Origin of the sequence: Nitrosospira sp. NRS527, from assembly GCF_018406445.1 — a bacterium.
Classification (GTDB): Bacteria; Pseudomonadota; Gammaproteobacteria; order Burkholderiales; family Nitrosomonadaceae; genus Nitrosospira; species Nitrosospira briensis.
Genome location: NZ_AP024515.1, coordinates 2,248,360 through 2,306,030 on the forward strand (window position 1 = coordinate 2,248,360; position 57,671 = coordinate 2,306,030).

General features: G+C 52.9%; 50 protein-coding genes (2 of these 50 only partly in view). 27 read left to right on the top strand and 23 right to left on the bottom strand.

All coding sequences use genetic code 11. The features are described 5' to 3' along the window. On the top strand, positions 1-763 hold the 3' portion of the coding sequence (locus tag KJS40_RS10120; protein WP_213537478.1) for a zinc-dependent alcohol dehydrogenase family protein. Its footprint begins 239 nt before the window's first position; only the last 763 of its 1,002 coding nucleotides appear in the window; its start codon lies beyond the left edge, outside the window; its stop codon occupies positions 761-763. A 74-nt stretch (positions 764-837) separates the two neighbouring features. Here the strand turns inward: KJS40_RS10120 and KJS40_RS10125 are convergent, their stop codons facing one another. Beyond that, on the bottom strand, positions 838-2,307 hold the full coding sequence (locus KJS40_RS10125) for a leucyl aminopeptidase family protein (RefSeq protein ID WP_213537480.1): 1,470 nt from the start codon (positions 2,305-2,307) through the stop codon (positions 838-840). A gap of 307 nt (positions 2,308-2,614) precedes the next feature. On the opposite strand from KJS40_RS10125, the gene KJS40_RS10130 reads away from it, so the two are divergent. Together KJS40_RS10130 and KJS40_RS10135 are read left to right on the top strand one after the other, a co-directional pair. After that, the gene (locus KJS40_RS10130; RefSeq protein WP_213537482.1) at positions 2,615-3,409 is read left to right on the top strand and encodes a thymidylate synthase; all 795 of its coding nucleotides are present in this window, start codon (positions 2,615-2,617) and stop codon (positions 3,407-3,409) included. Next, the gene (locus KJS40_RS10135) at positions 3,406-3,966 is read left to right on the top strand and encodes a dihydrofolate reductase (protein WP_213537484.1); all 561 of its coding nucleotides are present in this window, start codon (positions 3,406-3,408) and stop codon (positions 3,964-3,966) included. The genes KJS40_RS10130 and KJS40_RS10135 overlap by 4 nt, the downstream gene beginning before the upstream one ends. Before the next feature lie 64 nt (positions 3,967-4,030). On the opposite strand, the gene KJS40_RS10140 is transcribed toward KJS40_RS10135, so the two are convergent. The 3 genes from KJS40_RS10140 to apbC all read right to left on the bottom strand — a co-directional run bounded on the left by KJS40_RS10140 (position 4,031) and on the right by apbC (position 7,376). Continuing rightward, complete coding sequence (locus KJS40_RS10140; RefSeq protein WP_213537491.1) at positions 4,031-5,206, bottom strand: type III PLP-dependent enzyme; 1,176 nt, start codon at positions 5,204-5,206, stop codon at positions 4,031-4,033. A 411-nt stretch (positions 5,207-5,617) separates the two neighbouring features. Then, positions 5,618-6,184, bottom strand: coding sequence for a dCTP deaminase (gene dcd / locus KJS40_RS10145; protein ID WP_025041641.1), 567 nt, complete (start codon positions 6,182-6,184; stop codon positions 5,618-5,620). A gap of 103 nt (positions 6,185-6,287) precedes the next feature. Further along, positions 6,288-7,376: an iron-sulfur cluster carrier protein ApbC gene (gene apbC / locus KJS40_RS10150; protein ID WP_213537492.1), complete on the bottom strand. Its 1,089-nt coding sequence runs from the start codon at positions 7,374-7,376 to the stop codon at positions 6,288-6,290. Between the two features lie 252 nt (positions 7,377-7,628). Between apbC and metG the strand changes: the two genes are divergently transcribed. From metG to KJS40_RS10205, 11 genes are all read left to right on the top strand, one after another. Further along, on the top strand, positions 7,629-9,821 hold the full coding sequence (gene metG / locus KJS40_RS10155) for a methionine--tRNA ligase (protein WP_213537498.1): 2,193 nt from the start codon (positions 7,629-7,631) through the stop codon (positions 9,819-9,821). Positions 9,822-10,616: 795 nt separating this feature from the next. Continuing rightward, complete coding sequence (locus KJS40_RS10160) at positions 10,617-12,491, top strand: TonB-dependent receptor plug domain-containing protein (RefSeq protein WP_244859539.1); 1,875 nt, start codon at positions 10,617-10,619, stop codon at positions 12,489-12,491. Between the two features lie 78 nt (positions 12,492-12,569). Next, complete coding sequence (gene moeB, locus KJS40_RS10165; RefSeq protein WP_213537501.1) at positions 12,570-13,742, top strand: molybdopterin-synthase adenylyltransferase MoeB; 1,173 nt, start codon at positions 12,570-12,572, stop codon at positions 13,740-13,742. Between the two features lie 171 nt (positions 13,743-13,913). Beyond that, entirely contained in the window at positions 13,914-14,357 is a 444-nt protein-coding gene (locus KJS40_RS10170; RefSeq protein ID WP_053111351.1) for a M67 family metallopeptidase, read from the top strand. Between the two features lie 217 nt (positions 14,358-14,574). Next, positions 14,575-14,850: a MoaD/ThiS family protein gene (locus KJS40_RS10175; protein ID WP_213537503.1), complete on the top strand. Its 276-nt coding sequence runs from the start codon at positions 14,575-14,577 to the stop codon at positions 14,848-14,850. A 31-nt stretch (positions 14,851-14,881) separates the two neighbouring features. Further along, positions 14,882-16,786 (top strand): CoA transferase, encoded by a 1,905-nt coding sequence (locus KJS40_RS10180; protein ID WP_213537504.1) that lies wholly within the window; start codon positions 14,882-14,884, stop codon positions 16,784-16,786. Next, positions 16,783-18,456: a class I adenylate-forming enzyme family protein gene (locus KJS40_RS10185; RefSeq protein WP_213537506.1), complete on the top strand. Its 1,674-nt coding sequence runs from the start codon at positions 16,783-16,785 to the stop codon at positions 18,454-18,456. The genes KJS40_RS10180 and KJS40_RS10185 overlap by 4 nt, the downstream gene beginning before the upstream one ends. Beyond that, positions 18,450-19,652 carry an acyl-CoA dehydrogenase family protein gene (locus KJS40_RS10190; RefSeq protein WP_213537508.1) on the top strand — a complete coding sequence of 401 codons (1,203 nt, stop codon included), beginning with the start codon at positions 18,450-18,452 and terminating at the stop codon, positions 19,650-19,652. The genes KJS40_RS10185 and KJS40_RS10190 overlap by 7 nt, the downstream gene beginning before the upstream one ends. 132 nt (positions 19,653-19,784) lie before the next feature. After that, positions 19,785-20,987: an MFS transporter gene (locus KJS40_RS10195; protein WP_213537509.1), complete on the top strand. Its 1,203-nt coding sequence runs from the start codon at positions 19,785-19,787 to the stop codon at positions 20,985-20,987. After that, positions 20,924-22,129, top strand: coding sequence for a glucuronyl hydrolase (locus KJS40_RS10200; protein WP_244859540.1), 1,206 nt, complete (start codon positions 20,924-20,926; stop codon positions 22,127-22,129). The genes KJS40_RS10195 and KJS40_RS10200 overlap by 64 nt, the downstream gene beginning before the upstream one ends. 22 nt (positions 22,130-22,151) lie before the next feature. After that, positions 22,152-23,459 (top strand): amidohydrolase family protein, encoded by a 1,308-nt coding sequence (locus tag KJS40_RS10205; RefSeq protein ID WP_213537511.1) that lies wholly within the window; start codon positions 22,152-22,154, stop codon positions 23,457-23,459. Between the two features lie 6 nt (positions 23,460-23,465). Here KJS40_RS10205 and KJS40_RS10210 read toward each other — a convergent pair whose 3' ends face one another. The 3 genes from KJS40_RS10210 to KJS40_RS10220 all read right to left on the bottom strand — a co-directional run bounded on the left by KJS40_RS10210 (position 23,466) and on the right by KJS40_RS10220 (position 28,606). Further along, positions 23,466-26,558 (bottom strand): efflux RND transporter permease subunit, encoded by a 3,093-nt coding sequence (locus tag KJS40_RS10210; RefSeq protein WP_213537513.1) that lies wholly within the window; start codon positions 26,556-26,558, stop codon positions 23,466-23,468. Positions 26,559-26,617: 59 nt separating this feature from the next. Beyond that, the gene (locus KJS40_RS10215) at positions 26,618-27,754 is read right to left on the bottom strand and encodes an efflux RND transporter periplasmic adaptor subunit (RefSeq protein WP_244859541.1); all 1,137 of its coding nucleotides are present in this window, start codon (positions 27,752-27,754) and stop codon (positions 26,618-26,620) included. Between the two features lie 165 nt (positions 27,755-27,919). After that, a complete protein-coding gene (locus KJS40_RS10220) occupies positions 27,920-28,606 on the bottom strand; it encodes an ABC transporter ATP-binding protein (protein ID WP_025042042.1) in 687 nt (228 codons plus the stop codon). Here KJS40_RS10220 and KJS40_RS10225 point away from each other — a divergent pair. Beyond that, positions 28,605-29,288: an arylesterase gene (locus tag KJS40_RS10225; RefSeq protein ID WP_213537517.1), complete on the top strand. Its 684-nt coding sequence runs from the start codon at positions 28,605-28,607 to the stop codon at positions 29,286-29,288. The genes KJS40_RS10220 and KJS40_RS10225 overlap by 2 nt on opposite strands. 121 nt (positions 29,289-29,409) lie before the next feature. Then, on the top strand, positions 29,410-29,907 hold the full coding sequence (locus KJS40_RS10230) for a universal stress protein (RefSeq protein WP_213537519.1): 498 nt from the start codon (positions 29,410-29,412) through the stop codon (positions 29,905-29,907). A 59-nt stretch (positions 29,908-29,966) separates the two neighbouring features. On the opposite strand, the gene KJS40_RS10235 is transcribed toward KJS40_RS10230, so the two are convergent. Beyond that, on the bottom strand, positions 29,967-30,767 hold the full coding sequence (locus KJS40_RS10235) for an outer membrane protein assembly factor BamD (protein ID WP_213537521.1): 801 nt from the start codon (positions 30,765-30,767) through the stop codon (positions 29,967-29,969). Between KJS40_RS10235 and rluD the strand changes: the two genes are divergently transcribed. From rluD to KJS40_RS10280, 9 genes are all read left to right on the top strand, one after another. After that, on the top strand, positions 30,766-31,767 hold the full coding sequence (rluD, locus tag KJS40_RS10240) for a 23S rRNA pseudouridine(1911/1915/1917) synthase RluD (protein ID WP_213537523.1): 1,002 nt from the start codon (positions 30,766-30,768) through the stop codon (positions 31,765-31,767). The genes KJS40_RS10235 and rluD overlap by 2 nt on opposite strands. A gap of 16 nt (positions 31,768-31,783) precedes the next feature. Further along, positions 31,784-32,518, top strand: a complete 735-nt coding sequence (gene pgeF, locus KJS40_RS10245) for a peptidoglycan editing factor PgeF (protein ID WP_213537524.1) — start codon at positions 31,784-31,786, stop codon at positions 32,516-32,518. 143 nt (positions 32,519-32,661) lie between these two features. Beyond that, positions 32,662-33,468, top strand: coding sequence for a ZIP family metal transporter (locus tag KJS40_RS10250; protein ID WP_213537526.1), 807 nt, complete (start codon positions 32,662-32,664; stop codon positions 33,466-33,468). Between the two features lie 109 nt (positions 33,469-33,577). Further along, the gene (rimO, locus tag KJS40_RS10255) at positions 33,578-34,921 is read left to right on the top strand and encodes a 30S ribosomal protein S12 methylthiotransferase RimO (protein ID WP_213537528.1); all 1,344 of its coding nucleotides are present in this window, start codon (positions 33,578-33,580) and stop codon (positions 34,919-34,921) included. Positions 34,922-35,138: 217 nt separating this feature from the next. Next, positions 35,139-35,606 carry a cytochrome c gene (locus KJS40_RS10260; RefSeq protein WP_213537530.1) on the top strand — a complete coding sequence of 156 codons (468 nt, stop codon included), beginning with the start codon at positions 35,139-35,141 and terminating at the stop codon, positions 35,604-35,606. A 704-nt stretch (positions 35,607-36,310) separates the two neighbouring features. Beyond that, the gene (locus KJS40_RS10265) at positions 36,311-37,447 is read left to right on the top strand and encodes an ABC transporter permease (RefSeq protein ID WP_213537532.1); all 1,137 of its coding nucleotides are present in this window, start codon (positions 36,311-36,313) and stop codon (positions 37,445-37,447) included. Positions 37,448-37,458: 11 nt separating this feature from the next. Continuing rightward, positions 37,459-38,241: an ATP-binding cassette domain-containing protein gene (locus tag KJS40_RS10270; protein ID WP_213537534.1), complete on the top strand. Its 783-nt coding sequence runs from the start codon at positions 37,459-37,461 to the stop codon at positions 38,239-38,241. Positions 38,242-38,250: 9 nt separating this feature from the next. After that, positions 38,251-39,156 carry an MlaD family protein gene (locus KJS40_RS10275; RefSeq protein WP_213537536.1) on the top strand — a complete coding sequence of 302 codons (906 nt, stop codon included), beginning with the start codon at positions 38,251-38,253 and terminating at the stop codon, positions 39,154-39,156. A gap of 1 nt (position 39,157) precedes the next feature. After that, the gene (locus tag KJS40_RS10280) at positions 39,158-39,799 is read left to right on the top strand and encodes an ABC-type transport auxiliary lipoprotein family protein (protein WP_213537538.1); all 642 of its coding nucleotides are present in this window, start codon (positions 39,158-39,160) and stop codon (positions 39,797-39,799) included. An 85-nt stretch (positions 39,800-39,884) separates the two neighbouring features. Here KJS40_RS10280 and KJS40_RS10285 read toward each other — a convergent pair whose 3' ends face one another. The 12 genes from KJS40_RS10285 to KJS40_RS10340 all read right to left on the bottom strand — a co-directional run bounded on the left by KJS40_RS10285 (position 39,885) and on the right by KJS40_RS10340 (position 51,137). Further along, positions 39,885-40,565 (bottom strand): DUF4197 domain-containing protein, encoded by a 681-nt coding sequence (locus tag KJS40_RS10285; RefSeq protein WP_213537539.1) that lies wholly within the window; start codon positions 40,563-40,565, stop codon positions 39,885-39,887. A gap of 84 nt (positions 40,566-40,649) precedes the next feature. After that, entirely contained in the window at positions 40,650-41,594 is a 945-nt protein-coding gene (lipA, locus tag KJS40_RS10290) for a lipoyl synthase (protein WP_213537540.1), read from the bottom strand. Positions 41,595-41,756: 162 nt separating this feature from the next. Further along, positions 41,757-42,431, bottom strand: coding sequence for a lipoyl(octanoyl) transferase LipB (lipB, locus tag KJS40_RS10295; protein WP_213537541.1), 675 nt, complete (start codon positions 42,429-42,431; stop codon positions 41,757-41,759). A 41-nt stretch (positions 42,432-42,472) separates the two neighbouring features. Continuing rightward, a complete protein-coding gene (locus tag KJS40_RS10300; protein WP_213537542.1) occupies positions 42,473-42,793 on the bottom strand; it encodes a DUF493 domain-containing protein in 321 nt (106 codons plus the stop codon). Between the two features lie 13 nt (positions 42,794-42,806). After that, on the bottom strand, positions 42,807-43,667 hold the full coding sequence (locus KJS40_RS10305) for a D-amino acid aminotransferase (protein WP_213537544.1): 861 nt from the start codon (positions 43,665-43,667) through the stop codon (positions 42,807-42,809). A gap of 47 nt (positions 43,668-43,714) precedes the next feature. Further along, entirely contained in the window at positions 43,715-44,854 is a 1,140-nt protein-coding gene (locus KJS40_RS10310; protein ID WP_213537545.1) for a D-alanyl-D-alanine carboxypeptidase family protein, read from the bottom strand. 88 nt (positions 44,855-44,942) lie between these two features. Continuing rightward, entirely contained in the window at positions 44,943-45,218 is a 276-nt protein-coding gene (locus tag KJS40_RS10315; protein ID WP_213537546.1) for a hypothetical protein, read from the bottom strand. 169 nt (positions 45,219-45,387) lie between these two features. After that, positions 45,388-46,911, bottom strand: a complete 1,524-nt coding sequence (locus tag KJS40_RS10320; protein ID WP_213537548.1) for a helicase HerA-like C-terminal domain-containing protein — start codon at positions 46,909-46,911, stop codon at positions 45,388-45,390. Positions 46,912-47,006: 95 nt separating this feature from the next. Next, positions 47,007-47,918 (bottom strand): CobD/CbiB family protein, encoded by a 912-nt coding sequence (locus tag KJS40_RS10325; protein ID WP_213537550.1) that lies wholly within the window; start codon positions 47,916-47,918, stop codon positions 47,007-47,009. Between the two features lie 207 nt (positions 47,919-48,125). Then, the gene (gene sucD, locus KJS40_RS10330; protein ID WP_213537552.1) at positions 48,126-49,004 is read right to left on the bottom strand and encodes a succinate--CoA ligase subunit alpha; all 879 of its coding nucleotides are present in this window, start codon (positions 49,002-49,004) and stop codon (positions 48,126-48,128) included. 1 nt (position 49,005) lies between these two features. After that, positions 49,006-50,205, bottom strand: a complete 1,200-nt coding sequence (gene sucC / locus KJS40_RS10335) for an ADP-forming succinate--CoA ligase subunit beta (protein WP_213537554.1) — start codon at positions 50,203-50,205, stop codon at positions 49,006-49,008. Positions 50,206-50,354: 149 nt separating this feature from the next. Next, positions 50,355-51,137, bottom strand: a complete 783-nt coding sequence (locus KJS40_RS10340) for a Stp1/IreP family PP2C-type Ser/Thr phosphatase (protein WP_213537556.1) — start codon at positions 51,135-51,137, stop codon at positions 50,355-50,357. A 194-nt stretch (positions 51,138-51,331) separates the two neighbouring features. Between KJS40_RS10340 and nirK the strand changes: the two genes are divergently transcribed. Next, positions 51,332-52,723, top strand: coding sequence for a copper-containing nitrite reductase (nirK, locus tag KJS40_RS10345; protein ID WP_213537558.1), 1,392 nt, complete (start codon positions 51,332-51,334; stop codon positions 52,721-52,723). Between the two features lie 119 nt (positions 52,724-52,842). On the opposite strand, the gene KJS40_RS10350 is transcribed toward nirK, so the two are convergent. Together KJS40_RS10350 and KJS40_RS10355 are read right to left on the bottom strand one after the other, a co-directional pair. Then, on the bottom strand, positions 52,843-53,736 hold the full coding sequence (locus KJS40_RS10350) for a hypothetical protein (protein WP_213537560.1): 894 nt from the start codon (positions 53,734-53,736) through the stop codon (positions 52,843-52,845). Between the two features lie 358 nt (positions 53,737-54,094). Then, positions 54,095-54,346 (bottom strand): hypothetical protein, encoded by a 252-nt coding sequence (locus KJS40_RS10355; protein WP_213537562.1) that lies wholly within the window; start codon positions 54,344-54,346, stop codon positions 54,095-54,097. A 514-nt stretch (positions 54,347-54,860) separates the two neighbouring features. On the opposite strand from KJS40_RS10355, the gene KJS40_RS10360 reads away from it, so the two are divergent. After that, a complete protein-coding gene (locus tag KJS40_RS10360; RefSeq protein ID WP_213537563.1) occupies positions 54,861-55,607 on the top strand; it encodes an ecotin family protein in 747 nt (248 codons plus the stop codon). A 765-nt stretch (positions 55,608-56,372) separates the two neighbouring features. Here the strand turns inward: KJS40_RS10360 and KJS40_RS10365 are convergent. Next, positions 56,373-57,671, bottom strand: the end of a protein-coding gene (locus KJS40_RS10365) for a tetratricopeptide repeat protein (RefSeq protein ID WP_213537565.1). Its footprint extends 1,830 nt past the window's final position; 1,299 of the gene's 3,129 nt are visible here — the last part of the coding sequence; the start codon falls outside the window, past its right edge — the gene reads right to left on this strand; the stop codon is at positions 56,373-56,375.

Sequence of the window (57,671 nt, forward strand, 5' to 3'; positions counted from 1 at the left end):
GCGCCCGGGGGATGAAGTGTTTTTTTTTCACAACGGCCTGGGCGGTGCACCGGGAACCTATGCCGAATACACGGTTGTGCAGGAAGATTATCTCGCATTGAAACCGGAGAATCTGACCATGCTGGAAGCTGCTGCTGTACCGGTGGCACTGATTACGGCGTGGGAAGCATTGATAGGCCGCGGCGATTTGAAGGAACACCAGTCAGTACTGATTCATGCGGGTGCGGGCGGCGTCGGCCATATTGCGATACAGTTAGCTCACCTCTTTAACGCACGTGTTGCCACTACCATTTCAAGTCCGCAGAAGGCCGAATTTGTGCGATCGCTAGGTGCCGATCTACCAATAGACTATACCCGGCAGGATTTTGGTGAAGCGGCGTTAAACTGGACGGATGGGTTGGGCGTGAGCCTGGTATTGGATACGGTGGGTGGCGAAACCTTTTGCAAATCGTTCGCCGCAGCCCGCGTGTACGGCAGCGTAGTAACACTGCTCTCGACTACTTGCGACATCGCACACACCAATATCGCACGGCTACGCAACCTGAGCATCGGTTACGTACAGATAACCACCCCGCTCTACTTCGGCCTGCACCCGGCACGTGTCGCGCAGACTCGCATACTCGAGCGCGGCGCAAAACTGATCGAGCAAGGCCTGCTCAAGGTTCATGTTGATCAGGTGTTGCCGCTGGACCAGGCCGCGGAAGCACACCGGCGCATTGAAGCGGGGCATACCCACGGCAAGATAGTGCTGCAGATTGTTTGAACAGCCAGCAGATTCAGCCAGAGATGCATTGATCTACCTGTGAACGCGCTCCAGGAGTTTACTGGAGAACCTGTTCAGGGATTTCCAAGCATCTCGACCCCCCATGCCACCCCAAAGCCGGTGACGTCGCTTCCTACGGCGCCCAATCCACTTTTGCTATTGCTGGCGGACAGATCCATGTGCAGCCAGGGTACATCGTCCACGAACCGGTTGAGGAAGCGGGCGGCGAGAATATGATCGGCCTCGCCCTCCAACGAGCACTGCTTGATATCGGCAATTTTGCTTTCCAGTTCCGCATCATAGTCGGCATCCATCGGAAATGCCCAGATTCGCTCGCCCGTCGCTTTTCCGGCGGTTAATGCTTTCTGTACCAGATCCTCCCGATTACTGAAAACGCCACTATAATGCGATCCGAGTGCGACGTGCATGCTCCCGGTCAGTGTCGCAAAATCGATCATCACATCAGGCTTCTGTCTTGCCGCCAGAGTCAGCGTGTCCGCCAGTACCAGCCGTCCTTCTGCGTCGGTATGGATAATCTCGACAGTGGTCCCATTCAGGGTCGTTATGACGTCGTTCTGTTTGTAGGCATGCGGGCTGATGTGATTTTGAGCAATGGCGAGCCAGCAATCGATATTCACCAACAGATTGGCGCGAGTTGCAGCCAATAAAATCCCCAACGCAACTGCCGAACCGTTCATATCCTCATGCATGCCGTGCATGTGGCGGGCCGGCTTCAAATTATGGCCACCGGTATCAAAGCAGATGCCTTTTCCTACCAGCGCCACGGTTTTGTTCGCCTTCTTCACGCGTCGTTGCAAATGCACGATGGCGGCATCTTCGGGATCGCTACCCTGCGCCACGGCAACAAACGCCCCGGCACCCATTTTACGCAGCGCCTTGACATCGAATTCCTGATACTTCCAGCCTTCGGTGCCAGCGAGCTTCTTGACATGCCTGCGATAGAGCTCCGGCGTTAATTCGTTGGGTGGCAGTATCGTAAGTTCACGCGTAAGCAGATTACCTTCCGCTTTGGCGGCTAATAGCGCAAAGCTGTCCGCTTCCTTGTGGCCGTGCACGACAATTCGGGCGAGCGGCCGCCGCCGCGTGTTTTTTTTGTCTGTTTTCCGGGAGGGCAGCACCGGGCCATTAATCCATGCCGCATATATCGCCAGGTGCGCGAAAGCGCGCCTTTGGCCATCATCGCCATAGACCGCAAGATTTATTTCCGCAGGGGTTTCCTCCAGCAACAATTGCACGGCTTTGCGTATGGATGTTTGCTGCTCGAATACAGATTTGCTCAAATCCACCGCCACCCAAACGCATAAAGAACCGCTCTCGATATTGGCCGCTACTGGATTACCCGTGATCTCCCCCAACTGTATTTTTCGACGTGATAATAAGGTTTCCAGTACGTTTTTCCCCAAAAAATCAGGCTTATTCTGAAGCTTATCCGATGGGGCGGACTGCGGCAGTACGACCAGAATATGCGTTGCCTTGGTAGACGAGCTTATGGATGAAGCGTTTTGTGTCAATGATGCAAGCATTGGCTGTCCTCGAAATAAGTTGTAAGCGATACTAGCAGCAGCCTGTCGGACTCGAAGGAAATCGGCTGCAAAAGCGTCTGGCTAGTTCATATTTCGCTGCTTTTTCGATCAATAGAATAACTATTGGTCTTCAAAATCCCCAAAATCTGCCCTCACCCAGTCACTTTTTCGCTGCGATTCTTCAAGTCCGACAGGCTGCTAGGTATGAATGCTATTATAATACAGGGAATTCTCTTGAATTCTCTATGCAGGTTCCGTTGATCCGGACTTTCTCCTATCATTCCCACCGTTCTATCGTTTGCCCGTAATGCGCCAATATCTTGAACTCATGCAGCACGTGCTCGAGCACGGACACAAGAAATCGGATCGCACGGGTACGGGCACACTTTCCGTATTTGGGCACCAGATGCGCTTTGCGTTATCGGAAGGCTTGCCGCTGGTGACGACCAAGAAATGTCATTTGAAGTCCATCATTTATGAACTGTTGTGGTTTTTGCGCGGCGATACCAACATCAGGTACCTCAACGACAACGGCGTTTCCATCTGGAACGAGTGGGCTGACGAGAATGGCGATCTGGGCCCGATATACGGCCGTCAGTGGCGATCCTGGCCGGTAGAGGGGGGAGGCCATATCGATCAGTTCATGCAGGTAATCGAGCAGATCAGGCGTACCCCCGATTCGCGGCGCATGCTTGTTTCTTCCTGGAACGTGGGTGAGCTATCCCGGATGAAATTGGCGCCGTGCCACGCCTTGTTTCAGTTCTACGTGGTTGACGGCATGCTCTCCTGCCAGCTCTATCAGCGTAGCGCCGATATCTTCCTGGGTGTGCCATTCAATATTGCGTCGTACGCCCTGCTGACCTTGATGGTAGCGCAAGTCTGCAATCTAAAACCCGGTGATTTCGTGCACACCTTGGGGGATGCGCACCTTTACCTCAACCATTTGACGCAAGCCCGGGAACAATTAAACCGGAAGCCGAGGCCTCTGCCCATGATGAAATTGAATCCGGCGGTCAACAGCATTTTTGATTTCAGGTATGAGGATTTTATGCTGGAAGGTTATGATCCTCATCCGGCCATCAGGGCGCCAGTCGCGATATGAGCGTTCGACTCTCCGCTTTGGTGGCAACGGCACAAAACCGAGTCATCGGCAAAAACAACGAAATGCCGTGGCGGTTGCCGCCCGATCTGAAGCGCTTCAAGACGCTTACCATGGGGCATCCCATTATCATGGGGCGCAAAACCTATGAATCCATCGGCAGACCTCTGCCCGGGCGTACCTGTATTATTGTTACAAGCCAAACTGGATACGAAGTTCAGGGCGCTATCGTCGTGCATTCAATAGCTGAAGCGTTGACAGCCTGCCACGATGACAAAGGAAACGAAGCTAAGCCCGTAGCGACGCGTGATACGGAAAGCTTTGTCATCGGCGGGGCCGAAATATTCCAGCAAATGTTGCCGCTGTGCGACCGATTGTATGTTACTGAAATTCAGAGGAATTTCGATGGAGACGTGCTATTTCCTGAATTCAATCACGAAGAATGGAAGGAAACGTCTCGGGAAAAACACCGCTGGGATGACAACGGCCTGGAATACCATTTTGTGGTATTTGACCGAAAAACAGGCAAAGGAACTTTGCCCGGCGGTTATACTGGATGATGCTTAAAAACAATGGCGGGACCCACTCGTTGGGTCCCGCCATTGTGTACCCTACAATCAGCAGTTAGAGAACAACCACATCCGGTAGTGGAAAACCATTGAAATTGCTGGCGTAGGCGGTAGTGTAAGCACCGGCATTGGGAATGTAGATAAAATCCCCTTCCTGGATATCTTCCGGCAGCATTTCATCGCGCATCAGAATATCCACCGAATCGCAGGTCGGCCCGGCGACGCACCATGGAATGTCGTGCCCGCTGCGGTCGGAAAGAATTTCATAGCGTAGACCTTCGGTGACTTCGATCACGCCGCCAAACATACCCGCGTCCCAATACATCCAGCGCTTACCATTGCGAGTAGCTGTGCCTACCACGCGGCAAACAAAATAAGCTGCATCGGATACCAGATAGCGCCCCGGCTCGGCCATGATACGAATTTCTTTCGGCAGATCCGCGATGGCCGCATTCACCACGTCACCTATTATCTCTATTGACGGGATGGGCTTGATATGACGAACGGGATAGCCGCCGCCGATATTGAGTAAGCGGGGCGATAAGCCAACCCGGCGCATGTCCGCAAAAACCTTTTTGGCCCGCTCGATGCCCACTCGCCAATTCTGCGGATTACGGCATTGTGAACCGACATGGAAAGTCACGCCCGCAAGATCGGCCTTGAGTTTTACCGCTTCATTGATGATGCCCTTGATCTCGGCGGCGTGCGTACCGAATTTGCCGGCCAGTGGCCAATCGCTGCCGATGTTCGGCGTGTCTATGCGCAGATACATCTTCGCGTCAGGCTTGACGCTCACAATCTTGCGTAGTTCCTCGACACTATCCAGCACATACCATTCCACACCTTTTGATGCCGCATATTCCAGATAAGCGCGCGACTTCATCGGATTACTGTAATAAATTTCCGCAGCGGGAACGCCCAGGCTGAGCAAAAGATCCAGTTCCGAGATAGAGGCGATTTCAAACCCGACGCCTTCTTCGATCAGGGCGCTGAGTACGCGTGGATCCGGATTCGCCTTCACCGCATAGTGCGGCTGCACCTGTGGCATGGCAGCTTTGAATCGGCGGGCTTTAGTGCGGACAATATGGCTGTCAACCAGCAGAAACGGCTTGCTGTAGCCTTTTTTCAAGGCTGCCTGGACATGTTCAAAATCCAGTTTGACTTCGGGATGGGTGTCGAATATTTCTTCGGCATCTACTTTGCGCCGTAGGGCCGTGGTACGCATTTGCATGAGAGTCTTCCTTCTTTAAAGACGCTACGTGACGGGAGTATGAATATTTACCAGGTCAGCCGGGACGAAGTAGTTTGCTTTGCTTTTCATGATGACCTCCTATTCCTGATTACACATTCGTAAAAAAGCGGATTATAAACTTCATTCCGCTGGAATCAAGCGTTTTTTTCGGCTCGAAAAAAAATCATATACCCATCTGGAACGGTTGCAAAAAAACCACCTTGGCAACTCGTCATAATTGACGACGCCAGGAGAGAATCCACAAGCCACATCAGGGTTAAATATTTATTTACAACAAAGACTTACGATTTTTTTTGGCACACATCGGGCACAAGGCGAGTTGATCGAGCCTTGCTGCATTTATTACAGGCATCGGACAATTGGCCGAGGTGCGGCCATTGCTGAAAAAAATCAGATTTTCGGTAGCGTCACACCGTGCTGCCCCTGATATTTTCCACCCCGGTCTTTATACGAAACCTCGCATACTTCATCGGACTCGAAGAAGATCACCTGAGCTACTCCTTCATTCGCATAAATCTTTGCGGGAAGCGGTGTCGTGTTGGAAAATTCCAGTGTGACATAACCTTCCCACTCCGGCTCAAATGGGGTGACGTTGACAATAATGCCGCAACGCGCATAGGTGGATTTGCCGAGGCAGATGGTAAGCACATTGCGCGGGATGCGGAAATACTCGACGGTGCGCGCGAGTGCAAAGGAATTGGGCGGGATAAGGCAAACGTCGCCCTTCACGTCGACAAAGGAATTCGAATCAAAATTCTTGGGGTCGACAATAACGGAGTTTATATTGGTAAACAGCTTGAATTCATCCGAGCAACGAATATCGTAGCCGTAACTCGATGTCCCGTATGAAACGATCCGGTGGCCATTGGCGTGCTTGACCTGATTGGGCTCGAAGGGCTCGATCATGCGGTGTTCCGCCGCCATGCGGCGAATCCACTTATCCGACTTTATGGTCATTTTTAAAAAGAAGAAGAGAATGCCGGGAGTATGTCAGTCGTGAATGGGATGAGCGTACGCAGACGCGCGCGCCCTCATCCATTCGTTTGTTTTCCTGGGGAAATCAAGTATCCTCGATTACGATCTTCGCAAACAGCGCTGAATGATCCAGCGATAATTCATCGACCTTGACTGCGATGCGACGCGCAATGCTGCGATAAGTCCCCGCTATTTTCCCGCCTGGATCCGCGACAACCGTCGGCATACCGGAGTCGGTATGTTTGCGGATTTTTATGTCGAGCGGCAAGGACCCAAGGAATTCGACCTCATAATCCTTGCACATTTTCTCCCCACCACCGGCGCCGAAAATATGCTCCTCGTGACCGCATTGTGAGCAGATGTGAGTGCTCATATTCTCGACAATTCCGATGATGGGAATACCCACTTTCTGAAACATCTTCAGTCCTTTGCGTGCATCGAGCAGTGCAATGTCCTGAGGGGTGGTAACGATGACGGCGCCCGTAACCGGTACTTTCTGCGCAAGCGTCAACTGGATGTCGCCGGTTCCCGGCGGCATGTCCACGATAAGATAATCTACATCTTTCCACCGGGTATCGCTCAACAACTGCTGCAATGCTTGCGTAACCATCGGTCCGCGCCATACCATCGGCGTTTCCACGTCAATCAAAAAACCGATTGATATGGCCTGAATGCCATGTGCCTTCATCGGTTCCATGGTCTTGCCGTCAAGGGATTCGGGACGGCCGGCAATACCCAGCATCTGGGGCTGCGAAGGGCCGTAAATGTCGGCGTCGAGGATGCCGACGGAAGCGCCCTCCGCGGCAAGCGCCAGTGCCAGATTGACCGCCGTGGCGGACTTGCCCACCCCACCCTTTCCGGACGCTACCGCGATGATATTCTTGACCCCCGGAATGAGCTTTACGCCACGCTGCACGCTATGAGCTACGATCTTGCTCGTGACGTCGACATGCACGTTACCAATACCGGGAATACTTTTGAGCTTGTCAACCGTCTGCTTGCGTATACTTTCCACCACGCTTTTTGCCGGGTAACCCAGCACGATATCAAGCGAGACGTTATCGCCCTCTATTTTGAGATTACGTGCTTCATTGCCGGTTACGTAATCCTTACCCGTGCTGAGGTCGATAATTTCCCTGAGGACAGACTGTATTTGCTGTTCCGTGATAGGCACGTCTGCATACTCCTTTATCTGCGGCACAAATGATGACTTCGAATATTAACAAATATCCAGGTCGAGAGTCTGCCGAGATGAAGATAAAGCGTCCACCCGTCATGCAGAACCGACCGGAACCAATTCTTATGGCTTGAAGAAAACAGGGCTCACTCCGCCCTGGTCAATAAACAACTGTTTCCTTCAGTTCAACAGGTTGCCGGGCTTACAGTTTGTTACAATCACGTTTGGTGCAATCTCTATAGGCAATTGATGAACAAGCGAAAAATTCTGGTTACTTCAGCGCTACCCTACGCTAACGGCAGCATCCATCTCGGGCATCTGGTGGAATACATTCAGACAGACATCTGGGTCCGTTTCCAGAAAATGCAAGGCCATGAGGTACATTATGTGTGTGCCGACGACACTCACGGCACGCCGATCATGCTGCGCGCCGAACAGGAAGGCATTACGCCCAAGCAGTTGATAGACCGCGTATGGCAAGAGCATAAGGCCGATTTTGATGGCTTTCATATTGATTTTGACAATTATTACACCACGGATGCGCCCGAGAACCAGGCATTTTGCGAGGATATCTATCGTCAGCTCGAAGCAAAGGATCTGATCGTCAAGCGCTCCGTCGAGCAGTTTTATGATCCGGTGAAGCGGATGTTTTTACCGGACCGGTATATCAAGGGAGAATGCCCGAATTGCCATGCCAAGGAGCAATACGGCGATTCGTGCGAGGCATGCGGGGCCACATATTCGCCAACTGATTTGATCGATCCTTACTCCGCCGTTTCGGGAGCAAAACCGGAACGCCGCGCTTCCAAACATCACTTCTTCAAGCTTTCGGATCCCCGTTGCAAGGCTTTCCTCAATGGTTGGGTTTTTGAATCATTTTCGAGCCAGTCCGGCGCCAACCCCGAAATGAAGCCACGACTCCAACCCGAAGCTGCCAACAAGATGAATGAATGGCTTTCAGCGGGCTTGACGGACTGGGATATTTCCCGTGATGCGCCCTATTTCGGCTTTCCGATACCCGGTACCGCCGGCAAGAAATTTTTCTATGTCTGGCTGGATGCACCCGTCGGCTACTTCGGCAGCTTCGAAAATTACTTCAAACAGAAGCAAAAATCTCAAGCCGAGATCGATGAATTTCTTCGGCCCGGCGGCAACACCGAAATGGTGCATTTTATCGGTAAGGATATTCTCTACTTTCACGCGCTGTTTTGGCCCGCGATGCTGGAATTCTCGGGCTATCGCACGCCAACCCAGATCTATGCTCATGGATTCCTTACCGTTAACGGGCAAAAAATGTCGAAGTCGCGTGGGACGTTCATTACTGCGGACAGCTATCTCAAACAGGACTTGAATCCAGAATGGCTACGCTATTATTACGCCGCCAAGCTCAACGACAGTATGGAAGATATCGATCTCAATTTCGATGATTTCATCGCGCGGGTCAACAGCGACCTGGTAGGCAAATACATCAATATAGCCAGTAGATGCGCCGGATTTATCACCAGGAAATTCGACGGGAGGCTTACGCACACTATCTCCGAAGCGAACCGAAAATGGTTCAATCAGTTTCTTTTCTGCCAGCTTGGCGAAGGGGATACGTTCCTAGGGCGTCATACCTCCATTGCGAATTTTTATGATCGCAGGGAATTCGGCAAAGCCATAAAGGAAATAATGCTGGCAGCGGACGTTGCCAATCAATACGTGGATCGAACGAAGCCATGGCTTCTGGCAAAAAATGATGAAAACGACCGGGAATTGCATGAGGTGTGCAGTGTTGCGTTGAACATGTTCCGCATTCTCACCGTTTACCTGAAACCGGTCCTGCCGAAACTTGCCGCACAAGCGGAGCAATTTCTGGGGGTAAACCCTCTCATCTGGAAGGATGCAAATTCGCAGAACAGACTGTTAGCGGACGGGCACCGGATCAACGACTACAAACATCTGATGACTCGCCTCGACGTCAAACAGATCGAGATGCTTATCGATGCCAATAAAGAAAGCCTGAAGCCAACAGTACAGCCACCACAAACCACACAAACTGTGCAAGCGGTGAAAAAAAGCCCAGTCGCTCACTCCATCCCTGCAACGGATGGAACGGGTATCAAAAGCACCGTAGCGGCATCGATTACAATTGATGATTTCGGCAAGATCGACCTCAGGGTGGCGAAAATTATCAATGCCGAACACGTAGAAGGCGCGGATAAACTATTGAAGCTCACGCTGGATATCGGAGCGGAACAGCGTACCGTTTTCGCAGGAATAAAATCCGCCTATGATCCTGAACAGCTCACCGGCCGCCTGACCGTCATGGTAGCCAACCTTGCGCCACGCAAGATGAAATTCGGCATATCCGAAGGAATGGTGCTGGCCGCGGGTGATGGCGATGGGCCTTATCTTCTCTCTCCCGATGAAGGCGCACGGCCGGGAATGAAAATAAAATAGCGCTGCGGCTGGCAATAAAGAAAAAGATCAAGTTTCGAGATCGAAGGTCATACGCTCGAGCGGAATCATAGGTCGCATAGGATACCCGAGCGCGTCCATTATGCCATATGATTTTTAGTAACGCCGTGGCGAACATCGCTTCACTCCGGCTGATTCACAAAAATCCCAAAAATTCGGCCCACTGACCCAGTCCGCTGATTCATTCCCAAGCGGGATCGCACTCCCCTGCTTCTAGCAGCCTCTCGGACTTAAAGGAAATCGGCTGCAAAAGCGTCTGGCCGGTTCATATCCTCACCCAGTCACTTTTTCGCTGCGACTCTTCAAGTCCGAGAGGCTGCCAGGGCATCCCAAACTCATAAAGTCACTCTTGGCCACGGCTATTCCCGGTAGTACCTATTTGAAATTTTTGAGTAAAGCATAACACTAGAACGCATGTCGCCAGCGAGTGCGGCAATATGCCACATGCGACAATATGCCACATTCCTAATTTCATAAATTTGTTTTACATTTCCCATCAGCACGCACATGAGCGTTTTGCGGTAGCGCTTAGGGAGGCTGGGATCAGCCCGGCATATGGCGCTTCTCGGCCTCGCCGCCGTAAGCTGTTTTTCTGGCACTGCGAAAAGCACATTCCAATTGATGACGCCGACATACTATGAGTCATTACAGGATATGGTAGTGACATTAGCCGGCTGCGTCCTTTGACGCAACCATTCAAGAAAAAGAATAAAAATGAGAATGAGAAATATTGCATTGACCATAACGTTCGTAACAACAGTTTTTTCAGGGTTTACGATGGCACAGACTACGACGCAATCCTCAACTACCGCGCTGACTCCCGTCGTTGTGACGTCCAATCCAATCATTGATCGCGTGCGCATCGATCCGTTTTCAAGCACATCCGCGGTGGTCACCGAAAGCCAGCTTCGCGATCAGAATGCGTTCGATCTCGCGGCCGCGCTGCGCCGCACCCCAGGGGTGCAAATAACACGGTACAACCCGGTGGGTGCTTTTGGTGGCGATCAAGGCGGCGCGGTCTTTATACGCGGAATGGGTGTCAGCCGACCCGGCAGTGAAATCAAGACTTACATTGACGGCGTTCCATTTTACATGGGCGTCTGGAACCATCCATTGCTCGATCTATTGCCGGTCAATGGCATGCAATCCATTACCGTCTACAAAAGCCCCCAACCTCAAATCAACGGTAATAACTTTGCGTCGATCAATCTGGAAACCAAGCGCGCAACCGAGGATGGCATACAGGCAGGCGCAAGGATTTCCGGAGGCTATTTCAACACCTTTATCGAGCAAGCAGATCTGGTTGGCCGCAAAGGTGATGTGGATTTCATGCTGGCGCAAGGCCACGCCCAGTCGGATGGCCAGCGACTCAATGCGAGCGGCGAACTGAATAATGTGATGGGCCGCATCGGCATGTGGCTCGGGGCAAACTGGTCGGTTGGCACAAGCTTTCTTTTTGTCACCAATACCGCGCGCGATCCAGGCGATGACCGGTTGCCGAGACCCGCCGTGGCGCCGCAATACAACACCCAGGCAGGATTGGTCTCCGCTTTTATATCGCATCGTCACAATGACTGGCGCGGCGATCTACGTTTTTATTACAGCAAGGGGGAAGGTAACTGGCTGCATCAGTCCGGCCTGGATGGGGATACGCTCACCAATTTTGAAACAATAGGCGTGCGCTGGAAGGAGCAATTCTCTCTATGGAAGGGCAGCGCCATTGTTGCCGGACTGGACAGCGACTGGGTTTCGGGCAATGCGCGATTCAATAGAGTAGCCCCGGCGCCGCAGGATAGTTTTAATGCACCTACTTTCCGCATCACGTCCCCTTACATAGCATTGAGCCAAACGATCGAGCTGGGTAAAGGCTGGTCGCTTGTGCCGGCGGTTGGCATCCGGGTCTATGACCACAATATGTTCCGGACAAAGACGTCGCCACATGCGGGTCTCTCTCTGATATCAGACTGGATCACCCTCTTCGGCAATGTATCGCGCGGCATCAATTACCCGGGATTGGAGGCCCCCGTACTTTCCTCCGTGATACCCGCACTGGGGCAAAGCTGGAGACAACTTGCCGCGGAAGAGCTCGATCACGCCGAAGTCGGCTTCAAGCTGAATCCTTTCGAAACAACACAGATTGATGTCAGCGTATTTGCCGATCAGGTAAAAAATCGCTACATCTTCGGCTTCCCGCCCAACGTTCCGCCGCCGCCCCAGTTTCTGAATCTGGGCACCTATACCATACGCGGCACTGAAGTTGCGATTCGACAAAACATTACGCCCAACTGGACGGTTTTTGGCGGAATGACATTGCTTGATCCCAGCATCGATAATTTGCCGTATACGCCAAAGAGAGCCGTCACGGCGGGCTTGAGTGGGCAAATGGGGCCCATTCGCCTGACGGTCGATACCCAGTACCAATCAAGCGTACTGGCGCTCAATCGGCCGCGTGCGGCGGGAGCTGTCAACAGCGAGAGCGTTCATTCATTTGCGATCATGAATGCCCGCGTCTCTTACCAGTTGCCGCAGCTTGGCAAAAGAGGCGAAATTTTCGTGGCAATGGAAAATCTTCTGGATACCCGTTACGCCTATCGTCCGGGGTATCCCATGCCGGGGCGCTGGGGCCAGATCGGTTTTTCCGCAAGCTTCTGAATGGCAAGAGTAATGGATTCCTGTTGAACCTGCCGAATGTCGGTGATGAGCTTCTTGAATTAAACGTGGAGGTTTTTTATGCAATTATTACCATTAGTACACCCTTCTGAAGAATTAACCAGAGATGAAGTTTCACGGTACAGCCGCCATCTGCTGATTCCCGATGTCGGTGTGGAAGGACAAAAACGCCTCAAGAACAGTAAAGTTTTAGTGATAGGTGCCGGTGGTCTGGGGTCACCCGTGCTGCTGTATCTCGCGGCAGCCGGCGTCGGAACACTGGGAATCATCGACTTCGATGTCGTCGACGAATCCAATCTGCAAAGGCAAATCATTCATGGGCAATCGGATATCGGCAGGCTCAAGTCCAGGAGTGCGAAAGACTCAGTTAACGAGTTAAACCCCCATATTCACGTCCAGCTCCATAACGAACGCCTTGAAGTGACGAATGCCGTTGAGATAATTTCAGGGTACGACCTGGTTGTAGATGGGACGGATAATTTTTCTACCCGGTATCTTGTCAACGATGCCTGCGTGCTTGCGAAAAAACCATATGTATGGGGATCCATTTTTCGATTCGAAGGGCAGGCCTCCGTCTTCTGGGAGGATGCGCCGGATGGAGTGGGCTTGAACTATCGTGACCTGTACCCCGAGCCACCCCCATCGGAGATGGCGCCCTCATGTGCCGAAGGTGGCGTGTTAGGCATTCTCTGTGCCTCGATCGGCGCGATCATGGCGACAGAAGCCATTAAATTGATCACCGGCTTAGGCGAAACCCTGCTTGGGCGACTAGCCGTCTATGACGCGCTGGATATGACATACAAATTCATTCCCTTACAGCGCGCACCTGCGAGAACGCCTATAACCGGATTAATGGATTACCAGGAATTTTGCGGAGTGAAGCCGGCAGTCACAGAAAACATGACGAACCCCTTCATAATCAGTCCGCTGGAACTCAAGAAAATGCAGGATAGCGGTAAGGATATGCGGCTCATCGATGTTCGTGGAATCGAAGAATGGAACATTGTCCATATAAAAGGCGCCAATCATATTCCCAAAAATAAAATCATGACCGAAGAGGTTTTATCTCAACTCAACAAAGAGGATTTCATCGTAGTGCATTGCAAAATGGGTATCCGCTCGAGAGATGTTCTCGTGGAGATGAAAAAACAAGGCTTCACCAACGTCAAAAGCCTGGACGGTGGAATTCTAGCGTGGATCAGGGACGTCGATCAGTCGTTGCCCAGTTATTAGCCGAGCGGCTGACCGCTACTCCTGTCGCGATCGCTTCCCAAGCTGGTATCCAAACCACAAAATAAAACAATCGTTATTGGTTTAGACCGGATTCCGGGCCCAAGCCTGGAATAACGAATCCTCGTGTTTTCCCGCTACCTGAATAAACAATGTCATGGAGGTTAAAAAAATATGCTGACCATACACACCAAACTCGTTGAGGCAATGATTGCTCAAGCACATAAAGATCACCCCATCGAGACCTGTGGAATCATCGCTGGTCCCCAGGGATGCAATCTTCCATTGCGCCTGATCCCGATGCGTAACGCGGCTCGGTCGGCAGTATTTTTCAAGTTCGACCCCAATCAACAATTGCAGGTCTGGAGAGAAATGGAGGCACGGGACGAAGAACCTATCGTTATCTATCACTCCCACACTGACACGCAGGCCTATCCAAGCCGAACCGACGTCAAGTTTGCAGCCGAACTTCGGTCCCATTACGTCATCATTCCAACAAATCCCATTTACGGGGACGAAATTCGCAGTTTCCGGATTTGTGACGGCATGGTGACCGAGGAGCGAGTCAGAATGCTGGATTCATATAAATCGGAATGGGAACTGGCAATGGTGGCTTAAGCAATCTGCCTGGCAGCCTGTCGGACTTGAAAGAATCGCAGCGAAAAAGCGGCGAAATATGAACCGCCCAGACGCTTTTGCAGCCGCTTTACTTTAAGTCCGACAGGCTGCCAAGTCCCGCAATGCGCTTTAATTTCAATGCTGAAAGGCAAAATCCAGCCGCGTCACATCCAATTGCGGTTTCTTCAAAATCATAAAATCAGAAAAAGGAAAAAGCATGCAAGTTACTGTATACATCCCAACCATATTAAGGCCACTTACCGACAATCAAAAACGTCTCACAATTACCGGTTTCAACGTACTCGAAGTCATCGAACACATGGAGCAGCGGTATCCCGGCGTCAAAGAGAAACTGATCGCCGGAGGAAAGGCACACCGCTTCATCAATATATACGTGAACGACGATGACATTCGTTTTGCCAACGGCCTTTCAACCAGCCTGAGCGACGGCGACTCGTTAACCATTTTGCCTGCGGTTGCCGGTGGGTGCTGAACCGGCCTTACTCCACACATGAGGAATGAGTATGAATCGCGCATTAACCAGTTGTGTAATAACGGGCCCGCTAAAAAGCGCTGCCCCGGATTTTTCCGCGATAGCGTCCTCGCTTCTATACCAGTCCGGTACGCTGGGCATGAAAATCGAGGCAACCGAAAATTGCTCAAACAATGCAGCACTTTCTTTTGAATTCAAGACTCCGCATACCACACCCATAGCATGTAATGTAACCAGATGGGGTGATAGCTCCAAACAAGCTTCTGTGACAGAAAATATTATGCAGGCGGCTTGCGGATTGATGTCCGTCCACGGGCGGGCCAGCGGTGGATCCCAACCGCTGGGGTTGAATTACATTTCCACCCTGACCGCCGCTTTGGCGCTTCAGGGCGGGATTAGCGCTTCCATCGGCCAACTGCGCGGCCTCCCGGTGTCGAACAGCGACGTCTCGATGGCATCCGCAGCCCTGTTAAGCATGGGGCAGTATATCGCGGGCGCAACGGCTTCAGAGTCTCACGAGAGCCCAGGGTCAAGCCATGTCCCACAACCGGCCTGTCTCCCTTTCATTTCGCTGGATGGCGTCATCTTTGAACTTGAAACACTTGACGCCGGGCCTTGGCAAAAATTCTGGTCCGAGATCGGTGTAAGTTCAACAGTCGCCGGCAAAGGATGGACTGCTTTTTTGCTGCGATATGCCAAAGCCATTTCCCCTCTGCCTGATGAGTTATTCAACGCAATATCAAACATTACGTATCACCGCATCTCCCAGATATGTGCCAGAACCGGTATGGCTATTTGTCCCGTGCGATCCATAAATGATAGAGCCCAGGACGAAGACAGCCGGCATGTATGGCTTCAAGGCCCGTGGGAGTTCCTTTTCGAGACGCGTCTCAAGGACAAATGGGACGGATGGGACGGATGGTCAAGTCGTTCCACGGGTAATTTACCGTTAAGCGGACTCACCGTCATCGAATCGTGCCGGCGTATCCAGGGCCCTCTTGCCGGGCACCTGCTGGCGCTCCTGGGCGCGGAGGTCATCCGGATAGAGCCACCGGGCGGAGATCCTTTGCGAGGCATGCCACCAATAGCAGGTGATTGTTCAGCACGATTCGATGCGCTCAACCGTTTTAAAACTATTCGAGAAGTCGATATCAAATCCCTGGCCGGACAAACAGAAGTCAAAGAACTGGTGCAACGTGCCGACGTCTTTCTGCATAACTGGGCGCCTGGCAAAGCGGTACTGCTAAATCTCGACCATGAAGATCTGGCTGCAACCAATCCATCCCTGGTTTACGCCTATGCCGGTGGTTGGGCAACGGACAGCGCGACACACTCTCCCTCCAGCCAAATGCCCGGCACAGACTTCATGGCGCAAGCCTACTCCGGGATCGCCAAAAAGATCGCGGAAACCTCCGACACGCGTGGCGGGTCCTTATTTACGATACTCGATGTGCTCGGGGGTGTTGTTGCGGCACAAGGGATCACTATCGCGCTGCTCAATCGATGTATGAATAATATGAGCGCGAAGGTCACGTCATCGTTAATGAGCGCGGCAACGCTTCTGTGTGCGGATGATTTTCAGCGCCTATATGAGCTGCCGAGCTCAGCTTCAGCTTCAAAAAGCATTATTGACGCCATCTATGCCACTAAACGGGGAAAAATTGCGGTTGAATGTCGCGATTTAAAGACTGCGGTGCGATTAGCCGAAGCCCTGGGTGCCGCTATCGTTATTGAAGAAGACAATTTTCAGGATTGCTTGAGCGACTGGTTCCTTTCAAGAACGGCGGATGAGTGGGCAGGTATCCTTGAACATGCAGGCGTTCCCTCAGCCGTTGTCATTGAAGACCTTGCAGACCTGCAAACCATGGCACATCTGCAGCCGACCCTGACCCCCGGGGCTTATACGAAAGTCAATTCCCCCTGGAGCTTCAAATGAACCATTCCGGGATCACGGATCTGGTTCCTGCCGAGGTTCGCAGCCTGTGGGCCCGGAATGGAACCTATCCCAATAAATCGTTGTACGAGTTGTTCCGCGAGCATGTGAGGCAGCATCCCGACACCCCGGCGGTGATGTCCCTCGACCACACCATCACATACGAAGGGTTATCGAACAAGGTGCTTCGCCTTGCTGCAAGTTTCAAGGCGCTGGGAATCGTTCCCGGAGATGTCGTTGCATACCAGCTCCACAACACCTGGCATAGCTGTGCCATCGATCTCGCTGCTGCGGCGCTTGGTGCGATCGTAGCGCCCTTCCCGCTCGGTCGCGGTCGCCTCGATATCCAGTCTTTGCTGAGAAGGTGTGATGCACGTGTAATTATTATCGAAGGGCAATACGCCAAGATCGACCTGTGCGAACTTATCGAATCGCTGCGCCCAACCCTGCTGTCACTTCGTATTCTCATCGTTGACGGTAAAGCCACCCGGGAAGGCTGGCACACGCTGGATGATCTATTTCTAGCCGAGCCCATTGAAACTGATAAGTTGCCGACAGTTTCCCCCGATTCGCCCGTTCGCTTCCTGATCTCATCCGGGACGGAATCCGAGCCAAAATGGATTGCTTATTCTCACAACGCGCTGGCTGGTGGACGGGGACGCTTTCTACAACACATACATCCTGACGGCAGTTCTTTCAAAGGTCTTTACCTGATGCCGCTAGGCACGGCATTTGGGTCAACCGCGACATTCGGTATTTTATCCTGGCTTGGCGGATCCGTTGTCGTCATGCGGCAATTCGATGTCGCGGCTGCCATTCAAACTATTGCGGAACTGAAGCCTACCTATATATTTGGGGTTCCGACAATGTTTCAGCGCATCGCCGCCGACCCGGCATTATCGAAAACCGATACTTCCAGCCTGATCGCCATCATCAGCGGTGGCGCGAAAATCGATTCCGCCTCGATTCGCCGCTGTACCGAGGCGTTTGGATGTGGTTTTATCAGCCTATACGGTTCAGCGGACGGCGTTAATTGCCACACCACGCTTGACGACGATCTGGAAACCGTTTTTTTCAAGGCGGGCCGGCCTCAGCCCGACGTTTGTTCCATCCGGATAGTGGATGACCAGAAACAGGAAGTTCCACAGGGTTGCGTGGGTGAAATCACAGCCAGGGGGCCAATAAGCCCAATGCAATATGTCAATGCGCCCGATCTGGACGCCCTATATCGAGACGAGGATGGATGGGTTTATACCGGAGACCTGGGACTTATTGACGATGATGGGTATCTGGTGCTTTCGGGGCGTAAAAAAGACATCATTATTCGCGGTGGCGTCAATATCAGTCCTGCACAAATCGAAAACATTGCCGTTTCCCATCCGGCTGTCGTGAGCGCTGCCTGTATACCGGTTGCCGATCCGGACCTGGGGCACCGCGTTTGCCTCTGCTTGGCATTGCGGGATGGAGCAGAACGTCCCTCGCTATCGCAATTCACCCGCTACTTGTGCAACCAAGGTCTGGAGATCGCCAAGCTTCCGGAATACTTGCGCTATTACCGGCAGTTACCGCTCAGCCCAGCGGGAAAGATCGATAAAAAACAGTTGACCGCGGAAATAGAATTTACCCGGCCTATCGCTGACCCAAGCGTTACTCATGGGGCGAACCAATGTTGAGCGCACATGAAAAATCAACTCATACGGAGTCGGCGAGAGCGCTGTCGAGCAAGGTGAGAAAGTTTGTCGATGAAATGATTATCCCGAACGAATCACAATTGGCTCAAGACGGCGAAGGATCAACCCGACTGCAATCGGAACTGACTGAAAAAGCAAGGCATGCCGGACTATGGGGTTTATTTTATCCGCCCTCGCATGGTGGAAAAATAGCTTCACTGGAAGACTACCTGATCGTTGCCGAGCAGGAAGGACGAACGGAATTCTCCCCGGCAATCTTCGGTAGCCACTCAGCGCTTGATGCGCATATGCTCCTGAAATTTGGAACCGATGAAGTCCGCAAGCGCTTCCTCGAACCCATGGCGCTCGGGAAAGCCGCCCCCAGTTACGGCATGACGGAACCGGGGCATGGCGGGTCCTTTCCCGGCCTGATAACGACATACGCATATCTGTCAAACGGGAGCTGGACTATCAACGGCAGAAAATGGTTTGTCAGCAATACGGACCGGGCGACATTCATCACTGTGCTGGCACGTACTGGCGGGGAAGACATCGCGCTCGGCAAAGCGCTGTCGATGATTGTCGTCCCGACTGATTCGCCGGGATTCAGGATCGAGCGCCGGATCACCATGATGGGCCGCTCGCTGGATCAAGGCGAGATTTCTTTTAGCGACGTACAGGTCCCTGAGCATAATCTGCTGGGAGCCTGCGGCAGCGGTATCGAATTAATGGGTCAGCGGCTGAGCGTCGGCAGATTGCTTCGTGCGATGAACTGGGTGGGACTGGCACAGCGATGTTTCGATTTGATGGGGGCTCGAATCAATTCGGAGCGTGGCAGATCCGCTCGATTACCTGAGAAACAGCTGGTGCGCCAACATATTGTCAACGCGTATCAGGCTATTGCGAGTGCGCGTGAACTGATTCGGGTCGCCGCGAGAGGCGTCGACGCCCAGCGTTCAAATAATATCGAGATCAATGTCGCCAAAATAGCAGCATCACAAGCTTTGTGCATCGCATCGGACTCGGCGGTACAGATTCACGGTGCTGAAGGCATCAGTGATCTGACCCCACTTTCCGATATTTATAGAATCGCACGCACGTCACGCATTCTTGACGGTACAGACGAGTCGCTTATCAGTTCCGTGGGCCGCCGACTCATCAATTTATATAAAGAAGAGGGCACATATCATTTTGCCTGATTCAATCTCGATAAATCCGTCAAATTTCTCCAGCGACTTACTGTGCGGGTGCAGCATGCAGCGTGAGCGTCATTACCCGTTTGTATCAGCATATGGGGGTCGATATCCATTCGGCAGCGCAAGGTGCGAACCATGCCGGTAACGACCCGCGACGCTCGTCATGCAAGCATTGCGGGCATTTGGCTTCGAGTAGTCCTGGTGTTCGCGATGACCTTGCCAATGCTGATTTTATATGCCATCAGCACGCTTGGGCCCCTCATTGGCCATGACTTGCGCTTTGAGCCCGCATTACTGGGGTATCTGATAATGAGCTCATTTGGTCTGGCAGCAATTTTGTCGCTGTGGGCAGGAATTTTCGTAGACCGTGTTGGTTCACGTTATGCATTGATAGCGCTTTTCTTCACCATCGCATCCGCTTTTACGCTGATGGCATCGGTTGAAAATTTTTATGGCTTGGTCGCGGCCACCGCTGTTTGCGGCATCGCCCAGGCCCTTGCAAATCCGGTCACGAATTTACTGATCGCGCAGCAGGTTTCGCCGGAAAAAAGAGCACAGGTCGTAGGACTCAAGCAATCCGGCGTTCAGGTCGCGGCCCTTTTCGCCGGCCTGGTGCTTCCCGGCATCGCAATCCAGTATGGCTGGCGCGTCGCATTAGGCATGATTGTGCCGGCGGCAATATTGTTCGGGATAACGGCACCTTTCGTCACCCCTATACACGCAAGGACGGGCAGGAGATTCATGTTTTTGCCGCCGAATTCGCTGTTGCTACGGCTGATGGGCATTCAGTTCTGCGTGGGCATATCGCTCTCTGCCTTCGTCACATTCTTGCCTACCTTCGCTACCCAGCAAGGCATGCCGCTATCCATGGCCGGCACCTTGATCGCCGTTTTCGGTGTAATGGGAATAATCTCGCGCATGGTATTGACTCCGATGGGCGCAAAACTTGCAGACGAGTCGCTACTTTTACTCGTACTGATCGCTATAGCTGCTTGTGCGGTGATGGCGACAATGCAAGCGGGGCCGGAAAACCTTTGGTGGCTGTGGGTTGGTGCAGCCGGCATGGGACTTACCGCGGTAGGCACTAACGCGATCGCGATGAGCATGCTGATCAGAGATCCAGCTTTTGGTCCTGTAAGTGCCGCGTCTGGCCTCGTTTCGGCTGCTTTCTTCGGCGGTTTCGCGCTGGGCCCGCCGCTTTACGGTGCCTTGTCCAATTATTCCATCGGCTTTCCGCTTGGCTGGAGTATGCAGGTTAGCTCGCTTTTACTCGCATGCGCCATGTCTCTGGTGTTGGCGTCCGCCCGTCGCCGCAAAGTACAGGCACCCACTTGCTGATCCTTCATCAACCGGAATCCGGTAGTACCGATATGGCTTATGAACCGCTATTAAGCCGTAAAGAATTGATAAATGCGCTTGAATTGATGATGCGCCGTATGGAGATCATTGACTCTCACGTTATGGGCGGCTTTCCCCTTTATTCACCGGGACATACTGATCGTTGGATTGTCTCCCCGGGTGGTTCCTGGACCGGAGGATTCTGGGGGGCATGGTGGTGGTTGCGATCGCGACTAACCGGATCAACCGCGGATCAACGCAAAGCATCGGATATTTGTCAGCGCTTATCCTCGAAAATCAGCGTCGATTCCGTTAATCGAAGCCTGATTTTTTGGTATGGCGCATCCTTAGGAGCGCTCTGGTTTGACGATGCCAATGCACGCGAGCTTACAGGAGAAGCCATCGCCTCACTTGCGGCCTCCTATGATCCGGAAATAAATTGCATACCCCTTGGTATCGGTATGGGCGGCGGAAAAAACGGAAACAAACTAATTACGACGGATACCTTTGCTTCCTTAATGCAGCTTCTCGGCCACAGTGATCGTGATGATTACGCACACATCTCGCAATGTCATGCAAATACGATATTGACGGCATGTCATGCAGATGATGGCGTATTTCATTCCGTCGCACATTTTGAACAAGAGCATTTTCGTCCCTCCGATCGAGCAGGCATGTGGTCTCGTGGTCAGGCTTGGGCCATGTTGGGATTGAGTCGGGCGGCGGCGCGATGGGGAGAACCTTACTTGACCCATGCTCAGTCTGCCTGTGAATATTGGAAGCGTTCTCGTCCGGAACCTCTGCCTCCAAACCGGCTCGACAATCCCTTGGGTCTTTCCGATCCATCGTCTACCGTGATCGCGTCTCTGGCAATGCTGTCGCTGGCTGATCTCGTACCGGATGGAACTCCATGGCGCATTCATGCCCATCAGCAGATCACTGCAATCGTTCGCAGCCGATATTTCACGGGTCTTGACGAAAGTAAAACAACTTCAAATAAGACAGCCCCGGGAAAATTCTGGGGCTGCTGTTACAAAACCAATGAAGGAAAGGATGCGCTGGTCGAGTCGGCCTGGGGCAGCTTTTTTCTCATGGCGGCACTCTGCGTGCTTATTGGCGCCATCGAACCGAACCACTGTTAAAGGATCTGAAATGGGATATGAAATGATGAAATACATGCGCTTCCGCTTGATCAGCCACATGATGTCCTGTTTATTGCTGATCCTGATAATCTCTATTTCGTCCGGAGCCGTCGCCGAGGAAACAGAGCACGAATCTGTTCTGCTGCACGCGGCAAGGGTTTTCGATGGCTATAACATCAGAACCAACACGTCGGTATTAGTGATAAACGGGCGAGTTGCACGAATTGATACGCGCGAATCACTCGAGTCCAGTCATGTGAAGATCATCGATCTGGGCGATTCAACGATACTACCCGGCTTTATCGAGCTACATGCACATCTTTCATTTCAAAATATTCCAGCCGATACCGTTCTGAAGCATGGCATTACAACCATCCGGGACGTCGGCGGGCCCTTACATAAGCCATATGGCGGAGATGGCGCTTTACGTGTACTCACCTCCGGACCAATAATTACCGCACCGAATGGCTATCCTATCCCGATGTTGGGAGATACCAACATCGCAACAGCGGTTTCAACGGAAGAAGAAGCACGTGCAACCGTCCGCGATCTTATCAGGGGGGGCGCTGTCGTGATCAAAGTCGCGCTGGAACCCGGCGGTGAAGCGGGCGCTCCGTGGTCCTCCGGTCATGGCCATTCCAGTCATGGTCATGATTCCAGTCACGGTCATCATGATCCAGCGGTTGCCGAACATGCAGAGGCCCGGCATCCACATGCCCATGATTCTTCCCATGCAAAACATGCATGGCCACTGCTGCCGGAAAATATCGTAAGAGCGATCGTGGATGAAGCGCATAAAAACAATCGTCAAGTGACAGCGCATATTGCTGAGGTGAAAGGCGCGCAAATTGCAATCAATGCAGGTGTTGACGAGTGGGCCCACATGCCATGTAACGTTATTCCCGAATCGCTGCTAAAACAGGCAGTGGCGCAGAATGTAAAAATAGTCGGTACGCTGGACACGCTATCGAAATGTTCCGGGATTGCAGGTAATGCCCGCAACTGGGCGGCGCTTGGAGGAGAACTTTTATACGGCGCCGAGATTGCGCATCCGGATATTCCGAGAGGTATCGATGCGCAAGAGCTTATGTACATGATGCAAATGGCGAAGCTGGGCGTAATGGACGTGTTGCGCGCTGCGACCTCGAAAGCAGGCCAGCATCTGAGTTTACCGCTGCTGGGTACACTGCAAAAGGATGCGCCCGCGGATATCATTGCAGTCCGGGGAGATCCTGCTCATAACCTGAAAATCTTGGAATATCCTGATCTCGTTATGTCCGACGGCCGAATTGTAGTAAATAACTTCAAGAAGCCGCATGTTTCGCCATGATCGTCATCAAATTTTTCTGATGCCCGATTCCTGATCCCCATCGAGCTTAAGTGGTCCCTCGCCGGAAAAACGGTCCAGATAAAGATAGATCACCGGCGTAATGAAAAGCGTGATTACCTGCGAAAACAGCAAGCCTCCTACCACGGCAAGTCCCAGAGGTTGACGCAGCTCCGCACCCGCACCCAAACCAAGTGCGATAGGAAGCGCGCCCATCAGTGCTGCCAGCGTAGTCATCATTATCGGCCGGAAGCGCAACAGACATGCGGTCCGGATCGCCTCATACGGCTTCAGGCCATCATTGCGCTGGGCATCGAGCGCAAAATCAATCATCATGATCGCATTCTTCTTGACGATGCCGATCAGCATCAGGATGCCTATCATGGCGATAATCGACAGTTCCATATTGAACAGCCACAACATCCCCAGCGCACCAACGGCAGCGGAAGGCAATCCGGAAAGGATCGTGAGCGGATGGATATAGCTCTCATATAGCACGCCAAGCAACACGTAAATTACCAGCAACGCAGCGACAATCAGGACCACCTGGCTCGTCTGGGAAGACTGGAACGCCGCAGCGTCTCCCGCATAACTGGTGAGAATGCTGGCTGGCAGATTCAGCTCGCGTTTGAACTGGTCGATATGGGCGGAAGCGTCGCCCAGGGATGCACCGGGAGCCAGGTTAAACGATATCGTCATCGCTTCGAGCTGACCCGCATGATTGATTGCAATCGGTCCCACTTCACGCTCGACTGTCGCAACGCTTGATAATGGCACCAGCATGTCGTTCTTGGCGCGAAGATAGATTTTGCCGAAAGCGCTCTCGTCGAGCTGATGCTCAGCGGCAACTTGCAAGATAACCTGGTAGCTATCGCTGGAGGTATAGATTGTCGAGACCTGACGTTCACCGAAGGCGCTATAAAGGGCGGAACGGATATCGGCCATTTGCACGCCCAGCAGATTGACCTTGTCGCGATTGATATTGACCCTGGCCTCCAGGCCCTTCAGTTGCGCATCGCTGGTTACATCCCGGAAGATTGCATCTTCGCTCATGCGTGCGATAAGACTATCGGCTGCGGCGCGCAGTTCCTCGGCTCGAACGCTACGCATGACGTATTGATAGCGGCTCTTGCTCATGCGGCCGCCGAGCCTGAGATTCTGGATGGGGTTGATAAATACGTTTACACCCGGGATCGCGCGCACATCCCGCCGCAGCTCTTCCGTTATTTTTTCAATGGACGAGCGTTCGCTGCGCGGCTTGAGCGTCATGTACAGCCGCGCGCTATTGCTTTCGCTGGCGTAAATAATCAGCGTATCGACCGCGGGATGGGCGCTGATCACTTCACCGGTACGTTGCAACAATTCGGTCATGGCGGGGAAGGAAATATCCTCGACAGCATCCACTGTGATCAGCGCCTGACCAATATCCTCATTAGGGAAAAAACCCTTGGGCAAGACCATGAATAACATGCCGGTGGCGAAGAAGGTGCCAAATGCAATGCCCAACACCGTGCGCCGGTATATCAGCGCCGAATCGAGCAGACGCTCATAGGTCGCCAGAACTTTATTGAATCCACGATCGAACCATTCAGTCCATCTCAGGCTGAAGCTTTCGGTTTCATGCCGGGCAAGGTAGCGGCTGGTCATCACTGGCACTAACGTAAGCGATACGACAGCCGACATCAGAACAGCGATTCCCACAACAGCGGCAAACTCATGAAAAAGCAGACCGATCACGCCGGGCATGAAGAAAATAGGAATAAAGACGGCAACCAGCGAGAGTGAAATGGAAATGATGGTAAAGCTGACTTCCTTTGAACCCTGCAAAGCTGCCTGCACAGGCGACAGGCCCTTCTCGATGTGGCGAACGATATTCTCGAGCATCACGATGGCATCGTCCACCACCAACCCGACCGCAAGGGTGATCGCCAACAGGGAAATATTGTCCAGGCTGTAATCGAGCACGCGCATCATCGCTACGGTTCCCAGCAGGGAAATCGGGAGTGACAACGCAGGGATCAGGGTGGCGGAAGCCTTGCGCAGAAACAGGAAAATCACCAGCAAGACCAGGAAAATAGTGATTGCCAGCGTAACCTGAACATCATGTATGGAATCGCGAATAGAAACCGAGCGATCGGTGGTAAGCTTAAGCTGAACGGATGACGGCATCTGGGCAACCAATCGGGGTATTGCTGCCTTGACGGCATCGACAGTCGCCACGGTATTAGCGCCCGGCTGGCGCTGCACCGAAAGCGTAATTGCGCGCTCTCCGTTAATCCAGCTTGCTGTCTTGAGCGATTGGACGCTGTCTTCAACCTCCGCGACTTCCGAAAGCCTCACGGGATTTCCATTGGGTGACGTCGCAACAATCAGTCTCGCAAATGCAGCCGCATCGCTGAGCTGGCGATTGGCCTGGATGGTAAGCGCCTGGCGCGGCCCCTCCAGTGTACCAATCGGAGAATTGGCGTTGGCGGTTTGCAGTGCGGCAGCAATATCATCAAGCGTCAAATTGCGTACCGCCAGCGCTTCGGGGTTCGCGAGCACGCGCACAGCATATTTTTTCTGGCCGTTGATTTGCACCTGTGCGACACCCGCGAGCGTCGACAAGGTTGGAGAGATAAGGTCCTCAGCAAAACTGTTCAGCTCCGGCAATGACATGGAAGGCGACGTCAGGGCCAAAAAAATGACAGGTGAATCAGCCGGATTGATCTTGCGGTAGGACGGCGGGGCGGTCATTTCAACTGGAAGCGATCGCTGGGCACGCAGTAGCGCTGCCTGCACGTCTATGGATGCACTGTCGATATCACGGTTCTGGTCGAACTCCAGCGTGATCGTGGTATTGCCCAGCGTACTCGTCGAACTGATTACCGAAAGGTCGGAGATCGTGGCAAATTGACGCTCGAGCGGGGCCGCCACCGACGAAGCCATCGTCTCCGGGCTCGCCCCAGGCAGCACTGCGCTGACGGAGATGGTGGGTGAGTCGTAACTCGGCAGTGCGGCGATGGATAAGCCACCGTAGGCGATAATGCCGGCCACGACCGCGGACGCTGACAACAGCACCGTCATTATCGGACGGCGAATACATAATTCGGAGAGATTCATTACTTACTTATGCGCCCGCTTTAACGGCTGGCCAGATAAGCTCCTATACGCTGACTTGCTCATCTGGCCTGTGGAACGGTTGACACCATGGCCGACCTTCTGGCCGCAGCTTCAGCTACCAGACCGCCCGGCCTGAGATTCTGTGCGCCTTCCACGACAATGCTGGTGCCAGGAGCGATGCCTTCCCCTTCTATTACCGCGAGCCCATCCTGGACTAGAGCCACGCTGATTGGAATGGAATTCACCTTGCTATCGCCGTCGACCACATAAATGAATTTTCCTTCCGGTCCATTCTGCACCGCCTGGACCGGAACCGTCAGTGCGCGCTCCAATGTGCGCGGAGAGAGCGCCACCGTGACGAACATGCCGGGCCACAGATGTTTGTCCGCATTGGGGAATTCCGCCTTGAGGGCAATTGTGCCGCTTGCCGTATCCACGGCGTTATCAATAAATATGAGCCGTCCCATTCTTGTCTGCATCCCCGCGGGATCAAGTTTCACAGTCACAGGTACTTCAACTTTTGCGCGCGCTTGTTGCAGGGGAACAAGCTCCCGCTCCGGCAAAGTAAAATTGACATTGATCGGATCGATCTGCGTGATGCTCACTAACGCATCGGTCGGCTGCACCAGACTTCCCTGGTAAACAGAGATAGCTCCGGTCCGCCCGGCAATGGGCGCAGTGATCACGCTGAAACCGCGCGCAACGAGATTAGCCTGCACGGTGGCCTGATCAACCGCAAGCTGGCCGCGCATCGCATCAGCCTGATTCTCTGCCACGTCGAGCGCAGCCTGCGAAATGAAGTTTTGCCGATACAGCTCACGCTGGCGTTCAAGGTTGCGCTCGGCATTTCTCAGGTCAGCCCTGGTTTTTGCGAGTTGTCCCTCGGTCTTGCTGAGATTGGCATCCTCGGTACGTGCATCAAGCGAAAATAGCGTCTCGCCCTTTTGCACGAATTGTCCTTCCTTGATATGCACTGCCTTAATGACCGCGCTAAGCTGAGGCCGAACCACAACCGTTTGCTGCGCGGATACCGTGCCGTTTGCGGTAAGCCTCACCGGTACATCGCTTTGCGCAACCACTGCGGTCACTACAGTCGTCACCTCCGCCGGCTTGCTCTTCGCTTCAGTCGCAGCACCGTGGTTACGCCAGACCCAGGAACCGGCGATCAATGCCGCCAGCACAAGGCCGGATATCATCACTTTCCGGCGGGATCCGGCCGGTCTTGCAGGCTTTGTTCGAGAAATAGTTTCCATCGGCGATGTCTCACTTACCTGCAATTGAACCAGCAGCAAAAAGCGAAGCAGTATGCCATAGCCCCATTATTGTTTCCCTACGCCAATCATGCGCCCTGCTACATTCCCTCAATCCACGACCCTCCCCCCGGCCAGGCGTATCCGCCACGCGCAACGGCTTGAAATAGCTTCGTCATGCGTCACGAGAACCAGAGTGGTGCCACGCTCGCGATTCAGCTCAAACATGAGCTCGATGATTTGCGCCCCTGTGGTGGAGTCGAGGTTACCGGTCGGCTCATCAGCCAGCAACAATTGCGGTTGCGTCACGAAGGCGCGTGCAATAGCGACACGCTGTTGCTCACCGCCGGAGAGTTGCCGCGGGTAGTGCGTCAGGCGCATTCCGAGGCCGACTCGTTCAAGCAGCTTCAGCGCGGCAGCCTCTGCATTGCCTGTACCGATCAGCTCCAGCGGCAGCATCACGTTTTCAACTGCGGTCAAGGCAGGTAGTAACTGGAATGACTGGAATACGAACCCCAGCATGCGCCCACGCAGCGCCGCTCGCGCATCTTCATCCAATAAAAAAATATCTTCTCCGTAAAGATGAACCTTACCGCTGGAAGGCGTATCTAATCCTGCGAGCAGCCCCAGCAGTGTCGACTTGCCCGAGCCTGACGCCCCCACCACAGCAACCGAATCACCTGCATTTATCTCCAGATGGATATTCTCCAGAATGGTAAGCTGTTCACTGCCCGTACTTACTTGCTTGGTCAACCCGATTGCCTGCACAATAGGCCGCACAATAAAATTATCTGTCATGAAAAATTTCCTGGTTATTCTGTATATCCTGTCAAGTATCGGAGTTGCCGGCTCAGGCGCGGCAGCACCGCCGGAGCCTGCGACCACAGCCGGAACCACTACTATCATGGTATTTGGGGACAGCTTGTCTGCTGGCTATGGCCTGCCGCACAATGCGGGATGGGTCAGTCTGCTGAAGAGGCGGCTGCAAACAAAATCGCAGGCAACGCTGATCAACAATAGCATCAGTGGCGAAACGGCGGCAGGAGGACGAAATCGGATCGTGCAAGCGATCAAGACTCATCGACCGGACATCGTAGTCATCGAGCTTGGTGGCAATGATGGGTTGCGAGGGACGCCTATCGAATCCATCCGTGATGATCTCGAAGCCATCATTGAAGCGTGTTTGCGAAATAAAACCGCGGTACTGCTGGCCGGGATGCAATTGCCGCCTAATTATGGCATAGCCTATACGCAAAAGTTTCAGGATATATACCCGCAACTGGCTAAACGCCATGGGCTCAAACTGGTGCCTTTCCTGCTGGAGGGATTTGGCGACAAACGGGAATTTTTTCAGGCAGACGGGATACATCCAAGTGCCCAGGCGCAAGAAAAAATTGTGGATAATGTGTGGAAAATTTTAAGAACGATGATCAAATCCCCCGAAGCCGTTGCTTATGAAGAACCTGGAACTTCACGCTGATCAGCTACTCGGGTTACCAGCGATTATACTTTCAATAATCCAAATCCGCATCATGCTATTCCGGGTATTGCAACCGTTTGACCAATTTTAATGTAGTTTTTCTCTCCCCCCGGCCCGCACCATGAATAATGGAAACTATCGGCATATTTTACTCGCTGTGGATTTTTCGGAGCACGGAAACCATGTCGCGCGGAAAGCAGGCTATTTAGCAGCACTGTTCCACGCCAAATTGAGCATGATTCATGTGCTGGATGATATACCCATGCCCGATACAGCGTATGGAACCGAAATTGCCCTGGATGAATATTCAACATATGAATTGCTGGAGGCGGAAAAATTCAAGCTGAAGCAGGTCGGTAACCAACTGAATGTGGATCCAGCCCGTCGATGGATGGTTTGGGGCGTGCCTGGACAGGAGATTGTACGGATTGCCGAGCGGGAGCATATCGATCTAATCATCGTGGGGTCGCATGGCCGTCATGGCCTTGCCTTATTGCTGGGATCAACAGCAAGCAGTGTGCTGCATCATGCCGGATGCGACGTCCTGGCAATTCGTTTGCAGGACGAAGCCGCGCACGAACGCCCATCGGAGGATGTGGCGTTTAACCCGTTAGGCTAACAGCCTGTCGGATTTAAAGGAAATATCCAGGACTGTCCGCCTGCCGTCTATGCCTGGTATTACCAGAATCTCCACCAGGGTTCAGCGCTTTTTCCAGTTGAATCCTCGAAGAATCGGCTATCGGGGAAATTTTTTTTCATCACGCGATGCGCATCATCACGCAAATCGGTCATACCCAGCGCATCGTACGATTTCATCATGATGAATAACGCTTCTTCCGTGGCCGGAGTCTGCGGGTATTCCTTCAGCGCATATTGAGCACGGTTGGCAGCGGCAACGTAACCGCCCCGCTTGATGTAATAACGTGCCACCTGGACTTCATTCAAAGCCACCACATTAACCAGATGCTTCATTCGCTGTACCGCATCGGCCGCGTATTTGCTTTTGGGATAACGGGACACTAATTCCTTGAAATTTTCAAATGATTCGCGTGACGCTTTCGGATCACGCTCGCTCATATCCTGATTGAGAATTTTTTCCGACACGATGCCCATCAATCCGAGATCATCGTTGAAATTCGACAGGCCCTTGAGGTAATACGCATAATCGACATTGGTATGATTGGGATGAAGCTTGATAAAGCGGTCGGCAGCCGCAATAGCCGTGGCCTGTTCACCATCTTTATAATAGGCATACGCGACTTCAAGCTGCGCCTGCTGCGCAAAGCGGCCGTAGGGATAACGTGCCTCCAGCGCTTCGAATAGCTTGATGGCGCCTCCATAATTCCCTTCATTCAATTCCGATTTTGCTTCAGAGTAGTACTTGCTTGCGGACCAATTCTTGGAGTCCTTCACCTCTTTGGACAACAGCCCGCATGCGGATAGCAGCAACACCAGAAATAAAGCTACACTACGTGACATGATGAGTTATTTGGAAACCAAAAATGGATTTGGCCATTATAGCGCAAAGCCCATACGGTCTGAATCGGCTGAAACCACGATCGAGCTGATAATCCCCCGGCATTTTGCCGGAGCGCGGCTTGACCAGGTTCTGGCGCAATTGCTGCCTGATTGGTCTCGCAACCGCCTGCAGGCATGGATACGGGAAAAACGTATCAGTGTTGATGGTAGAGATGCTATTCCAAGACAAAAAGTGTGGGGTGGAGAAAAGATCGAGGTCAAGCCGGCGCATTGCTCCATCGAAACCAGCCACGCGGCCGAGGCTATCTTGCTGGATATCGCCTATGAGGATGACGAACTGATTGTCATCAACAAGCCAGCCGGGCTGGTAGTTCACCCTGGCAGCGGTAATTGGCAGGGAACCATGCTGAACGCGCTGTTGCATCACGCCGCGCAACTGGCCGCAATACCCCGCGCCGGCATTGTTCACCGGTTGGATAAGGATACCAGCGGCCTGCTGGTCGTGGCGAAAACGCTTGAAGCCCAGACCAGTCTGGTGCGGCAACTGCAAAAGCATACTGTAACGCGCGATTACCTGGCACTGGTGCTGGGCCAGGTGTCGGTGGGGGGATGGGTCGATGCCCCGGTAGGACGGCATCCGGTACAGCGGACGAAAATGGCTGTGATTGCGAGCGGCAAAGAAGCGCGCACCCATTACCGCGTACAGGAAAAATTCGACGAAAGCACTTTGCTCCAGTGCAGCCTGGAAACCGGACGCACCCACCAGATTCGCGTGCATATGCACTCCATCGGTTATCCACTTATGGGTGACCCCGTGTATGGCGGAAAGCCCAAAAAAAGCATTCTAGAGGCCATGCGGCTGATTGGTTTTTCGAGGCAGGCACTGCATGCGCAAAAACTGGAACTCACCCATCCACAAAGTGGCATGAGGATGGGCTGGGAGGCGCCATTGCCCGAGGACATGAGCAACCTCCTACTGAAGCTGCGGCAACACCAATGATCAATTCACGAGCGGTATGAACGATTGGATCACCCCTGACTGGCCCGCGCCGAGCAATGTCAAAGCGCTGTTCACCACGCGTAATGGCGGGGGCAGCAGTGCACCTTATGCCAGCCTCAACCTGGGCGACCATGTTGGCGATGATCCATTAATCGTCAAACAAAACCGCGCCCTGCTACGCCGGTTTTTGCCAGGCGAACCCGGATGGCTCAAACAGGTGCACGGCACGGAATCAATAGACTTTGATGAGCATGATTGCACATCCTCATGTGAGAGCGATGCAGCGTTCAGCCGGCGCCCGGGAGTTGTCTGCGCGGTACTCGTGGCAGATTGTCTGCCGGTACTATTGTGCGACCGCGCAGGCACCATGGTTGCCGTAATTCATGCCGGCTGGCGCGGAATGGCCGAGGGGATTATCGAACGCACGGTATCGGCGATAGGTACGTTGAACAGTCCGCTCATGGCCTGGCTTGGCCCGGCAATCGGACCCGATCATTTCGAGGTCGGTGAAGAGGTACGCAAGGCCTTTATCGAACGTGATGAAACATCCGCTTTCGCCTTCATTTCCCGCAATAATGGCAAATGGTTAGCCGATCTTTTCCTGCTGGCGCGACAGCGACTAACGGACGCCGGCGTAGCCGAAATTTACGGTGGCGGAGAATGCACCTTTAGTAACCCGGCGAGATTTTTTTCTTATCGTCGCGATGGCAAGACCGGACGCATGGCGGGACTGATCTGGCTGGAGCAGTAGGTCAGCGTTGGAGCGCCAAGGAAGCGCGGCTGAAGCGGATTATGAATATGCCATCGCAAGTTCGTTGCAGCCCTGCCGCGCTATCGCCTGAATTCACGTCTTGCAAAAGCGTATAATCCCGCATTTTTCACGAATCGCAGTAAATGTCCATTCTTGCCTGGATCATAGTCACCAGCCTTTTCGGCGGTATGTTAAGCGTGCTGTTCGCCGCCGCGCTGACGCTTAATACCCGCGCCTCGTGGGTGCAAATGCTGGTCTCATATGCTATCGGCGCGCTGCTGGGGGCCGCTTTTCTCAATGCGCTGCCGGAGGCGCTCGAGCTTTCAAAAAATCCGGCGCAGATGACCGGCACGGTGCTGTTCGGTATCCTGTTATTCTTCATTCTGGAAAAGCTGGTATTGTGGCGCCACTGCCATGCGGAAGAATGCGAGGCCCATGATCTTCTGCCCGGCGCTGCCATCGTTGCAGCACCGAGCCATGATCAGCATGATCATGGCCGTAGCGGTATGATGATCATGCTGGGCGATACGTTTCACAATTTTGTCGACGGCATACTCATTGCCGCGGCATTTATGGCGGATGTGCAATTGGGCATTGTTACATCCATTGCCATCATTGCCCACGAAATCCCGCAGGAAGCCGGTGATTTTCTGATTCTGCTCAATTCGGGCTATACTCGCCGGCAGGCACTTCTCTTTAATCTTTTTTCCAGCGCCGCCACTTTGCTCGGGGGATTGTCGACCTATTTCATGTTGCAAGACATGAACCACTTCATCCCCTCGCTGCTGGGACTGGCTTCGGCCAGCATGATTTATGTGGCAATGTCGGACCTGATCCCCGGTTTGCATAAGCGCCCGGAAATCGGCGCGACTGTCCAGCAGGTCGCACTCATCACGCTGGGTATCAGCTCCATTTGGCTGGCTGGCAGCCTCTTCACTCACCCGGCATAATTTGTAAATATTTGGAAAGTCTTGATGCCGACCTTCCGGCGTGGACATAATTCTTCCGACTGTTTTTCCTGTTTATCTCGAATTTCATTTATTCTTAGAAATCCCTCACATGGCAGCTCTCAAGCAACCTCCCCCCAAAATCGGCTTTGTCTCGCTTGGTTGTCCCAAGGCGCTGGTGGATTCCGAGCAAATCCTTACTCAACTGCGCGCGGAAGGCTATGAAACTTCCTCTACGTACGAAGACGCCGATCTGGTGGTCGTCAATACCTGCGGCTTCATCGACAGCGCAGTAGAAGAATCGCTGGATGCCATCGGCGAGGCGCTGGCGGAAAATGGCAAAGTTATCGTTACCGGCTGCCTCGGCGCCAAAGGCGGCGGCGAGGTGGTAAAACAAGCCCATCCGCAGGTGCTGGCGGTTACCGGTCCCCATGCTCTGCCGGAAGTCATGGCAGCGGTACACATGCATCTACCGCAACCGCACGATCCTTACACCAGCCTGATTCCCCCGCAGGGAATAAAGCTCACGCCCAGGCACTATGCGTATGTCAAGATATCGGAAGGTTGCAATCATCGTTGCACCTTCTGCATCATTCCTTCCATGCGCGGCGATCTGGTCAGCCGCCCCATCAACCAGGTCATGCAGGAAGCGGAGAATCTGGTCAATGCAGGCGTAAAGGAATTACTGATAATTTCGCAGGATACCAGCGCTTATGGCGTGGATATGAAATACCGCACCGGCTTCTGGCAAGGCAGGCCGCTGAAGACCCGCATGACCGAACTGGTTCGCGCGTTGGGCGAATTTGGCGTTTGGGTACGGTTGCATTACGTGTATCCCTACCCGCACGTCGATGAAGTGATCCCTCTGATGGCCGAGGGGAGAATCCTTCCCTACCTCGACGTACCGTTTCAGCATGCCAGCCCGCGCATTTTAAAGGCCATGAAACGTCCTGCCAGTGCTGAAAACAACCTGGAGCGTGTCAGGCAGTGGCGTGAGGTATGCCCGGATATCACGCTGCGCAGCACCTTCATCGTCGGCTTTCCCGGTGAGACTGAAGGGGAGTTCGAACAGCTTCTGGAGTTTCTCCAAGAAGCGCAACTGGATCGCGTCGGCTGCTTTGCCTACTCTCCGGTGGAGGGTGCCGTGGCGAACACGCTACCCGGCCATATTCCGGAAGAGATAAAAGAAGAACGGCGCGCCCGCTTCATGGCGGTACAGGAAAATATCAGCACAGCGCGCCTCGCGCGGAAAATCGGAAAACATATGACTGTACTGGTGGACGAGGTACAGAAAAATAAGGCCGTCGCCCGGAGCACGGCGGATGCGCCTGAAATCGACGGCGTGGTTTACATCGATAACGCAAAAAATGTGAAGCCCGGTGAGTTTATGGAGGTTGAGATTATCGGCTCCGATGAGCATGATTTACGGGCGAAAGCAGTAAATACATCATCCTGAATCCGGCAGTTGACCGCTCGTTTTTCAGCTCACTTGTTAACTGAACGCCACAACCAAAAAGGATTTTTCGTACCTCTTTCGTACTTCGCAAGCTTCACCTTCCTGGTGAATTCGCGATGGGCGGATTCAGGTTAATCGGTTTTTTGCGTGTTAAAAACCTGGTAAAACTCAGCCATCATTCGCTGGGTCGAATCTTATACGCTACCGGAGATGAATTTTGAGAAATATTCTTGCCATTGCACTGATCCTTATCGCCTCTACTGCAACCGGGAATGAGGTTGATACGCGTCGAATCCTTCCGCTTACCGAGCATCAACGGGATCACGTGCTCACGGAAATGCGCGCCCTGTTATCGGGAACGCAGAATATCCTGGATGCGCTTTCTGAAGAGAATATGATCGTGGTGGCGCGAGAGGCACGCTCGCTTGGTGTCGGGATGGCGCATAAAGGCGAAGATCATCTCAAGGCTGTATTGCCGAAGGAATTCATGCAGATGGGCATGTCGGTCCACAAGGCCTTCGATCAGATCGCTGCCGACGCAGAGTCTATGCAAGATCCCAAGCATACCCTACGGCAAATGAGTAAAGCGATGCAAACATGCAATGCGTGCCACGCCAGCTATCAGATTCGCCTGAAGGAGCATTCGACGGGGCAGGAAACGCAATCCCCCCATCATCAGCATTAATGAAGACTGCCTAGTCAAAGGGGTTTCGGACTGTTGCGTATCTCGCTCCCAAAGCGAGGCCTGACACGGAAAACAATATTTCCGCCATGCTATCCGCTTCAGGACAGTGATGAGGCAAAAAAATAATCAGAGTCAGAGTACGATCTCATTACTGAAATTCACTCCAAACCCTGATTATGCGATTGTTATTATTGTTGAATTATTGTTATTGTTGTTAGGTGCCCCCCTTCACTTCTTTACTGCTGTGCTGCCAAAAAAAAAATCCAGCCAGATTGACCGGCCTTGTCAGATGCGTGGCGAACCTTCGCATTACCTGCCGACTTGATGTCTCGCTCTATCTAAGCATTTTCTATGCCAGCTGCTATAGCTAAAATAAAACAGTGGGTTATACACACAATCCGAACAGTGTAAATATTAGTGTAAGAATTTTCGGCATCTATCGCATTGGCGTCGTATCATGGTAATAGAATTACTATTCTGGAGAAGAGCGTCGGATGATCGCCTGTGATCTTTTCGTCATGATGCACTGGCAAATGAACTGAAAACCCAGAGTACTTTACCGGCGCCCACTTGCAAAGTTCAGATAACGGATTCATGCGGACGAACGATTCGCTTTGCTTTTACAAAGGGCTAGAATAGGAAACAATAAGCAGGGCTGCGCAAGCCCGATATTCTATCATTAGCATTGTCCAAGGACAGTCACCATGCCGGAGAATGAGGGCAGCAATTCGTCGATAGTATTGCGCCGCGTAACCGGTGAGGATGGCGCGCCACGTTTAATGCTCACGGGGAACTGCACTCTGACGGCCCTTGGAAAATGGCTTCAGCCGCTATCCGCCGAACTTGACAATGAAGCAGCCGATCCGGAGCTACGCTGGGACCTCACCGGAGTCCGGCAAATGGATGACGCAGGTGCGGTTCTGCTGTGGCGAGCCTGGGGCAATCAACGCCCTCGGCATTTGCGGCTGCGGCGCGAGCATGAAAGACTTTTTGATCGACTGGAAAAAATACCCGCCCCGCCCGCGCCTGTGCCGCGCGATTTACTGTGGCCGATTACAGTCCTCGGAAATGCAGTTTTTCTGCTGTGGGAGCATTTGACCGGCCTCATCATTCTATCCGGCCAATTATTGCTGGACGCGATTTACCTCACCCGCCATCCTGCACGGATCCCCTGGCGTGAAATATCCGCGAACCTGTATCGCACCGGCGCCCAGGCGTTGGGTATCACCGCGCTGGTAGGATTTCTCATCGGTATCGTGCTGAGCTATCTTTCTTCCAAACAATTGCAGATGTTTGGCGCGGACATATTCATCATCAATATTCTTGGCATCAGCATCGTTCGCGAGCTCGGCCCGGTGCTGGCCGCAATATTGGTCGCAGGACGCTCCGGTTCATCCATGACCGCGCAACTGGGCGTCATGAGGGTTACCGAGGAGCTTGATGCGCTGACTGTGATGGGTATACCTCACAGTCTGCGCCTGGTGCTGCCCAAAGTCATGGCACTGGGTATCGCGATGCCACTCGTAGTGTTATGGACGAGCGCCATCGCTTTGATAGGGGGAATGGTAGCTGCCGAGATCCAGCTAGGGCTTGGCTATCAGTTTTTCTTAAGCAAGCTTCCTGATGTGGTGGCCATTGCCAATTTGTGGCTGGGGCTGGGCAAAGGCGTTGTGTGCGGCATGGCGATCGCGCTAATCTCCTGTCATTTCGGCCTGAGAATCAAATCCAATACGGAAAGCCTGGGCGAAGGAACGACGAATTCAGTCGTCACGTCGATTACCGTTGTTATTATTATCGATGCGATTTTTGCTGTCGTTTTTTCCAATGTTGGAATAAGGTAAGGCGATAATTGATGACGAATGGAAACTACGTTATCGCGGTTGAAGGACTGTATACCCGTTTCGGCACGCATGTAGTGCATGAAAACATTAACCTGTGCGTACGTCGCGGCGAGGTCCTTACACTGGTTGGCGGCTCGGGCAGCGGCAAGACCGCTTTGATACGACAGATGCTGGGCCTGGAAACACCCGCGCAAGGTACAGTCAGGATTTTTGGCGAGCCCGTGCATGGTCGACGGCACGAACAGCTGCAATATATGCGCAACCGCTGCGGGGTATTGTTTCAGAAAGGCGCCTTATTCAGCGCATTATCGGTATATGACAATATTGCATTGCCCATGCGCGAGTTGCGGACACTTGACGAGGACATGATACGTAACCTGGTTATGCTCAAACTTAAAATGGTGGAAATCGACACAAAACATGCGATCAGAATGCCAGCCGAGCTTTCCGGCGGCATGATCAAACGCATCGCGCTGGCACGGGCCATGGCACTGGATCCCGAATTGCTGTTTCTGGACGAGCCTACCGCGGGGCTTGACCCTGAGCTGAGCGATGGTTTCGTCAAGCTGATCCAGACGTTGCGCACTGAATTGACGCTGACCATCGTCATGGCAACGCATGATGTGGAAACGCTGGTCGCACTTTCCGACCGCGTGGCGGCCCTGGATGAGCAGCGCATGGTGGCGCTTGGAACGCTTCGGGAGGTGATCAATACGAGGCACCCATTTATTACAAAATTTTTCTGCGGTGAGCGTGGCAAGAAGATACTGGAAAATAATCGCAATAATTTATAGGGGATTATTATGGAAAACCGTGCCCATGCCCTTGTGGCGGGTTTATTCGTAATTTTTCTGGGTGCAGCCATAGCCGCCGTGGCCATGTGGTTAAGTGGCGACACACTGACGCGTGATAAATACTTGCTGGTTTCGGCGTTTCCCATTACCGGGCTCAACTCCCAGGCAACGGTACGTTACCGTGGATTAACTGTGGGCAAAGTGGAGGATATCCGTCTGGATCCAAATAATTCCCATACCATTCTTATCCGTATTGCCGTAGACAAGGATCTCCCGCTGACCAAAAATGCATATGCGCAGCTTGGTTATCAGGGACTGACAGGCCTTGCGTTTGTGCAATTGAATGACGAAGGCGGCGAAGCGGAGAGGCTGAAAACGGATTCGGACAATCTGGCACAGATTCCCTTTCGCCCCTCCGAGCTGGATAGCATAACCACTTCCGCGCAGCGCCTGCTCAGCAATGCCAACGGGCTGGTGGAGCGGCTGAATCTCGTTTTTGACGATCAGAATCGGGCACGGTTTACACGCATACTGGAAAATACGGAGGGGGCGACCGGCCAGATGCGCCGCCTCATCACGCAACTCGAACCCGGGGTCAGGAAATTGCCGGGGTTGGCCGCCGATGCAAGCTCCGTACTGCATCATACTGACCAACTGGTAATCGGGCTGAACCAGATCACAACCAAATTGAATCAGCAGGGGGGGGCTATCGACAGCCTTTCTCAAACGGCCGACGAGCTTACCGGCACCATGCATAAACTGCATGGCGTGGCTGAAGGAATCACGCGCAACTCCCGCAACGTGGATCGTGTTCTTCTGCAACTGGAAGAGCAACCCGGGAGTCTTCTGTTTGGCAGATCGCCGCCGCCTCCCGGCCCGGGAGAAGATGGTTTCGTATCTCCTGGGGGAAATTGAAATGAAAAAAATCCTGATTCTGGCAATGGTAACGCTCACCGGATGCGTCGCACCTCGGACGCAAACACCCACGGCGATATATGATTTCGGCTTGCAACAGTTTACGACCCCAGCCAATAATGCCGACGCATCGGGCAATGTACGGCTACAGGCAAGTCTGCTGGTGGCGGAAGCAGCAGCGCCAGCCTGGCTGGACAGCACAGCGATTCATTATCGTCTGGCATATCATGATCCTGCGCAAGCTTATGTCTACGCCAGCAACCGTTGGGCTTCCCCTCCCGCAACATTGCTCACCCAGTGGATCAGGAGTCGAATTGCCGGGATCAGCGATGGCGGAGTGATGAGCGCCGACGATAGCGTGCAGACAGATTATATTTTGCGCGTGGAACTCGAAGAATTTACCCAGGTATTCGACACCGCCGACCAAAGCCGGGCGGTGGTAAAATTGCGCGCCAGCCTCATCAACCGTGGTACGCGTTCGCTGGCGGCGCAACGTAGTTTCCATATCGAGCAGATGGCACATGCGCCCAACGCCGCGGGCGCAGTGCGGGCGTTAACGGAAGCGAGCGATAAGCTGATCGGGGATCTGCTTGGCTGGCTTGTCGAGGAACTGCCGGAGGAAAAGAATATCGTGACGTCCTGAAAACCTGGACGTCGAAAAAGCCTGGCGGATTGAAACGCAAAAGATCTTTTTAAAATAATTTTCGGTAATCTTCTACAAGACTGAATTATTTCAGCGGCCCAAACACTCGCTGGAGTAACTTACTGCTCTGGCCCATCGGGTCGCTGCGGATGGCGCGTTCCTCCTCCGCCATCATCAGATAGAGCCCGTCCAGCGTTTTTTGGGTAACGTAGTTTTCAATATTCGCGTCCTTTTCCCCAATCAAACCCAATTTCGCGCCCTTTCCCGCGAATTCGTTGTATTTCTTGATCAATCCTACCTGATCCGTTGCATTTTTTACGATCGGCAAAAATTTTTGAGACAACGCGTCTGAAGTCGTTGTACGAAAATACTGTGTTGCCGCGTCGTCACCACCAGTCAATATGGCTCTGGCATCTTTCACGGACATCTTTTGCACCGCGTCCATCAGCAGCGGCCTGGCTTCGGCTGCTGCTGTCTCCGCCGCATGATTCATGGTCACGATCAAGCCGTCGGCATATTTACTCATGCCCAGAGTGCGCATGATGCCCTCCACTTTCTGCAGCGCCCCGGGCAGCGGTATTTTAACCTTGGGGTTACTGAGAAACCCATCCGCTACCCCGAGCTTGTCCACTGCCACATCCGCACTCTGAGTGAGTGCTTGCTTCAGCGCACTCGTCGTATCTTCGTCGGAAACGGGACCGTTTCCCGTAGCACAGGCGGGAATAAAAACGACAAGCCAGATAATAAATACAGTGATGGTACGCATTTGGCAACTCCTGTTGGGTGCGCGCTGCTTGCTGGCCGTAAAAGTACCCCGGTCGTTTACAAAAAAGCACCGTGGAATTATCGGTTATCGGATACCGGCCTCATGCGCCTGCTGGTCGGCATGGTAGCTGGAGCGTACCATGGGGCCACACGCCGCATTGCTGAAACCCATTTCAATGGCGGCGCGTTCCAGTTCCTTGAATCCTTCCGGCGATACGTAGCGTAATACGGGTAAATGTCCAATGCTGGGTTGCAGATATTGGCCGATGGTGAGCATCTCAACATCGTGTTCGCGTAAATCGCGCATTACCTCAAGAATCTCGTCGTCGGTTTCCCCTAAACCCAGCATCAAGCCGGATTTGGTCGGAATATCCGGAAATTTAACCTTGAAGTCTTTCAGTAATTTGAGCGAATGTGCGTAATCGGCGCCCGGGCGGCACTGCCGATAGAGCCGCGGAACAGTTTCCAGATTATGGTTCAACACGTCCGGAGGACAGGCAAACAATTTTTCCAGGGCAACTTCCAACCGGCCGCGGAAGTCCGGTACGAGGATTTCTATTTTTGTCCGCGGCGAATGGGCCCTGACCTCACGTATGCAATCTACAAAATGCTGAGCGCCACCATCACGCAGATCATCGCGATCGACGCTGGTGATGACGACGTATTTCAGCTTCATGGCGGCGATGGATTGCGCCAGGTGCAGAGGCTCCTGCGCATCCGGTGCCAGCGGCTTACCATGCGCCACATCGCAGAACGGGCAACGGCGAGTACAGAGATCACCCAGGATCATGAATGTCGCGGTGCCTTTGCCGAAACACTCGCCGATGTTGGGACAGGACGCTTCCTCACAAACGGTGTGCAGCTTCTGTTCCCGCAGAATACGTTTAACCTCGTAGAACTCTTGACTATTGGATGAGCGTACCCGTATCCATGAGGGTTTACGCAACACTTCGTCGGCGGATTGCGGCAGAATTTTGACGGGATTACGCGCGGTCTTGGCCGCACCTTTCTGGCGAGTTTCGGTTGTCATGGATAAAACGAATTATTCCTCTTGGTAGGGTACATAAAAAGCGCACATCCGGCGGATATCCATTACAAGTTTCCGGTATGCATTCCGCCTCTGGATTCTGGCGCTATAAATTACTTCCTGCATGTAAATCAAATGCTGCACGAACATTTTCCGCATCTATTGTCACGCGTTAGCTTGTGCCTGAAATATCGAATTCTCCATGCCTGCGAGTCTGGCCTGTAATTTTTCGGCGAGCTTCCCGCACAGGGTTTCCAATCCATCGGTTACGCCAAGATCTCTGGTTTGAGTTACCCGTAATCCCGAATAACCACACGGATTGATCGCCGCAAATGGAACCAGATCCATGTCGACGTTGAGAGATAATCCGTGATAACAACAACCGTTTTTTATTTTTAGCCCCAACGCTGCGATTTTTGCGCCCTCCACATACACACCGGGCGCATCCGTGCGACCTACTGCGTCTATGCGATAGTCCCATAGCAAGTCTATCACCGCACTTTCGATTTTCCTGACCAGTTCGCGCACGCCAAGTTTGAGGCGGCGCATATCCAGCAGCAGGTAGGCGACAATTTGACCAGGACCATGGTAGGTGATCTGGCCGCCGCGATCTGTCCGAATGACGAGAATACCATCGTTATGCAGCAGGTGTTCCGGCCTACCTGCCACACCTTGAGTGTAAACCGGCGGATGTTGCAGCAACCAGATTTCATCAGGCGTATTTTTCGTACGAGAACCGGTAAAGTCCTTCATCGCTTGCCAGGTGGAAAGGTAATCCGTCAGGCCGGCATATCTGATTTTAATGTTTGAGCTTCCCGGTTCAAGTCGTGGGGGATGCATGCTCGAAAAAGTATTCGGGGTTTCCAGAACGCGCGGCCTCGTTAAAGTACCATTAATACCGACGGATGATCGCATAGTTCCCGATATAGCGCATCCAGTTGTTCGCGGGAAACGGCACGTATCGTGCAGGTGAGGCTCAGATAGGTATTTTTCTTGCTGATCCTGACCTCCAGATTCGCCTCATCATAATCGGGCGCGTGGCATTTTACGATCATCAGTACTGCCTGAGTAAACTCCTGCCGGCCATGTTCCAGCGATGCCGCATTGGGGAGTGAACCCGGCAAAGACCCGACGCGCCCTATGATTTTAATGGGAAAATCACAAGGGTATTCGATTAGCGTGGTTTGCTCGGACGAGCTCATAGGTTACGGCTTCCTAGGATATTGGAAGGTTGCCTCGCATCACATTGTGCTTATAGTGCTGATAGAGCCGGTACAGTAATGCGAACATCGCGCCCGGTTTCCCCTCGCCTACTGGTTTACCGTCGAGGCGGGTGATCGGCATGATTTCTTTAGTCGAGGAGGTAAGCAAAAGTTCCTGGGCGGTACGTACTTCATATTCAGAAATTGCTCGCACTTCATACTGAATTTTTTCGACCGCCGCCAACTCAAGCACGACGTCATAAGTAATGCCCGGCAGCATGAGATGATTTTTCGGCGGAGCCAGCAGAACACCATTTTTTGCCACAAAAATGTTGCTGGCTGCCCCCTCGGTCATAAAACCCTCCCGCAACAGCACTGTTTCCATTGCGCCCGCATCAACGGCCATCTGGCGCAGCAATACGTTGGGTAACAGTGAAATCGCCTTGATGTCGCAACGTAACCATCGGTTGTCATTGGCTGTGATAGCGGCAACGCCGGCAGCAAGCAATTCCGCCGGCGGCGCCAGCAATGGATTACTCATGATGAACACGGTGGGCACCACCCCTTTTGGAAAGGCATGATCCCGCCGCGCGACACCGCGCGTAACATGCAAGTAGACGTACTGATCGTCATGTTCATTGCCAGCGATGATTTGCTCCAGCAAGCTGCTCCATTCGCTGTCCGAATGCGGGTTTTGCAGCCGAATCCCATCAAGGCTGTGCTGCAAGCGGAGCAGATGCTCGGTCAGGCGAAAAGCTTTGCGAGAATAAACAGGAATTACTTCATATACACCATCGCCAAAAATGAAGCCCCTGTCCAGCACAGGAACACGGGCTTCCTCGATAGGCATGAAATCACCGTTCAGATAAATCATGATGAGCCTTGTTCGTAAAATCTGCTGCGAAGCGCACTCGTCCAGCGCTAATTAAAGATCAACCGCATACTATCCCAGGCGCGGCCAAAAATATTCGCGGAATTCACCGTTTCCAACGCCACCAGCGGATGTTCGGCTATGGGTTTGCCATCGAGCGTAAATTTCGCCCTGCCCACTTTTTGTCCTGCAGTGATGGGAGCAACCAGAGGCTGTTTATATTCCACCCTGGCTTTCAGCTTATCGGCCTGATATCTGGGGAGCGCGAAATAAACATCATACCCGAAACCTGTCTTGAGTTTGTCCTGCGCGCCTTTCCACAACTGGATGGCTATCACCTCCTTCTCCTTCGGATACAGCCGGACGGTGTCGTAGAACTGGAAGCCATGATTCAGCATACGCTGGCTTTCCATGGCGCGCGCACTATCGGAGGCCGTTCCCATCACTACCGAAATCAGCCGCCGCTCGCCACGCTTCGCTGACGTAATAAGGCAATAGCCCGCAGCTTCAGTATGTCCGGTTTTCAGTCCGTCCACGTTGGGATCAAGCCACAGCAGACGGTTACGATTAGCCTGAGTGATTTTGTTGTATGTATATTCACGCAGGGAATAAAGCGGATAGTATTCAGGAAAATCCCTGATCATGGCAGCCGCCAGCAGAGAGAGATCGTAAGCCGTGCTGTAATGCTCGGAATGCGGCAAACCGGTTGAATTGGCGAACCGGGTATTTTTCATGCCCAAACGGCTCGCCTCCTTGTTCATTATCTGTACGAAGGCACTCTCCGAGCCCGAGACAGCTTCGGCCAACGCTATGCAGGCATCGTTGCCGGATTGAACGATCACGCCGCGCATTAATTCATCAACCGTTACCGTCCTGCTGGGTTCGATAAACATGCGGGAACCCTGTGCGCGCCAGGCTTGCTCCGACACCGCCACGCTCTGCGTCAGGGTGATGCGTTTCTGGTGGAGCGCGGAGAAAACCACATACGCTGTCATCAGCTTTGTAAGCGACGCGGGCTCGACACGCTCGTGAACATTCTGACCGAACAAAGTCTGCCCGCTTTGAAAATCGGTGAGAATATAGGATTTGGCAGCCACCGATAAGGCCTGCGGGGCCGTGGAAAGCTGAGCCTGCTGTGCCGTAGCAGGTAAGGCCCACACGCACAGCAATAGAGGAAGTAAACGTCTCATTGATAGCGGCAAAAAACGCTATTATATCCCAGCCACATCGATCGCGTTACCGGGGTACGGATTGCCGACAATTTCACGGCATTCGGCTCTACTGCTTGCCCCCGCAAATGCTAAAGCCGTCGTTCCATCCCAGCCTGTATTGGGTATCGGCAGAAAACCGATTTTTGTTCTTGAGCCCGAAACGCGTTTTTTTTGCAGTCTCGCAGCCATCGATATAGCCGTCCTTGAAAGCTGGCGAGTAACCGGTGAGGTTATAGACGGGCCGCGTGGTCGCAGGCATGGGTCCCGGCGGGCGCTCGCTCTGTCCCGTGGCCGCACAGCCTGCGAATGTCGTAACCAGAAAAACCGCCGCGATCAAACGCATCGCCCGCTCTCCTTTAATTGAAAGGGACATGATACATAACGCAGACAGAATATCGTATTCTTGCCGTTATCTTCGAGGGAGTCTTTGCATCGAGCAACTACCGGGCTACGCCATGCTGAACCGAACCTGCTTTCGGCAATTCAGGAGATCCGGGACACGGTTGTAATCGTCAACGCCTGCGCCCACCCCCGAAGATACCACCCAAAACACCTCGAAAGATCTCGCGGCCGACCTGCGAGCCAGCAGAGCGAGCTGCGCTTTTGGCAAGCGTATCGAGAATGCCGGGGTGACGGCCCCCGCGCGGACCTGTCTTGCCGAGCAGCATATCGCCCAGCATATCCATCACGCCTCCGCCGGCATCCGTTGAGCCCGTCCTGGCCGGCTGTGGATCTGCCTCACTCTCGGCATTCTGTTTTATGGCTGTACGGCTCCTGATAATCTCGTATGCCGATTCGCGATCCACTATCTGCTCGTAATGACCGAAAATAACCGACGATCTGATGATGGCCGCACGCTCCGCATCGGTAATGGGGCCTATTCTCGATGCCGGCGGCAAAATAAACGCACGCTCAACCATGGTGGGACGGCCCTTCTCGTCCAGAAACGACACCAAAGCTTCGCCGACAGCAAGCTCGGTGATTACCTTTTCGGTATCAAAATTCGGATTGGCGCGCATGGTTTGGGCTGCGGACCTGACTGTCTTCTGGTCTCTCGGGGTAAACGCGCGCAATGCGTGCTGCACTCGATTGCCAAGCTGGCCTAAAACGCTTTCGGGGATATCCAGCGGACTCTGCGTGATAAAATATACCCCTACTCCCTTGGAGCGTATCAATCTCACCACCTGCTCAATTTTCTCCAGCAATGCCCTGGGCGCTTCGCTGAACAGCAAATGGGCCTCGTCGAAGAAAAACACCAGCTTCGGCTTCCCTTCATCGCCAACTTCGGGAAGGTGCTCGAACAGCTCTGATAATATCCACAGTAGAAAGGTTGAATACAACTTGGGCGAGTTCATCAGTTTTTCGGCGGCAAGAATATTGATCGTGCCACGCCCATTGCTGTCGGTCTGTATCAAGTCGCTTATGTCGAGCATCGGCTCGCTGAAGAAGTTGTCTCCTCCTTGTTGCTCGATCTCCAGCAATGCGCGCTGAATGGCCCCTATCGAGGCCGCTGAAACGTTGCCATACTGGACAGTGAAATTCTTCGCGTTTGTGCCGATGAATTGCAACATCGCGCGCAGATCCTTTATGTCAAGCAGCAGTAGTCCGCTGTCATCCGCTATCTTGAACACCATTGTCAGCACGCCCTGCTGCGTGTCGTTCAGGTTGAATAACCGCCCAAGCAACAGCGGCCCCATATCCGAAATCGTTGTACGGACGGGATGACCTGCTTTTCCGTAGACGTCCCAGAATGTAACCGGACATGCCTCCCATTGCGGCTCATCAAGTTGGAGATGCGAAAGCCGTTCCCTCAGTTTTGGCGAACCTTCGCCTGGAGCGGAAAGGCCCGTCAGGTCTCCTTTGACATCAGCCATGAATACCGGCACCCCGATTGACGAGAATCGCTCGGCCAACACCTGCAGGGTGACGGTTTTGCCGGTACCAGTCGCGCCGGTAATCAGCCCATGCCGATTGGCGAAATTGGGTAGCAACCCGATCGCATGGTCAGAACGGGCAATTAATAACGGATTCGTCATGAAAACCTCGGGAATTGGCTTAAGAATTGGTTCGGCATTACTTCAATGCATCAGCAATGTTGTTTTTATGCAATCTGGCAACCGGCTCTTTTTTCTTACCCTGCCCAACCGGCAATGTCGAGCATCAGAAGCAGCAGAAGCCACAACACCAGGGTACGCCAGACCAGGCCTACCGTACTTTGCAGAAAATCCACATCGGCTTCTTCGCCTACACCCAGTTCAGGACGATAATGTGTACCACCGGCTTCTTCCGACGGATCACCCAGGCAAACCCCAAGGGCGCCCGCGCCACTGGCGAGGATGATGCCCTGGTTTTGGTCTACCCATGATGCCGCCTGCGCACGCCAGCAATAAACCGCATCCTCAAAATTACCTGCAATGGCGAAGCTCAACGCAGTCAACCTTGCCGGGAGCCAATCGATTATCTGGAATGCTTTTGCGGCAAAATCCCCAAAAGCATCCGGGCGGTCACTCCAACGTTCATCCAATAATTCCGCCAGGCGATACAACACCGGGCCCAGCGGTCCCGGCAGGACGGCAAAGCAGACAATAATCCCAAATACATAACGGTGCGAATAGACAAGCCCCCTCTCGATGGTAACCCGCGCGATTTCCTGGCTGTCGAGCTTGTCCGCTTTGACTCCATGCAGTTCCTTCAATAACTTGCGAGCGAGGAGCAAATCCCCATTTTTGAGCGCATCCTTGATTTCGGTGAATGAATAGCTGAACTGGCGAAATCCCATGGTGAGATAAAGCGTAATTACATTCCACGCCCACCCAAGCAAGGGGTTAAGGCCATGCAATAAATAGTAGACCCAACCCCAGAGTATCAGTACCGGCGTCATTGCGGCGATCCAGGCCGCTATGCCGTGGCGGCGCGCGCCGGTATTGAAATATTGCTCCAGCCAATCCGCATAGGAGAGAAAGAGCAAAACGAAACGATTGCGATCGCTGCCTGGACGCCACTGGTCCAGCAGGAAAGCGGAAATCAAGGAGAAAAAGGTCATTGCGAAAAAATCATACAGGTTTCTGCTACTCCGTTCTTATCCGGATGTTTCATAAATTTGCGTGATGATTGCGCAGGATTTTGTTTTGTAGGGAAATTTTGTGAAAGAGTGGCGTAGTTATTCATACACCCGACTGAACAAAATTTTCATACGAAACAAAAGACCAGCAAGGGCGCGCGTCAATTTATGAAACATCCGGGTTATATATCATCGCAACACTGATTTGAGCAACTTGCCCATCTCGGCAGGATTTCGCGTTACTTTAATCCCGCACTCTTCCATGAGGGCGAGCTTTTCCTGTGCCGTGCCCTTACCACCGGAGATGACCGCGCCGGCATGCCCCATGCGCTTGCCCTGCGGCGCGGTAACACCTGCAATAAAGCCCACCAATGGTTTCTTCATATGCTCCTTGACCCAACGGGCGCAATCTTCCTCATCGGAGCCGCCGATCTCACCCACCATCAAAACCGCATCGGTGTCATCGTCGTTATTGAACAATTTCATTACATCAAGGTGCTTCAGCCCATTCACCGGGTCACCGCCAATGCCGATACAGGTGGACTGGCCCAATCCCTGCTCCATCAGTTGCGCCACAGCTTCATAAGTGAGCGTGCCGGAACGCGATACCACGCCCACGCGTCCTTGCTTATGAATGTAACCCGGCATGATGCCAATCTTGATTTCGCCGGGTGTAATAATGCCCGGACAGTTGGGGCCGATCAGCCGGGTTTTCCGCCCCTGCATCTTGTGGCAGGTGCGCAGCATGTCGCGGACCGGAATACCCTCTGTAATGCAGATTACCAAGTCCAGCTCCGCGTCCATGGCCTCGTCAATAGCGGCGGCGGCGAATGGCGGTGGCACGTAAATAACGGAAACCGTCGCGCCGGTTGCCTGTTTTGCTTCCCGGACGGTAGCAAAAACTGGAATGCCTTCGAAATCCTCGCCTGCTTTCTTCGGATTCACGCCCGCGACAAAACAATTTTTTCCGTAGGCATAATCCCGGCACATGCGAGTATGAAACTGCCCGGTTTTACCGGTAATACCCTGAGTCATGACACGGGTATGGCGGTCGATGAGGATAGCCATACTACACCCCTTTTGTTGCAAATTCTGTTGCCGGCGCCGTCGACTGTGCGGCCATGACAGCCTTCTCCGCAGCGTCCGCCATATTCCCTGCGGAAATTATCCGCAATCCGGATTCACTCAGGATTTTTTTGCCCAGATCCACATTGGTTCCTTCGAGGCGCACCACCAGCGGAACATTCAGCTTCAGCTCCCGCGCCGCCGCCACCACGCCTTCCGCGATCACATCGCACTTCATGATGCCACCAAATATGTTTACGAGTATGGCTTGCAGCTTGGGGTTGCGTAACATCAGCTTGAATGCTTCCGCCACCTTTTCGGCGGTAGCGCCCCCGCCGACATCCAGAAAGTTGGCCGGATTTCCGCCGTAGAGCTTGATGATATCCATGGTTGCCATCGCCAGACCCGCGCCGTTAACCAGGCAACCGATGTTGCCGTCCAGGGAGATATAGGAGAGACCATGCTGGGATGCCTCGATCTCCGCCGGGTCTTCCTCGTCCAGATCCCGCAGGCCAGCAATATCAGGGTGGCGGAAGAGCGCGTTGTCGTCGAAACTCATTTTCGCGTCGAGCGCGACGATATGATCCTCGGCGGTAAGAATCAACGGGTTGATTTCGACCAATGAGGCGTCCGTGCTGTCATAGGCCTGGTACAAGCTCTGTAAAAGAGCCCGTGCTTCTTCCACTGCTGTTTCCGCGATCCCGATCTTGCCGGCAATGTCGCCAGCCTCCTGGGCGGTTAGCCCGATGATCGGATCGATCAACACCTTGTGAATCTTTTCCGGGTTCCTGGTCGCGACCTCCTCGATATCCATTCCTCCTTCGGAACTGGCCATCAGGCACACGCGCCGGCTACTTCGATCAACCACCAGGCCGATATAAAACTCTCTTCGGGTATCAATCCCCTGCTCTACCAGAAGACGCCGGACAATCTGGCCGCGCGGGCCGGTCTGATGCGTAACCAGCGTCATACCCAGTATTTTTTCAGCGAACTGCTTTACCTCATCAAGCGACCTGGCTACTTTTACGCCACCCCCCTTGCCACGCCCGCCGGCGTGAATCTGTGCTTTAACCGCCCACACGCCACCACCCAGCTTTCTGGCAGCCTCGACCGCTTCCTCAACACTAACACAACCGATTCCCAGGGGCGTGCTAACGCCAAATTCCCGCAAAATCTGTTTAGCCTGGTATTCGTGGATTTTCATGGCCTCTCCAGTAACGCGGAAAACCAAGTATATCCTATTCGTTTAGCGACGTTGCATGAAGAAGGCGGCAGTTTCGAATGAGCTAACATGAACACCGAACTTCCCATAGGGTTATCCCTATCGAATTGTCCGGTTATATGCCAATATCATCAATCGGCGTGATTGCCGTCTTGCTTAATGGATGAATCCGCTGAATCCTGATCGATATTTACTTCACATAGTATTACCGTGACATTATCTCTTCCCCCTGCAGCAATAGCCGCCGCGATCAGCTCTTTGACCTTGTGCTGGATCGATATCGAGGAAAGCAGGATCTCCTGGATCGCTGAATCCGCGACCATATCCGTTAGCCCATCCGTACACAGCAGAAAAATGTCATGGCTGAGTCCCGCGCCTGCCAGAATATCGAACGACACCGATGGATCGATCCCAAGCGCTTGCAGGATGATGTTTTTCCGCGGGTGATGTTTCGCTTCCTCCGGCGTCAGTGTTCCATTGTCCACCAGGCGCTGCACCAGGGAGTGGTCTTTGGTCAACTGCCGCAAGATGCCATCCCTCAGCAAATAGATTCTGCTGTCTCCGACGTGACCGATAACATATCTGTCCCCATCAAACACGAGAAGATCGCCGGTACATCCCATCCCTTCGTCATCGGGATACTGTGCGGCATGGTCGAATATCCGTTCATTTGAACACCTGAAGACTTTTCGGGCAAGTTCATGGTCTGATTCCCTTAAAGAAGGAGCACGGTTGCGAAAAACAGCTTGCGCTGTTTCAATAAAATAACGACTGGCAATTTCACCCGCCGCGGCGCCGCCCATCCCGTCCGAGATTGCAAAAAGCCCAGCTTCAGGCATGACCAGGTAAGCATCCTCATTATTGTTGCGTAACAGTCCGATGTCAGTTGCGCCTGCCGAAATCAGCTTGACCATATAAATCCTAAATCCAGGGAATCAGGTCCGGGCAAAACATCCGATAGCACCCGATCAATTACTCATGCCATTTGACATACCGGACGGATATACAGTTCTGATTAAAGCAGGTATTCTTACCGGGAAGGCGAGCTTCATGGAAGCACCCCACAGTACGGGTACTGCATAATGTCTAACTTTTCAAAAGAGAAAGCATGCGGGCATTGATTTTTCTGTTGGCGACGATTTGTATATCGAGCTTCAGTTCGCTATCGTTTGCCGCCGAACACAATCATGGCGATGCCGTCACCTACACGCCCGATGTTACCTTTACCTTACGCACCGACATCGCGGACGGCAAACTGGTCTTTATCGGTGAAACCGATGCCATTGCGAGCAAGATCAACCCCGATCTGAAAGTACCCGAAGGCGCGGTTGTCCAGATCAACCTGATCAATGGCGACGGCGCCGTCCACGACATCGCCATTCCTGAATTCAGTGCGAAGTCCGGCAATATCACGGCAAAAGGCGCAGCCACTACGATAGTATTCCGTGCAACGCGCACCGGCAAGTTTGAATACCTCTGCACGCTGCCTGGCCATAAGGCCGCCGGCATGTTCGGCCAACTCATCGTGGGTACCCCGGAGGAGCAGGCAAAAAGCAATGCAATAGATGTTGCACAGGATCCCTATGCGGTAGGCGAACCTGTCGGTAACCGCGGGCCAAAACACGTGATGCTGGATCTCGAGTCCACTGAGATCGAGGGTCGCCTCTCGGATGGCAGCACCTATAAATACTGGACCTTCAACAACAAGGTGCCGGGCCCATTTGTGCGCATAAGGATGGGCGACACAGTTACCGTCAAGCTGCGCAATGCAAAAGACAGCGCCCATATCCATTCGATAGATTTTCACGCGGTTACGGGTCCGGGCGGAGGCGCAGCAGTCACCCAGGTTGCGCCTGGTCAGCACAAGAGCTTCACTTTCGAGGCACTGCACCCGGGACTATTCGTTTATCATTGTGCGACTCCCATGGTCGCTCAGCACATCGCAAATGGCATGTATGGAATGATTCTGGTTGAACCGGAAGGCGGTATGCCGGAGGTCGACAGGGAATTCTACGTAATGCAGGGCGAGCTCTACACCGCGCAACGGCATGGCGCCCCAGGCTTGCATGAGTTTTCGCTCGAAAAGCTTCTCGCCGAGAATCCGGGTCACCTTATGTTCAATGGAACCATGGATGCCCTCACAAAAACGTACAAAATGAAAGCAAACGTGGGCGAAAATGTGCGGATATACTTCGGCGTGGGTGGTCCCAATCTAACCTCGAGTTTTCACGTCATCGGGGAGGTGTTCGATAAAGTATATGATCATGCTTCGCTGACCAGTCCGCGACTAACCGACGTACAAACCACGCTTGTCCCGCCTGGCGGCGCCACCATAGTGGAGTTCAAGGTGGATTATCCGGGTCAATACATACTGGTCGACCACGCGTTGTCGCGCATGGAGAAAGGGCTGGCAGGTTTCCTGACGGTCAATGGCAAGCCAAACCCGGCAATATTCAACAGCAGCGAAAAGACCGGCGTTACCTCCGGCCGTCAGGAATAATGCCGACGGCGACGGCAGGAACGAAATAGCTTCAAGCCGTACTGCTACGCATCGGCTCGAAGCTTCTCACGCCACGCCACTACACAGTCCAAAAGAGCTGCAACCAAGGATAGTTCCGATCAACGAAAGGTTCCCAGAAAACCATGGGTATGGTCGAAGGAATCAACATATTCACCTACGATCTCTCCAGCGTCATTGATGCCAAACGCGCGTGTATGCTTTGCTCGCGGAACGTTAAATGTTTCCACGCCACGCGCTTCCGTAAATATAAATCCCCGGTCGATCCCGTCCTTGGTATAGGTTCCGACGTGCCTGACCTCATCCGGCGCATCGGCATCGTTGATGCCGTAAGCATCGCTTCTGGTAGCGCCCGGGATTACGATGCGCTCGGCGCTCGCAATGTCAGGTCCCGACAAATAAAAAGCGCTGAACTCACCCGTGGCCTCCTGTAGTGTTCCTGTCATTCTTCGCGTGTTGTTAATGCCGAAGGTTTGCGTCGACAGGTCGTTGAATACGCTGATGGGACCGCCGGGGCCGGGCGGAAAGGTAAAGCCGTAATTCCTGCCCGCCATGTCCGAGAAGGTGCCGACTATGAGCCCGCCATCGTTAATGCCATAGGCAGTGGGAATCGGGGGATTACCGGGAAAGGATATAATACCCCCATCCAGCAGAAACGCACGCTGTCCGAATGCATCGCGAACGGTACCCACAATCTCGCCGGGGCCGGAATTATTAATGTCGAAAACCTTAACCTCAATAGCTTCATCAATGACAAGTGTGGCAAAGCTGCTTTGAGGATCCCGCTGGAACCCATTGATATTTCCTGCTTTATCGACATAGTACCCAACAATGGAGGCGGATCCCGCCGAACTGGCGTTGTTTATGCCACGCGGATGAGTGGATACGGCCCCCGGAACGTCAATATCGGTAAAGACAGTGGGTATACTGGAGCAACCGGCAATTCCGCTTACCAATCCGAATCCAGCGATCCAGACGATTAATTTGTTTTTCATCTTCGCCTCCTCTAGAAAGACCCGTTCCTCGAAACGCTGCGGCCCAACGCAAGCTGCCACCAGGTTTGCGCATCGATAATTGCACGGTCAGCCATATTAACGATAGCCAAGATTCTGAAAAATGCAAGGACGCTAGAGGTTTCGCTCAGGGGAGCATATATAAAGATCGCGCAAATACGCCGGTATCAATCCGGTTGCTGGAAACGCCTGATTATCCCCAAAACCTCCACCATTTAATTTGATATGGTACGGCGGCGCCGTATTACGTATGGGAAAGCGCTCCTGAATCCGGCTTAGAATTCAGGAGCGCCAATAACGAAATCTTTATTAACTTGCACGATAATTGATGGCCGCGACATTACTCCTTTAGAACGCCACCATGCTGTCCTCCACTATGCTGGGTTCCCGTATGCTGGGCATCTTTTTCATGACTTATTTCAGGAGGGCAATCGCGGCCCTGTGTCGCCTTCGAATTAGCATTCTTATCAGATTTAACCTGAGACTGTTCATTCCCCAAAAGTGCGGTATTAGGTTCTCCAGCCCATGCAGTAGGGAAAGAGAAGCCAACAGTAGTTACCAAGGATAACAATAACAATTTTGCGGTTTTCATTTGAACCTCCTCTACTATGTGCAAGGTATAAATAAATAACCAGCGTCAACCATAGTTGGAAAGCCTTACTTATGTCCACGGGTTCGCCAACTACCGGAAATTTTGTCCGCTGGCCGCCACGATTATTTATAGTATATAAAACCATTTTTTAAAAGTGGCTTTATAAACGAGCTGGATAAGAGCCTTTTTGAAGTAGAAGCGGCCTCAATTCAACATCTCCTGATGCCCGTATCACGCCGCCTGCAAGTCTGAATAACATTACAGCTTGATACGCTCCACGTAATTTCTCAGGTTATCCTTCGTCAAGCCAGTTCTTTCAGAAGCGATTCGATCGGGCAACCGAAAGTGAACTTACCCTGATGTAGCAAGAAACAAGACCTGATTCCTACCTTATAACGAGAGGGTGATGCGCACAATGAAAGAGATAGCAATAATCGTATTCCTGTTATGGGCCGGCAGCTCTTCGGTATTTGCAGCCGACAACCTGAAGGCATTTCCGGCGGCTGAAGAAGGCATGACACGCCATGTCATCACTCTGCCCCAACAGGCAGATGAAGCCGATTTCAGAGTTGAGCTGATCATCGGCAAGACCGTCAAGGTTGATGCTGCCAACCGATATTTCTTTGGCGGCCAACTCGAAACTGAAAGCATTCCCGGTTGGGGATTTGAGCGACATGTTTTACGCCAACTGGGGCTCATAGCCGGAACCCTGATGGCTGTGGATCCGGCTGAACCACGGGTCGATCGTTTCATCACCCTTGGCGGTGAGGCCAAACTGCTGCGCTACAACAGCCGACTGCCGTTGGTGGTTTACGTGCCCCATGATGTCGAGGTTCGCCACCGCATCTGGCGGGCGCAGCCTGTGGATCGCTTTGTGCAGAAGTTGGCTTTGTCAGGTGAACAAACCGTTGTGGTGGCCGAGGGTGACTTTGAAGCACGATCGATCGGGAGCTACAGTGTGCGCCTGTACTCAACTGGCAACATGCAAGTGAACGACGATGCGGGGATTTTTGCGTCGGGATTGATCCGGTTGAGAAGCGGCACACTTGAAAAAGTGTTTCTCCAAAACCTTGGGCTTGGCGAAGCGCCCAGTTTGATCGTCACGATGCGATCAGTTGGCACTGGCTCTTATCTGTCGGCGGATGCTTTCAAGATCGTTGGAAATAAAGTCGTGCTGCATGCATCTATTACAGAAATGTCCGCTGATGCGGATCCTGTTGTTGCTCTGAAGGCTGTTCTGAAAACATCCAAGAAAAAATGAAACGGAAGAATTTTTCCTGACCTGGTTCCTACCTTTTTCCGCCAAATTTTGGCGCCGCCTCTCTGGCTATTTTGAAGCAGGTTGAATCTATGGGGTCACCCATTAGCCGCACCCGTGGGGCGAAACCAATTTTCCCTGCTGCTTTTTTGGGGAAGTGAAACAGGTATTAAATCACGACGCGGTACAGTCCTTGGGACGATACTCTCATCTCTACCCCGAGAGGGTGAGAGGGTGAGAGGGTGAGAGGGTGAGAGGGTAAAAGAGTTTATCCTGCGTTTGCCTTTCACAAAAAAATCCGCACCACGTTAAAACGTAAATGCGGATTTTAATGTCTAAGTTACTGATAATATTGGTGGGTCTGGCTGGACTCGAACCAGCGACCAAAGGATTATGAGTCGGGAAAAGTGAGAAAACAACAATAAAGCACAACATAGTAGAAAAATATTTTCAATTGCTTAACTACTTTGGGTTCTCACTGCTTGTTGTCGTCTTTTATCTCTTAGTGTGCCAAAAATGTGCCATTTCCGTTCATGCACCACAAGTCTTCAATTCAGAAACAATTAAGGGCTAGTCCTGATCTTGCCACTAATACACAGTCATTCTTGAGATTATCTAGACTCTGTTGCTCACCACGCTAAATTAGTGCTGAGTTGTGATCAACTAGATGCGTTCGGTTACAACTCAGATGTTCCGGAACCCGAACCCCTGTCATTCAAACATAGGCGCAGCGGACCTGTACTCACGTAACTAGGCAACTGGGACGAATCAATTTTGCGCTGGTTGCATTTTACTTTCCAACTCGGTCCAGTCTCCTGACGGAATGAAACTGGCCCAATAGTTGGGGTGACTGTAATTTTCTTTGCTCAACATCGCAAGCTGGGCTTGCCGCAGTGCCTCGGGGCGGCTCATGTTGGAAATGAGGTGTCGGTAGTAATCGACCATTAGGTCCTTAGTCGCGAGATCATCCACTTTCCACAAGCTCATCACTTGACTTTCGGAGCCTGCAATCACCAATGCACGCCGTAGCCCAAACACGCCTTCGCCAGTATGAACCTCGCCTACCCCGGTTTCACACGCCGAGAGCACCACGAGCTTAGTTCCCCATAAATCAAGACTTGCGGCTTCAAGTGCCGTCAACATCCCGTCCTCCGTGCCGGATTGAAGCTGGTTTGCATCTGCGAGCGCCAGCCCGGAACGTAGTAGAGGATTTTCCATTCTTCGTGCCCAATGCATGCCGTCATTCAGTGAGTGAAAATTCCGATTGTCAACTAGCTCTTCTTGCAAAGCAGTTAAGAAAAATCCATGGGTCGCGACATGTAAGATTTGCGGTCCGTTTAGCTGCTTGAGCGCAGACTCAGTAGCTTGCTTGCCAGTTAATACTTTTACACCTTTCGGGAGAATCCCGGCGATCGCTTGGGCTTCCGCAGCAGTATTCCGCAGTCGCGTGAATTCTTTCCCCGGGCGCGCAATTGGGCGTCGACTCGCCGGATCCTGCTGGGCTCGCGTGGTTTCAGCCACGTTCTCAAAGAGTCCATAATCAACGTCTGCAACAATCGTACCCTGCTGCCGACTTTGGGCCTTAGCTTGTAAGCGCAACAGATCGCGGCCGGAGCTTAGGTAGGTGAACAAATAGCGCTCGATCAGATACTGGTTGTTTTCATCGGCTAGGGCGCCGAACGGCACCAGGTTGAGTGCACCATCCGGGGAGAGAAGAACGGTCCGCGTCTTTCCAAGTAACTTGCGGACCGGAAGCATCACTTGCTTATCGAGTTCCCGCGCTACGCGAGTGACGTAAACACTTCTGGGATTGGCAAGACCTTGCCGAAAGTCTTCAACCATGCGTTCGATGGCAGTAGCTTCTCCGAGATCAACCGACATGGGATCACCTTGCCGACGAAGCACGTAAGCAATGTAGCGCGGCGGACCCCAACTCTCCTGATACGTCTTCCCTTTAGGGTTAAAAGGCCTGTAAACTGCGAATTCCACCAATGCCGCATCATCCGGAATCGCCTGCTGCACCCGTTCGGGTGTAATAAATTCTGTCTGTGCGCGGAACTCGGCGCT

Coding starts and splice junctions, on each gene's coding strand:
- rimO (WP_213537528.1), top strand. CDS start 33,578: ATGGCAGCTCTCAAGCAACCTCCCCCCAAAATCGGCTTTGTCTCGCTT.
- KJS40_RS10195 (WP_213537509.1), top strand. CDS start 19,785: ATGCCGGTAACGACCCGCGACGCTCGTCATGCAAGCATTGCGGGCATT.
- KJS40_RS10310 (WP_213537545.1), bottom strand. CDS start 44,854: ATGAGACGTTTACTTCCTCTATTGCTGTGCGTGTGGGCCTTACCTGCT.
- KJS40_RS10140 (WP_213537491.1), bottom strand. CDS start 5,206: ATGCAAATGCGTACCACGGCCCTACGGCGCAAAGTAGATGCCGAAGAA.
- KJS40_RS10190 (WP_213537508.1), top strand. CDS start 18,450: ATGTTGAGCGCACATGAAAAATCAACTCATACGGAGTCGGCGAGAGCG.
- KJS40_RS10215 (WP_244859541.1), bottom strand. CDS start 27,754: ATGATATCCGGCCTTGTGCTGGCGGCATTGATCGCCGGTTCCTGGGTC.
- KJS40_RS10340 (WP_213537556.1), bottom strand. CDS start 51,137: ATGGTCAAGCTGATTTCGGCAGGCGCAACTGACATCGGACTGTTACGC.
- KJS40_RS10360 (WP_213537563.1), top strand. CDS start 54,861: ATGACACGCCATGTCATCACTCTGCCCCAACAGGCAGATGAAGCCGAT.
- KJS40_RS10325 (WP_213537550.1), bottom strand. CDS start 47,918: ATGACCTTTTTCTCCTTGATTTCCGCTTTCCTGCTGGACCAGTGGCGT.
- KJS40_RS10320 (WP_213537548.1), bottom strand. CDS start 46,911: ATGACGAATCCGTTATTAATTGCCCGTTCTGACCATGCGATCGGGTTG.
- KJS40_RS10285 (WP_213537539.1), bottom strand. CDS start 40,565: ATGCGTACCATCACTGTATTTATTATCTGGCTTGTCGTTTTTATTCCC.
- KJS40_RS10130 (WP_213537482.1), top strand. CDS start 2,615: ATGCGCCAATATCTTGAACTCATGCAGCACGTGCTCGAGCACGGACAC.
- KJS40_RS10350 (WP_213537560.1), bottom strand. CDS start 53,736: ATGAAAAACAAATTAATCGTCTGGATCGCTGGATTCGGATTGGTAAGC.
- KJS40_RS10225 (WP_213537517.1), top strand. CDS start 28,605: ATGAAAAATTTCCTGGTTATTCTGTATATCCTGTCAAGTATCGGAGTT.
- KJS40_RS10125 (WP_213537480.1), bottom strand. CDS start 2,307: ATGCTTGCATCATTGACACAAAACGCTTCATCCATAAGCTCGTCTACC.
- rluD (WP_213537523.1), top strand. CDS start 30,766: ATGATGAGTTATTTGGAAACCAAAAATGGATTTGGCCATTATAGCGCA.
- KJS40_RS10230 (WP_213537519.1), top strand. CDS start 29,410: ATGAATAATGGAAACTATCGGCATATTTTACTCGCTGTGGATTTTTCG.
- KJS40_RS10135 (WP_213537484.1), top strand. CDS start 3,406: ATGAGCGTTCGACTCTCCGCTTTGGTGGCAACGGCACAAAACCGAGTC.
- metG (WP_213537498.1), top strand. CDS start 7,629: ATGAACAAGCGAAAAATTCTGGTTACTTCAGCGCTACCCTACGCTAAC.
- KJS40_RS10300 (WP_213537542.1), bottom strand. CDS start 42,793: ATGAGCTCGTCCGAGCAAACCACGCTAATCGAATACCCTTGTGATTTT.
- sucC (WP_213537554.1), bottom strand. CDS start 50,205: ATGAAAATCCACGAATACCAGGCTAAACAGATTTTGCGGGAATTTGGC.
- dcd (WP_025041641.1), bottom strand. CDS start 6,184: ATGACCATAAAGTCGGATAAGTGGATTCGCCGCATGGCGGCGGAACAC.
- KJS40_RS10270 (WP_213537534.1), top strand. CDS start 37,459: ATGACGAATGGAAACTACGTTATCGCGGTTGAAGGACTGTATACCCGT.
- KJS40_RS10235 (WP_213537521.1), bottom strand. CDS start 30,767: ATGTCACGTAGTGTAGCTTTATTTCTGGTGTTGCTGCTATCCGCATGC.
- lipB (WP_213537541.1), bottom strand. CDS start 42,431: ATGCATCCCCCACGACTTGAACCGGGAAGCTCAAACATTAAAATCAGA.
- KJS40_RS10175 (WP_213537503.1), top strand. CDS start 14,575: ATGCAAGTTACTGTATACATCCCAACCATATTAAGGCCACTTACCGAC.
- KJS40_RS10250 (WP_213537526.1), top strand. CDS start 32,662: ATGTCCATTCTTGCCTGGATCATAGTCACCAGCCTTTTCGGCGGTATG.
- KJS40_RS10170 (WP_053111351.1), top strand. CDS start 13,914: ATGCTGACCATACACACCAAACTCGTTGAGGCAATGATTGCTCAAGCA.
- KJS40_RS10305 (WP_213537544.1), bottom strand. CDS start 43,667: ATGATTTATCTGAACGGTGATTTCATGCCTATCGAGGAAGCCCGTGTT.
- KJS40_RS10315 (WP_213537546.1), bottom strand. CDS start 45,218: ATGCGTTTGATCGCGGCGGTTTTTCTGGTTACGACATTCGCAGGCTGT.
- KJS40_RS10265 (WP_213537532.1), top strand. CDS start 36,311: ATGCCGGAGAATGAGGGCAGCAATTCGTCGATAGTATTGCGCCGCGTA.
- KJS40_RS10275 (WP_213537536.1), top strand. CDS start 38,251: ATGGAAAACCGTGCCCATGCCCTTGTGGCGGGTTTATTCGTAATTTTT.
- moeB (WP_213537501.1), top strand. CDS start 12,570: ATGCAATTATTACCATTAGTACACCCTTCTGAAGAATTAACCAGAGAT.
- lipA (WP_213537540.1), bottom strand. CDS start 41,594: ATGACAACCGAAACTCGCCAGAAAGGTGCGGCCAAGACCGCGCGTAAT.
- KJS40_RS10160 (WP_244859539.1), top strand. CDS start 10,617: ATGGCACAGACTACGACGCAATCCTCAACTACCGCGCTGACTCCCGTC.
- KJS40_RS10205 (WP_213537511.1), top strand. CDS start 22,152: ATGATGAAATACATGCGCTTCCGCTTGATCAGCCACATGATGTCCTGT.
- sucD (WP_213537552.1), bottom strand. CDS start 49,004: ATGGCTATCCTCATCGACCGCCATACCCGTGTCATGACTCAGGGTATT.
- nirK (WP_213537558.1), top strand. CDS start 51,332: ATGCGGGCATTGATTTTTCTGTTGGCGACGATTTGTATATCGAGCTTC.
- KJS40_RS10180 (WP_213537504.1), top strand. CDS start 14,882: ATGAATCGCGCATTAACCAGTTGTGTAATAACGGGCCCGCTAAAAAGC.
- KJS40_RS10220 (WP_025042042.1), bottom strand. CDS start 28,606: ATGACAGATAATTTTATTGTGCGGCCTATTGTGCAGGCAATCGGGTTG.
- KJS40_RS10355 (WP_213537562.1), bottom strand. CDS start 54,346: ATGAAAACCGCAAAATTGTTATTGTTATCCTTGGTAACTACTGTTGGC.
- KJS40_RS10210 (WP_213537513.1), bottom strand. CDS start 26,558: ATGAATCTCTCCGAATTATGTATTCGCCGTCCGATAATGACGGTGCTG.
- KJS40_RS10200 (WP_244859540.1), top strand. CDS start 20,924: ATGCGCCATGTCTCTGGTGTTGGCGTCCGCCCGTCGCCGCAAAGTACA.
- KJS40_RS10185 (WP_213537506.1), top strand. CDS start 16,783: ATGAACCATTCCGGGATCACGGATCTGGTTCCTGCCGAGGTTCGCAGC.
- pgeF (WP_213537524.1), top strand. CDS start 31,784: ATGAACGATTGGATCACCCCTGACTGGCCCGCGCCGAGCAATGTCAAA.
- KJS40_RS10280 (WP_213537538.1), top strand. CDS start 39,158: ATGAAAAAAATCCTGATTCTGGCAATGGTAACGCTCACCGGATGCGTC.